We start from the raw sequence: 48309 nt of genomic DNA, 5'->3' as shown, positions 1-48309 counted from the left end.
CGTTGGCCGGCACCTCCAGGTCCACGGTCTCGCACTTGACCAGCGGCATGGGGCGCCCCAGGATGGCGCCGGCCACCCCCAGCTCGTCCACCCCGTAGGCGATCTTCTGCACCGCCACGTAGGAAAGGCACGGCACCGCGCCGATGACCCCGGCCGCGGGCAGCGGTTGTCCCAGGGCGCTGGCCTTGTTCCAGTGGACGGCCAAGTCCTGCTGCGCGCTGATCAGGTAGACGCCCGTCTTGGTGGGGGACTTGATCTGGCCGCGGTAGTTGCCGACGTTGCGGATGCCGGTCTCCGGGTCCTTGGTGATCCAGTGGCACGCCGTGAAGTAGGGCCCGTTGTCGAAGCCCGGCGTCGAGATGGGCACCGGGAACTCGTCCAGGCCGCCGTGCTCCAGGAGACCGTCGCCGACGTGGATCTCCTCCTTCACCGGGCCGGTCTCCACCAGTTCCGGCGCCAGCGGCGCGGCCACCGCCGCGGACCACTTCTCGAAGCTCCTGCCCGGCTCGGAGCCCATGCCCAGGGCATAGATGGCCTCGTTGGAAGCCAGCGCCCCCAGCACCACCGGGGTCTCGTAGCGCCGCCCCTTGGCGTCCACCACGTTGTCGAACAGGAAGGCCTTGCGCTGGTGGTCCGGCAATCCCAGGAACTGCCAGCGCACCAGCGGATGCAGCTCCGTGTCCTTGTCCACCGGGGCGGCTACCCGCATCAGCAGCCCCTGACGGTCGAGCAGGTGGAGGTATTCGCGGAGGTCCTGGTACATCTAGCGGCCCTTGAAACTCGGCTTGCGCTTTTCGCTGAAGGCGCGCGGGCCTTCACGGGCATCCTCGGTCCCGCCCACCATGGCGCGGAACCCAGCCTCGAAGCGGATGGCGTCGGCAAGCGGCAGGTCGAGGCTACGGAGCACCACCTCCTTGAGCGCCTGCAGCGCCAGTGGCGGGCCGTCGGCTATGGACCGGGCGAGCTTCTCGGTCGCCGGCAACAGTTCGTCCCGCGGCACCACCCGGTTCACCAAGCCGCAGCGGAACGCCTCGTCGGCGGAGATGGACGCGCCGGTGTAGAGCATCTCCAGGGCCATGCCCAACGGCACGATGCGGGGCAGCCGCACGGTGCCCGAACTGCCCGGGAAGAACCCCCGCTTGATCTCCGGCAGGCCGAAGGTGGCATCCTCGCTGCAGATGCGGATGTCACAGGACAGGGCGATCTCGAAGCCCCCGGCCAGGCAGTAGCCGTGCACCGCCGCGATCATGGGTTTCCACACCGGTTCCCGGCGGCCGGGGTCACGCGCCAGCGCGGAGGTCCAGAACTCCCGCGCCCGGGGGTCCCCGGCCACCGCCCGCTCCTTCAGGTCCATTCCGGTGGAGAACGCCCGCTCCCCGGCGCCGCTCACCACCGCCACCCGCAGCGCCGGGTCCGCCGCGAAGGCGTCCCACACCCGCCCCAGCTCCGCCCACATGGCCTCGTTCATGGCGTTGAGCCGCTCGGGCCGGTTCAGCGTGATGAAGGCGATGCCGTCCTTGTTCTCAAGGTCGATGTGGGATGCCACGCCAGCGTCCCTAATGGCGTCAGTCGATGAACTTCGCCAGGGTCTCGCCCCAGATCGCCTTGGTCACGTCGAGGCCGATGTTGCCGGCGGCGATGTCCTGGATGCGCGCTTCGTCGATGGGATAGCTGAACTGCTCGTTGCGCATGCGCAGGCGCTGGATGCCGCGCTCCACCATCAGTCCCCGGGCGCCGTCCACCGCCTCCTGCTGGGTGAAGGCGTCGGCGATCTGGTAGATGTTGGCCGGCCCGTGGCCGCGCTCGTCGTCCAGCACCACGGTGAAGGCCTCGGACAGGCGGTCGTTGAGCTCGCTGCCGCTCAACTGGGAGGCGGCGTAGAACAGGCCGCAACTGCCGCCTTCGAGCAGCCCCTGGGAGTTGATGAGCCGCGCCCAGGGCTCCTGGCGGGCCTCCTGCTCCTTGAACACCTCCGCCAGCCGGACCCATTCCTTCATGTCGGGCAGCGACGGATCGGGGGTCCAGCGGTTGTAGCGGCGCACCACTTCCTTGATGTCCACGGGCTCGCCGGTAAGCCATTCGATGATGTCCACGCATCGGTTGCCGTGGTTGAGCTCCTGCTTGGTGCGCCAGAGGTTCTCCTCCAGCCAGTTGCGGTCGACGTCGCCGCCCCACCGGTCGACCCAGTACCGGTCCGACGCCGTCAGGTCGCCGCCGACCTTCTCGACGATCTCCTTCAACCCGGTGAAGGTGCTCTCGATCTCCCGGCCCGCCTGCTTGGTGAGCCAGAGGACCTCCTTGTCGCGGTCCCGCTGGTCCCAGTTGAAATAGGTGTCGGCGATCTCCGCCTCCCCCGCGGCGAAGACCGCCGCCACCCGCGCCAACTCGCGGGTCGCCCGTTCCGTGAAACCGTTCCCTGCGTCGCTCATTTCCGTTCTCCTGTTGCGTTTTGTCTTTCGTGTATCGCCCGCCAGATGTTCTCCGGCTTGAGCGGCAGACTCATGATCTTGACCCCCAGCGGCGCCAGCGCATCCTCGATGGCGCTGGCCAGCACCACCGGCGGGCCGATGGCGCCGATCTCCCCCACGCCCTTGAACCCGCCCGGCGTGAAGGGCATGGGCGTCACCATGTGATGGATCTCCAGGTCCGGCATCTCCATGGCCGACGGAATCAGGTAGTCGGCGAAGGTGCCCGAAAGGAGCTGTCCCTGCTCGTCATACACCAGCTCTTCGAGAAACGCGCCCCCGACGCCGTGGGAGATGGCGCCGGTGATCTGGGTGTCGACGATCATGGGGTTCACCATGTTGCCGGAGTCGTCCACGGTCAGATACTTGAGGATCGTGGTTTCGCCGGTGCCCGCGTCCACCTCCACGTAGGCCACGTGCATCGCATAGGGGAACGTCGAGAAGTTGGACGTGCGACCCTTGGCGTCGGGCTCGAAGCTGGTGTTGGGGTTGATGAAGTAGTGGGTGTCGTGGAGCCCCGGGTCCATGTTCCCGGGGAGCTGGTTGATGGAGTAGTAGGCCATATTGGCCACTTCCTTGACCGTGAGCGCCACCCCCGGCCTCGTCCGGTCCAGGATCATGCCGCCGGCGCACTCGAGTGCCTCGGGATGGCAACGCAGCGTGTGGGCGGCGATGGCCAGCATCTTCCGCCGCACCGCCTCGCACGCCTTCATGGCGGCGGAAATCGTCACCGTCGAGAACCGGCTGGCGTAGGACCCGCTGGAAGACGACACCAGGGCGCTGTCGCCCTCGAACACCTGAACGTCCTCGAAGCGCACGCCCAGCCCGTCCGCCACCACCTGCGAGAGCGTGGTCTTGTGGCTCGCGCTCATGTTCATGTCGCCCGAGAACACCCAGGCCTTGCCCACGGGATCCAGTCGCACCGTCACGGTTTCGTAGCCGGCGTTGTAGGCATTGGGCCGGAGCGAACTGAGGGGTTCGAGCATGAAGGCCAGGCCGACGCCCCGGTAGCGCCCTTCCCGGCGCAGCCGGTCGCGCTCCGCCAGCAGGCCGGCGTAGTCCGCCTCCGCCAGCGCCTTGCGCAGGCACGCGGGGTAGTCGCCGCTGTCGTAGGTGGAGCCGGTGACGCAGGTGTAGGGAAATTCGTGGGGCTGGATGAGGTTGCGGCGGCGGATCTCGTCCTTGCCGAGACCCAGCTCCAGGGCGGCCCGGTCCATCACCCGCTCCATGATGAAGTTGGACTCGGCCTTGCCGTTGGCCCGGTGAGGGCCGGCGGCGGTCTTGTTGGTGACCACCCCGAAGGAAGTAGTGGCGTAGTTCTCGACGCGGTAGGGCCCGGGAATGAAGTTGGCGGTGACGAAGGCCAGGGAGGTGCCGCCGCTGGGATAAGCGGCGCCCAAGTCGACGATGACCTTGGTCTTGAGGGCGGTGATGCGCCCGGACTCGTCGAACCCCGCCTCCGCGTAGTCCACCTGGGCGCGGGAGTGGTGCGACGCCGCCATGTGCTCGCTCCGGCTCTCGCGCCAGCCCACCGGGCGGTCGAGCCGGAGGGACAGGAGCGGCATCAGCACTTCCTCGGGGTAGAAGGCCCACTTGATGCCGAAGCCCCCGCCCATGGCGGGCGAGATCACGCGGATCTTGAGGTCGCCGCGGCCCAGGGTGTCGAGCACGAGGTTCGGGAGCGCGTGCGGCACCTGGGTCGAGGACCACAGCGTCAGCAGGTTGTCCCGCTGGTCCACGCTGGCGATGACGCCGCGCGTCTCCAGCGGCGTCCCGGTATAGCGGTGCTGCACGATGCGCTCGCGGACCACCACCGCGGACGATTCGAGCAGATCGTCCACCGGCCCCTCGCTGAAGCGGAACTCGTACTGGATGTTGTCCCCCCACTCCTCGTAGAGCCGGACGGACCCCCGTTCCAGCGCGGCCTCCACGTCCACCACCGGCGGCAGCGGCTCGTATTCCACGCGCACCGCCTCGGCCGCGTCCGCGGCGGCGTAGCGGTCCACCGCCACCACCACCGCCACGGCCTCGCCCGCGTGCCGTACCCGGTCCACCGCCAGACAGTAGTGGTCCGCGAAGCGCACCCGCGGGTAGTCGCTGGTGTAGGGCCGCGTGCGGGTGAACGGAAAGGGCGCCATGGGGCGCGACAGCCGCCGGATGTCCGCGCCGCTCAAGGCCGCCACCACGCCCGGCTGCGCGAGCGCGTCCGAGAGGTCCACCCGGGTCACGCGCGCGTGCGCGTAGGGGCTCCGGTGGATGCAGGCGTGGAGCATCCCGGGGAGGTCGACGTCGGCGATGTACGTATTCTTCCCCTGGATCGAGTCGAAGGACTCCTTGCGCTTGATGCTCTTGCCGACGTAGTTCGCCATGATCGTCCGGCTCTAGTGTATCCTCTCCGTTCACCCTGAGCGTAGCGGCGCGCCAGCGGAGCGAAGTCGAAGGGCCGCCCGCTTCACCGCCTTGATAATGTTGAGGTACCCGGTGCAGCGGCACAGGTTGCCGGAGTAGGCCCGGCGGATGTCTTCGTCGGACGGGTGCGGATTCTCTTCCAGGAACGCCACCGTGGTCATCAGCATGCCCGGCGTGCAGAAGCCGCACTCCAGCGCGTCGCATTCCCAGAACGCTTCCTGGGCCGGATGAAGCGCCCCGTCCCGGGCCAGGCCTTCCACGGTGCGGATCTCCGCCCCGCGCGCGCGGGGCGCCAGCACCTGGCACGACTTCACGGTGAGCCCGTTCATGAGAACCGTGCAGGCGCCGCAGTTGCCGGTGTCACACCCCACGTGAGTGCCCTTGAGCCCGGCCTTGTCGCGGATCAGGTCCACCAGCAGCAGGCGCGGCTCCACCTCGAAGGAGTAGTCAGTGCCATTGATCGTGGTGGTGACGGTGATGCGTTGCATAGTCCGTTGTGAATGGCGCCATGCCCCGAATTCGTCATTCCCGCGGAAGCGGGAATCCAGGCGGGGTGAGGCGGGGGACACGCCCGTTTGCCCCGCCCAACCCCTGGATTCCCGCTTCCGCGGGAATGACGTTTAGGGGCGTTGGTGCGGCACCCGAGCTCTTTCCCGCCCTTGGGTCAGGGCGCGGGCGACGACCACCGGGGTCATCTCCTTGCGGTACTCCGCGGATGCGTGGACGTCGCTGACCGGGTCGGCGGCCTTGCCGGCTAGTGCGGCGGCTTCCGTGAGATCGGCGTCGGTGAGGCGCGTGCCTTGCAGCGATCTTCCCGCATTCTCGCAGATGAAAGCCGTGGGGCCGACGGCGCACAGGGCGATGCGGGCGTCCTGGCATGTACCGTCCGGTGCCAGGCTCACGAGCGCCGCCGCTCCCACCACCGCGTAGTCGCCGGCGCGGCGCGCCATCTTGACATAGGCGTGGCCGTAGACACCCTCGGGCCGCGGCACGTCCACGGACGTTACGATCTCGTCCTCGGCCAGACAGGTCTCGAACGGTCCGGTGAAGAAATCGCGGGCGGCGATGGCGCGGCTTCCGCGGGTCGATTGGGCCGTGAGGTTCGCCTCCAGCGCAAGCGCCGCCGGGGCCAGGTCACCCGAGGGGTCGGCTTGGCTCAGGGCGCCGCCCAGGGTGCCCAGGTTGCGGATGTGGATGTCCCCGATGCCGGCGGCGGCCTCGGCAATGAGCGGCAGGCTCTGCCGGAAGGTGCGTTCGAGGATACGCTCCGTGACCAGGGCGCCGATGTGCACGGCGTCCGCGTCTTCGGCCACGCCGGTCAATTCCCGGAGGCCGCCGATGTCGACGATGACCGCCGGACGCACCAGCCGCAGCTTGAGCATCGGCAGGAGCGACTGCCCCCCGGCCATGAGCCGCGCCTCGTCGCCGTGCTCGCGCAGCAGCGCGAGGGCTTCGGCAAGTGAATCGGGCGCCCGGTACTCGAAGGGCGGAGGGATCATCGGACGGCGGTGTTACCCGCGGGAGCGCGCCAGCTTCCACTCCTCGCCGCGGACGGACTCGTGGAACAGCTCGTCCACGTCGGCTTCGTTCCTGCACATGCCTTGCTCGCGGGAGTAGCGCGCCAGCGTGCCGAAGTTGTTGCGGTTAGTGTCGTTGAGCCCGTAGACCCACGGGTCCTCGCCCAACTGCTCAAGCTGCTCCTCCCAGGCGTCCCGGAAAAACGCCAGCGGCACGATCCGGGGGTTGTCCATGCGGTTGTAGGTCCACTGCTTGGCCTTCTCGAACGCCACCATCAGGTTCATGGGCACCCAGGGATGCTTCTCCACGATCTCCCGCTTGATGACGGTCGTGTGCATGATGGGAAAGATCCCGGTGCGCTTGAAGTAGTCCATCTCCACCTGCTTGGGATCGTCGAAGAGGCGCTTGACACGGGTGTCGCCTTCCAGGATGGGCGCGAGGATGTCGGGGTGGATGACCGCGTCCAGCTCGCCCTCGACGAGCATGTCCTCGACCCGTTTGCCCTTGGGCAGGCGCTCCATCCGGAGTCCCTCCGGCGGATCGAACGGCACGTCCTCCTCCCTCTCGGCGCGCCATTCCAGGTCGGTGAACGAGACGCCGTACTCGTCCTGCAGGGTGCCGCGGATCCACAGGAGCGCGGTGGCCTGCCAGTTCTTGAGCCCCACGGTCTTGCCGATGAGGTCCTTGGGCGACTGGATGCCCTTGTCCGCGTTGACGAAGATGAAGCCGTGGCGAAACCGGCGGTGCAGGAACACCGGGATGGCGGTCAGGTCGTCCGCCTCGCCGCGGTCCTTGGCCAGCAGGTAGGACGAGCCCGAGTGCTCGCCCACGTCGAACTCCCGGAACCGGGCGATGCGCCAGTGCCGGGTGGACGAGTCCATGTCCGTGAGCACGGTGAGCTCGATGCCGTCGGGCTGGATCACCCCTTCCTTGAGGGCGCGGATGCTCTCGTAGTCGCCGCACGCCAGCGTCAGATGAAGTTTCTCGGCCATTTCGTTACCTCCGGGGTCAGTCGATGGCGAGCCGTTTCGCCCGCCGCACGAAATAGTCCCACATGCTGCCGAGGCGGTGCGGCGTGTAGATCTGGTCGTACTTCTCGCGCGCCTCGTCGTCGCTGCTCCAGGTAGGGTCGCCGGCGGCCGCGGCCAGGAGCTGGATGCGGCACGCCTTTTCCAGGAAGATGGCGTAGAGGGTGGCGGTCTCCACCGATTCGGCCACCACGGTGGTGCCGTGGTTCTTCATCAGCACGGCGCGGGCCCCCTCCAGCTTCTCGGCGAGCTTCACGCCCAGCTCCGGCGTGCGGATCAGGATCGTGGTGTAGTCGAACAGCGGCAGCCCGTCGTGAAAGATGGAGCCCTCGTGGCTCACCGGGCGCAACGGCTGCCTCAGCGACCCGAAGGCCGTGGCGTAGGGCGGATGGCTGTGGATGACGCAGTTCACGTCGGGCCGCGCCTTGTAGATCTCGGTGTGGATGAACACCTCGGAGTGGCGCTCATAGTCGCCCTCGATCTTGGTGCCGTCGAAGTCCACCTTGATGATGTGGTAGGGGCGGATCTCCTCGAAGCCGTAGCTGTGGGGCTTCATCAGCATGGCGTTCTCCCCCGGCACCCGCGCCGACACGTGTCCCAGGATGTTGTCCCAGTGTCCCTCGATGGCCAGGATGTTGCACGAGATGGCCACCTTGTCCCGCAACGCTACCAAGTCGTCCATGGAACCCCCGTTTGGATCACGAATTGCCTTCCCTGAGCCTGAACCGCTGTATCTTGCCCGTGACGGTCTTGGGCAGATCGTCCACGAACTCCACCCAGCGCGGGTACTTGTACGGCTCGAGGCTGCCCTTGATGAAGTCCTGCAGCGCCTGGCGCAGCGCGTCGGTGCCGTCTTGCCCGTTCTGGAGGATGACGTAGGCCTTGGGCTTGATGAGCCCGTCGGCGTCGGCCTCGCCGGTCACCGCGGCCTCCAGCACCGACGGATGCTCCATCAGCGCGTTCTCCACCTCGATGGGCGAGACCCACAGGCCGCCCACCTTGAGCATGTCGTCGGAGCGGCCGCAGTACCAGAAATAGCCGTCGTCGTCGCGGTAGTAGGTGTCGCCGGTCCGGAGCCACTCGCCCTGCATCGTGCGCTGGGTCTGCTCGTGCTTGTTCCAGTAGTAGGGCGCCGTGGCGTCGCCGGCCACGTACAGGTTCCCCACCTCGCCGTTGGGCACCTCGCGCCCCTCGTCGTCCACCACCTTGGCAACGAACGCCGGCGTCACCTCGCCGCTGCTGCCGGCCTTGGCCCGGCCCGGCCGGTTGGCGAGGAAGTCGTGGGTGGCCTCGGTGGAGCCCACCACGTCCAGCAGCTCCACGCCGACCTTGTCGCGCCACTGGTGGAACAGCGCCGGGGGCAGCGGCTCGCCCGACGAAAGGCAGATCCGGAGAGAGCCGAGATCATACTCCTTCTCCACCCGCAGCATGCGCGCGTACAGCGTCGGCACCGAGAAGAAGAAGGTCGGACGGTAGCGCTCGATGGTCTGCAGGATCTTCTCCGGATCGGGCCGCTCGGGCCACAATACGCCCGCGGCACCGAAACGGAAGGGGAAGTAGAGGGAGTTGCCCAGCCCGTAGGAGAAGAACAGCTTGGACGCGGAAAAGCAGACGTCGTCCTCGGTCATGCCCAGCACCGGCTTCACGAACAGGTCCGTGATGGTGATCATGTCGTGCTGGAGGTGGACCGCGCCCTTGGGGTTGCCCGTGCTGCCCGAGGTGTAGTTCCACATGACCACGTCGTCGCGCCCGGTGGGTTCGGCCGCGAGCTCAACCGGCTGCCCCTCCATGAGCGCGTCCCACCCGGTGGCTTCGCCGCGCGGCGTCCCCACCACCACCACGTGCTTCAGGTGGCGCGGCCGCGCGCCGATGGCCTCGATCTCCGGCAGCGCGGACTCGTGCACCACGACGATGCGCGCGCGGCTGTCGTTGAGCAGGTACTCGTAGTCGGCCGCGTGCATCCAGGGATTGACGGGTATGGGGACGGCGCCGATCTTGATGGCGCCGAAGAAGGCGAAGGCGAACTGCGGGCTGTCGGGCAGCACCAGCAGGACGCGCTGCTCGGTGTCCAGGCCGAGGGCGCGGAATGCGTTGCCGGCGCGGTTCACCGCCTCCTGGACCTGCCGGTAGGTGTACCGCTCGTCCTCGTGCAGGATAGCAGTGCGCTCGCCGCGGCCGGCGGCGATGTTGTCGTCGACGAACGTGGTCGCGGCGTTGTAGGGATCCGGCAGTTCGAGTCGCGGGGCCGTCATGCTCGTTTCGATTCGGAGCCCGTACCGGCCCGAGAGCGCGATACGGGCGCGGGCGGATTTGAAATCCGCCCTACACTCTCGTCTTCCTGCTGGCGTTGCGGGTTCGGCCTATTCGCCTCCCACCATCTCGGAAGTTTGCTCCGTGGCCATGACCACGGACTTGACCTCGCTGTAGTGCTCCACGGCCTCGTTGCCGTGCTCCTTGCCGACGCCGCTCTGCTTGACGCCGCCGAAGGGGAGCTCGTCGTAGATGATCTGCGCGGAGTTGACCCAGGTGTAGCCGGCGTCGAGCTTCTCGGCCGCGTACATGGCCTTGTCGACGTCCTGGGTCCACACCGAGGAGCCCAGTCCGAAGATGGAGTCGTTGGCCAGCGCCAGACCTTCTTCGAGGTTCCTGATCCGCACCACCGGCAGGGCCGGTCCGAAAACCTCGTCCGACAGCAGCTTGGACTTGGGGTCGACATCCACCACGATGGACGGGTTCAGGAAGTTGCCCTTGTCGTATTCGTCGCCCTTGGGGCGGTCGCCGCCCACCAGCACCTTGGCACCCTTCTGCACCGCGTCCTCCACCTGCTCCTCCACCTCTTCGCGCTGTCCCTTGGTATGCAGCGGTCCGAGCATGGTGCCCTTGGTGAGGCCGTTGCCCACCCGCAGCTTGCGCACTTTCTCCACCAGTTTCCCGACGAACTCGTCGTAGATCTCGTCGTACAGGTAGAGGCGCTTCACCGCCAGACAGGCCTGGCCGCAGTTGAAGAAGCGGCCCACCGAGGCCGCGCTCACGGCCCGGTCGATGTTGGCGTCGCTGCAAACGATCATGGGGTCGCTGCCGCCCAGCTCCAGGGTCACCCGCTTGACCTCCTGGGAGGCCACTTCCATGATCCGCTTGCCGGTATCGGTGGCGCCGGTGAAGCCCACCTTGCGGATGACCGGGTTACGGAGGATCTCCTCGCCCACCGCGCCGCCCGGTCCGGTGACCATGTTGATGGTGCCCTTGGGAAGCCCCGCCCTCTGCACCAGCTCGACGCACCGGGTGGCGGTCAGCGGCGTAGTGCTGGCGGGCTTGATGACCATGGCGTTGCCCGCGAGGAGCGCCGGTCCCACCTTGTTGCCCATCAGCGATACCGGAAAGTTCCACGGCACGATGGAGCCCACCACGCCCATGGGCTTGTGCATGATGAGGCCGTAGCGCCCGTCGGCGAGCTTGACGTAGCCGCCGCGCAGGGTCTTGGCCATGCCGGCGTAGTGCTCCAGGGTGTGGGCGAAGCGGCGGATCTCCAGCACCGACTCCCGCAGCGCCTTGCCCTGCTCCTTGGTGAGGAGCTGCGTGAGTTCCTTCTCGTTCTCCAGCACGAGACGCGCGGCCTCGGACAGGCACTCGCCGCGCTTGGAGGGGGCGAACTTGCCCCATTCCACGGCCGCCTCCGCCGCGGCCGCCACGGCCCTTTGGACGTCTTCCGCCGTGCCCTTGGGAACGGTGTCCACCAACTCACCGGTGGCCGGGTTGTAGATGGATGTGGTCTCGCCGCTTGCCGTATCCGTGTACTCGCCTGCAATGAACATCTGCATGGGACGAACTCTCCTCGTGAATTGAATTGATTTGCAGCCCGCGGGACTTGGCCGGGATTTTGCGTCGTAACCGGTGAAGGGGCGGTTTCGGCGAATCTGCGTCAGTCGAAGGCTGACGCAGAATGAACCACGTCAGGACAGGGCTGTCAAGGAACCTCGTTGACGCGCTCGGCTTCAGGACACGTCAGAACCGCGTCCGCGTCTCCTTGCCGTTCATCTCCACGTAGACCTTCTCGGACGTGACCGGCTTGCCGTCGAGGCAGTCCTTGAGCCAGTCGATAATGATGATCCGAGCCGCCGGGTTGCGGATGGAATGGCGCTCGCCCTCGTAGACGTACAGCACCTTGGGGCAAGTGGCCTCGTCCATGACGTCGTAGACGAACTCGATGGGGCAGAGCTCGTCGTCTTCCCCGGCCACCACCATGTACGGGCAGCGGATCTTCGCGGCGACCCCCTCCAGGGTCAGGGTCTTGCAGAACTCGTCGAACGCGGCCTCGTCGTCGTAGCCGGACATGTACATGTAGTTGAGCTTGAAGCTCGGGGCGGCGGTGTTGAAGATGGTGTACTGGCTGGGTTCCATGCACACGCCGGCCACCGCGCACGCCTTGAAGCCGGGCTCGGCCGCGGCCATGCGCGTGCCCCAGTAGGAGCCCATGCTGGAGCCGAACACCGCTACGCGCTCGCTGTCGATCTCCGGGCGGGTCTTGAGGTACGCGTAGGCAGCCTTGGCGCCGTCCTCGCAGTTCGATGCCGTGCAGGTGATGCCGCGCTCGCGGGTTTCGCCCTGCCCAGGTCCGTCGATGGAGAGGATCGCCAGGCCGCGGTCCAGCAGCGGGTCGCCCATGAGCGGGTTGTCTTCCTTCACGCCGTCCATTCCCGGCTGGTAGAGGATGCACGGCAGTTGCTCGCCGGGCGCCGGCTTGCGCGGCAGGTGCAGCAGCGCCGCCATCTGCCCGCCGGGCACCGGCAGGTCCACCCGCTCGATGGGATGGTCGGCGAACTTGATGTAGCGGTCGTAGCAGTCGCGCTTGCTCTCCGCCCAGGCCACGCGCTTGGGGTTCCCGTCCTCGAAGATGCCCCATTGGGCCGCGGTGTAGTAGGTGGCCGCCACGTAGTAGTGCTCGCGCGCCTCCACTGTGTGCCCCAGCGCCTCCGCCGCCCGCGCCCGCTTCTCCCGGCTCTCCGCTGCGCGGGAGAACTCCCGCGGGAAGTCCGTGAACTTCTGTACCCGCTGACCTATGCCGCGCAGCTCTCCGGCGATGCCCGGACCGCAGTTCCGCAGCATCTTGTGCGACCGCCCCTGGTCGAAGTCGAGACCGCTCACCTTGATGACCTGGTCCAGTACCCAGCGTTGCTCCTGCCAGCGTTTCGTCTTCCTCTCGGTGCTTGCGCGCATGGTGAGATTCCTTCCTCCTTGGTGTCTGTTGCGGGTCTGCCTTGAGAAAATGGCGCTCAAATCGGTCCTTGACCGTTTCGCTCAGGTCTTTATACAATCGCGGCCGCCGTAATCAATCTCCGTGGCCAGGAAGGCGCTCATGAAGATTCGGCCGCACACCATCTTCGGTTTCCTAGTGCTCCTCTTCTTCGGCCTCGTGATCTGGGGGGCATGGGGGTGGCCCTTCAAAGCCAAGCTCTATCCTCTGGTGATCGGCGTGCCCATGCTCGCGATGGCCGCCTTCCATGTCCTCATTGACTTGAAGGAGGGTAGGGGAGATCGCGTTCCCTTGCCCGAACCCGACACGGGAGCTACCCCGGCGGACATTCAGTTCACGAAGGACGTCGATCCCGTCATTGCGCGGCGGCGGACGATCGATATTTTCGCGTGGATCTTCGGGTTCGTCCTGGCTTGCTGGCTCGTGGGTCTCTCCGTAACGATACCGCCGTTCGTATTTCTCTATCTCAAGGTCAAGTCGGGCGAAGGGTGGGTTCTCTCCATCGCGATGACCGGCGTGGTCTGGCTCTTGTACTGGGGCCTCTTCGACCAGGTGCTTCGGCTCCCCTTGCCCGAGGGGAAACTCTACTTCTGGCTGGGGCTTTGACGAAACGATGCTCCGTGACACATCGGCGAACTTCCGGGGTACGAGGTGATTGAGGCCGCCATCAGTGGCTTGTTCCAGGTGTTGTCCTGGCCCGCGTTCGGATTCCTGTTGATCGGGGGAGCGGTCGGCTTCGTCGTCGGGATTCTGCCCGGGCTGGGCGGTCTGACCACATTGGCGCTGATGCTCCCCTTCGCCTACGCGATCCAGGAGCCCATTGCGGCCTTCTGCTTCCTCCTCGGCATGCATGCCATCACCGGGACGACGGGCGACATCACCTCCATCCTTTTCGGCATCCCCGGCGAGGGGACCTCGGCGGCGACCATCATGGACGGCTATCCCATGACGAAGAACGGCCAGGCGGGAAGGGCCCTGGGGGCCGCCCTCATGAGCTCCCTCGTGGCCGGCCTGGAGGGGGCGCTCATCCTGGCCATCTCCATCCCGATCATGCGGCCTCTCGTGCTGTTCTTCGGCGCTCCCGAGCTATTCATGCTCACCATTCTCGGGATCACCTTCCTCGCCACTCTCAGCAGTGCTTCGCTTAGCAAGGGGATCCTGGCCGGCGGCATCGGCCTCGCCGTCTCGGCCGTGGGCATCGAAGACCATACCGGCACCCTGCGCTACACCATGGGGAGCATCTACCTCTGGGAGGGATTGAGTCTGGCGCCCGTGGTCGTGGGCCTCTTCGCGATTCCCGAGATCGTGGATCTGGCGGTGCGGGGTACGAGCATCGCCGAGGCGAAGGTGGAGAAGATCAGCGGGGTGATGGAGGGGGTCAAGGATACTTTCCGGCATTTCTGGCTCACCATGCGCTGCGGCATGATCGGAGTCATGGTCGGGGCCGTGCCCGGCGTTGGAGGCGGCGTCTCCCAGTGGATGGCTTACGCCCACGCGGTGCAGAGTTCGGAGGACAAGAACCGCTTCGGCAAGGGCGCTGTGGAGGGCGTACTGGGGCCGGGAGCCGCGAACAATTCGAAGGAGGGAGGGAACCTCATCCCGACGGTAGCCTTCGGAGTTCCGGGCACCACCGGGATGGCGATTCTCCTGGGAGCCTTTCTGATCGTCGGCCTGACACCGGGTCCGGATATGCTGACCAAGCACCTCGACGTGACCCTCGCGATGGTGTGGATACTGGTCATCTCCAACGTTCTCGCCGCCGGCGTGGCGTTCCTCTTCCTCAGTCAGTTGGTCAAGCTCACCTTTATCCGCGGGAATCTGCTCATCCCGGTGCTGGTGGTGTTCGTATTCCTCGGTGCCTTTGCGGCGAACAACGATTTCGCGGATATCGTGGTAGCCCTGGTATTCGGCGTGTTCGGCTATTTCATGGTCCTCTTCGCATGGCCCAGGGCGCCATTCGTCCTGGGGCTCGTCCTGGGGCGCCTGGCCGAGCGCTACCTCGGGATCTCGATCGGCGCCTACGGGGCGGGCTGGCTTCTCCAGCCCACCATCGTGGTCATGGCGTTGATATTGCTGGGAAGTGTTTCCTTCAGCGTGTACAAGAGGCTGAGAACCACGGACGAGGCGGTCGAGGGCAACGTGGAACCGGATTGAACAGGGGTTGCCGGTCCTGAAGCCTCACGAAGATCGTCTTCCGGTGCCAAATGAGGGTAGCATCTCCAACCGTTCTGAAAGGAGGCACACCATGAAGCGGGCGAGCAAGATATTGATGCTTGCGGCTGCGGTCTGGCTGCTCCAGGGGGCGATGCCGGGCGCGCCGGAAACGGCGGAGGCCCAGACCAAGCCGTACTATGAGGGCAAGACCATCCTCGTCATCGTGGGCTCCGGGCCCGGCGCGGGGAATGACATCAGGACGAGGCTGTGGGCGAGGCACGCGTCCCGGCACATACCGGGCAACCCGAAACTGATCGTACAGAACAGGAGCGGGGGCGGCGGTCTGCGCGCGCGCAACTACCTCTACAACATCGCCAAGCCGGATGGCCTCACCATCGCGGAGATCATCCGGGGCACCGGTCTCCAGCACGCCATCGGCGATCCGGCCGCGCGCTTCGAAGCCGACAAGTTCAACTGGATGGGAAACCTGACCACGGCCACCGCGATCTGCGTGGGCCGCATCGACCGCGTCGGAGCGAATCTGGAGGAGGCGGTCGCGCGTTCCAAGAAGACGCAGTTGCGCGACGCCGAGGCAGGCGCCACCAGCACGGGTGCGGCCATCGGCAAGATGGTGCGGAAGTTCACCGGTCTCAACACCCGGCAAGTGGTGGGCTACCAGGGGGGTGCGGCCATCGACCTCGCCATCGAGAAGGGCGAGGCGGACATGCGTTGCGGCTTCGTCTGGAGTTCGGCCAAGACGAGAAAGAGACAGTGGTTCGCGCGCTTGGGAAGCAAGACGCCGTTCGTCTCGGTGCTCGTTCAGGTGGCGACGAAGCGGCATCCCGAGCTTGCCGACATACCGACCCTGATCGAGCTCGCGCCGGATGCCGAATCGAAGGACATCGCGGAGATGCTGACGTTTACGTACCGCAACGCCTACCCGATGCTGGCTCCCCCGGGTACTCCCAAGCACGTGGTGAAGATCCTGCGGGATGCCTTTTGGGCCACCGTCCACGACCCGCAGTACCTCGCCGAGGCAAGGAAGATCGGCTACGTGGACGACGAGCCGCTGAAGGGGGAAGAAGTACAGGAGCTTATCAAGCAAATCGTGTCGGCGCCGGAGGAATCCCGAAAGGCGATGGCCAAGATCATCAAGGAGTGATCCGGCGCGAAAGGAGAGAACTCCGTGGACGAATGCTCAAGTACAAGGAAGGAGGGCCTGTCCCGTCAGATCGCCGAATTCACCATGTCCCTGAGCCTGGATAGGCTCCCCCCGAACGTGCTGTCCAACGCCAAGCTGGCCATGCTCGATTGCCTCGGGGTGTCGGTCCTGGCCGCGGGCGAGGAAATCGGGGACAGGTTGCTGCGCTACGCGCGCGGCAACCTCGGGCCGGGGACCTGTACGGTTTGGGGCTCCGATTTCACGTTGAACGCCAGAGACGCCGCGTTGGTGAACGGGACGCTGGCCCACGGGCTGGATTTCGACGACAGGGGCCATGCCTCGACCTACACGTTGGCGGCGGCCTTGGCGGCGAGCGAGGCCTGCCACGCGTCCGGCGGCCGGACGCTCGAGGGCTTCATCGCCGGTCGAGAGGCCATGATGACCCTGGAGCCCATCTTCGCCAGACGGAGCAGCGGCATCGGGCCCGGGGCGCGCGGGTGGCATAGCAACGGGATACTCGGTCCGACGGCGGCGGCCTGTGCCGCCGGCAAGGTTCTGGGCCTCGACCTGTCGCAAACCCTCGCCGCCATCGGACTCGCCACCGGTTCCTGCGGGGCGTTGACGCGCGACGGCGGAACCATGGCGAAGCCGTTTCGAGTCGGCCATGCTGCATCCGCCGGCGTCACGTGCGCTTATCTGGCCCGGGAGGGCTTCACGAGCGATGAGACCGCGGTCGAGGGCCCCTACGGTCTCCTGGATGCCGTCGGTCCGCTTCCGGATGACATCCTGGAGGTCTTGGGAAAGGGGCTGGGTGCGGACTATCGTCTCGGCAGGGAGGTACGGTTGAAGCGCTTCGGTTCCTGCACCGCCACGCATGACGGAGTCGAGGCGATCCTCAGGATGATTCAGGCAAAGGCGGTGCCCGCGCCTTCCGAGATCGACTTCATCGAATGCGACGTGCGCCCGTACCCGTTGGTGAGAATGCAGCCGGAACGGGGATTCGAAGGACGGTTCAGCATGGCCTACTGCCTCTCGCTGGCCCTCCTCTACGGAGGCCTGGAGCCCGAGAGCTTCACGGACGAACGCGCCCGCGCGCCGGAGTTGCGCGACCTGATCGGACGCGTGCGCCACGTTCCCGGATCGGACTCGCTGGTCGTGCACCTGAAGGACGGCACGACGGTCGCCGAGCCCATTCAGCCGCCGGCGGACCTGAAGGGGCGGAAGGCGGTGCTGACTAAATTCAACAACTGCGTGGACGGGATCCTGTCGGAGGAGCAAAGAGCGAGAATACCCGATCTCGTGGACCGTCTCGACCAGAGTCCGTCGATCGAGCCGTTGATGCGGGCGCTGCGCCTGGAAACGTCCGCGTGAGTCACGGCCGGGGGGCGGCCCGCGTCCTTCCGTAGGGCCGCCCCCCGGCAGCAGGTTCAGGCCAAGCCGTAGAACCGGGCGGCGTTGTCCCAGGTGAGCTGCCGCTCGACCGCGTCGGACATGCCGGCGAACTGCCGCTCCACCGCCTCCCTCGAATTCGGCCACGTCGCGCCGCCGTGAGGGTAGTCGCTCGCCCACATGACGTTGTCAAGGATGTCGAAGGCTTGCGCCCCGAGAACACCGGCACGATCTTCCTGGAAAGTCACATAAACCTGCCGTTTGATGATCTCACTGGGAAGCGCCGTGTTCCGGGCGCCCACCGTCGCTTCGGAACGCGCGCGGAGCAAGGCGGAATCCATGCAGTTCAGGTAGGGAACCAACCAGGAGAGGTCATACTCCGCGAAGACCATGCGCAGCCCGGGATGATTCTGTAGCGCCCCGCCAAAGGTCAGGTCCGTGAGCAGCCCGAGAGGTTCCAGGATGCCGCGCCGCAGCGAGTTCCGGCCCTGTTGTACCGGCGAAATGTTCTTGAGCCGCGCCCGCATCCTGTCCACGCCCTGGAGGATGTTGACGTGGATGTGGAGCGGAAAGTCCATGTCCTCGGCCTTGGTCCACAGCGGTTCGAAACCCGGATCGGCGTAGCTCATGCCTTCGGGCAGACCGGAAGGTATCATCGCGCCCTTGTGGCCGAGCTTGGCGCAGCGCTCCATCTCCTGCAGCGACCACTCGACGTCCAGCGCCGAGAGCAGGCAAACGGCGATCAAACGGTCCGGCGCGGTCTGGGCGTATTCGATGATCCAGTCGTTGTAGGCCTTGAGCCCCGCTTTCTGGAGCTCGGTCTCCTCTCCCTTGAGCGAGTAGAAATTGCGCGACAGGCTGGGGTAAAGGACCTCGGTCCTGACCCCGTCGAGGTCCATGTCACCGATACGCGCCGCGGGGTCCCAAGGGCCGGGCCAATCCTCCCACTTGAAATTCTCGATCACATCGATGATCTTCCCACCCTTGGCCTGTACCCCGGCGGTGAAGGTCATGCCTACCGGGTCCGGCTCGTGGCCGTCGAAGACCATGTAGAGCCCTTTTTTGCCGGGCGGGTCCTTGACGAAATGAGGTCCGTGCTCCCGTAGCCTCTTGGGTATCCGTTCCCAAGCCTCCGGCGGCTCGTTGACATGTGAGTCCGCGGAGAAGAACCTTACCTCTTCCTGTGCCATGGGGGTGCCTCCTCTGTTCTCGGAAGTTGTGCGACAGTATCGATAAGTGTATCCGACTGTCAATCATGCGCATGAAGCAACAAGTACGGTTCGTTTTGGTCAACCTGTTGGCGGCCGTGTTCTGTTTCGCGCCCGGCCCGCTGGCCGCCGCTTCCCTCGACGACCCGTTCGTCTCTTCGGAACGCCAGTGGGTCGTCACCGATGAGAAGTTCGAGTTGTCCCTCAAGCGGTTCCGGCTCTACAAGCGGGAGCCGCGCCCGCTGCCGGTGATCCTGATCCACGGGCTCCTGGTGAACAGCACTTTCCTCGACTTCGGGCGCGCCAGCCTTGCGGAGCATCTCGCGGAGGCGGGGTTCGACGTCTGGAACCTGTCGCTGCGCGGCACCGGCCGGAGCCTCAACCCCCTGGGCTGGGGCAAGAAGCCCTGGAACCTGGACGACATCTTGAAGACCGATCTTCCTGCGGTCATCGAGCACGTGCGCAAGCAGGCCGGCGGTGCGGAGGTCCTGGTGGTGGGTTACGAGCTTGGGGGAGCCCTTGCCCTGGCCCACGTCGGCCGCAGCCCCGGGCACGGCGTGGCCGGAGTCGTCAGCATCGCCGCGCCCATGTCTTTCGACAGTCCGGATCAGGACTGGCTCGATACCCTGCTCAAGCTCGATCGGGTGCCGCTGTTGCGCAGTTCGCTGCTGCACATGAACTCGTCCGGGCTGAACCGCTTGTTGTTCTTCATGCCCTGGTTCGAGGACGCGTTCTACAACCGCAAAAACATGGCGCAGTCGGTCCGGCAGGAGCTTCTGGACACGGCCCTCACCCCGGTCAACCCGGGTGTCCTGGATCAGATCGTCACCACCGTGGAGCGCGACGAGTTCGTCAGCGCCGACGGCAAGACGAGCTACCGGGACGCGTTGTCGGGCATAACCATACCCGTTCTCCTGGTGGGTGGAGGCGCCGACTCCATCGCACCGCCCGAGGCCCTCAGACAGGTCTACCGGGAGCTGGGCTCGGAGGACCGGGACCTCATGATCTTCTGGCCGGACCCGGGCGAGGACGTGAGCTACGGTCACTTCGACCTGATCCTGGGCCGGAAGGCGAGGGACGAGGTCTTTCCACTCATTCGCAAGTGGCTGGAGGCCAAGGCCGGGGGCCGGGATTTCCTGAGCCGTCCGCGCTAAAGGATGCTTGCCCGCTGCCGATGGTTCCCTTTGGGGAGGGATCAACGGCCATGGGCGTACCGGCACTACCGGAACCGTTTCGGGCGCTTCTGCTCTTCGCGTTCGGCTCCTGCATAGGGAGCTTCCTGAACGTCTGCATCACCCGTTTTCCGGCGGGCGAGTCCATTCTCTTCCCGGCGTCCCACTGCCGCTCCTGCAAGGAGCCGCTCCCATTCCGGGCAAACCTGCCGCTGATCAGCTACCTGCTGCTGCGCGCGCGTTGTGCTCTATGCGGTGCCCGCATCCCGGCGCGCTACTTCCTCGTGGAACTCGGCGCGGCGGTGGCGACCCTCGTGTGCCATCGCCGGGTCGGCGCCGGCCCCCGTCTGGGTGTCCACCTGTCCTTCGTCTGTGCGCTGGGGGTGGCGGCCGTGGCCGATCTCGAAACCGGCATCATACCCGACGCCATCAGCGTTTACGGCACGGCCGCCGGGTTCGCACTGTCGTGGTGCGCGCCGGCCCTCTCCATCGAGGACTTTCCGTCGCCCGGCGACTCGCTCCTGGGGGCGTTGTGCGGCGGCGGCGTGTTGTGGGCCACGGCTGCCGGCTACCGCGCGGTCACCGGCCGGGACGGCCTCGGCGGCGGCGACATCAAGCTGCTGGCGATGATCGGCTCGTTCGCGGGCTGGGAACGGGTCCCCGGCATTCTTGCCGTGAGCGCCCTGGCGGGTTCCGTGTGCGGCCTCGGCCTCGCGTGCGTCAGGAAGGACGTTTCGCTGAGGACTCCGTTGCCGTTCGCGCCTTTCCTGTGTCTGGGGGCATTGCTGTGCCTTTACTGAGCCGTCGAGGGACACCCGGTATGAGGGTCGCTTCCGGTCGAACCGCCGGATTTTCCTTGCTGGGTCAAATGATCACGCTGGCCCTCGCCGGCATCATGCTGGCCATCGCGGTGCCGGGTTACCTGAAGGTGATGCCCAGGCACCGCCTTCACGGCGCGGCGCGCCAGGTGACCGGGGACCTCATGTGGGCGCGCATGAAAGCGATCCAGCGCAACAACCGCTACCGGATCTTTTTTCTCAACGACCACGAGTACCGGATACTCGACGACGCGGACAACGACGGCGCCGTGGACCCCGGCGAGTGGACGTTCACGCGGGACCTGCAGGCGGACTACCGAGACGTGGTGGTCCGTTCCAACAACAACCCGGTGTTCAGCCCGCGCGGCACGGCCAGCCATCTGGCGACGATCACGCTCACCAACCCGGCGGGCACGAAGCGCGTGAGCATCAGCATCGCGGGCCGGGTGCGCATCCGGTGAAGGGAGAGGTCATGACACGGCTTGCTTCAAGACTTTCGCGGCAGCAAGGCTTTTCCATGATCGAGTTGCTGGTGGCGATGCTGATCCTGTCGACCGCGCTCCTGGGGCTCGGCCGGGTCGCCATCGGAGTGATCCAGGGAAATCTCCGGAGCCGCGACCACAGCGTCTCCACCTTCCTCGCCCAGGATCGCATCGAGAACTTCAGGGGGCTTGGAAGCGCCGCCGTCTCGACCACCGAGGACTACGGCACGCTGCCCGACTTCCCCGGTTTCAAGCGGGTCACCCAAGTCCTGCGCGACACCCCCGAAGCGGGCCTGAGCACCGTCACGGTGACCGTCTCGTGGGATCGGGACGGGCGGTCGGCGGTCCTGCGTACCCTTGTGAGCCAGTGATGCGTCTGTTTTTCGATTCAGGGCGGCGGCGGTGCCGCATCCGTTCCGGGAAGTTCGGCCGGACGCGCGGCCCTTGGGCCTCTGCGCGAGGATTCACACTCATCGAACTGCTGATGGTGCTGGCGATCCAGGGGATTCTGCTGGCCGCGGCGCTCACGAGCTTCACCGGCCAGCTCACCACCCACGACCTTCAGGAGCAGGTCAGCGCCATGCATCAGAACGCCCGCGCGGCCATGACCATGGTCGTCCGGGAGGCACGGAAGGCAGGCTACGACCCCTCCGGCCTGGACTTCGACGGTATATCCTACGATGCCGCGCGACTGCGCATCGCGGTCGACCACAACGGCGACGGCGACCTGTCGGATTCCAACGAACGCGTCGCGTACTACCACGACGCCGCGCAAATGCTCCTGCGCCGCAGCACGGGAGGCGGCGGGCAACCCGTGGTGGAGGACGTGCAAGGCTTCGCCGTGGAGTACCTGGACGCCGCCGGCAACCTCACCACCGTGAACTCGGACATACGGAGACTGAGGATCAGCATCACCACGCGGACCGCCAAGCGGGATCCACGCTATTCCGCCAACGGGGGCTACCGCACCCACACGCTCCGCTCCGTGGTGACACCCGTCAACCTGGGGTTGGCGCCGTGAGCGGATCCGACGGGTTCACGAGTCTTCGCGATTGTTCCGCGGCGGTTCAGGCTCGGCCTCGCCGGGCCGGGTCATGAGATACTCACAGTCCTGCTTCTCGGGCAACTCCCGAAGCAGGGCGATGACGCCCTCGGCTTCCTCCCGGGAGTAGTAGAGCCCCACCGTGCTGACCTCGCCGTCGGGCCGGCGCTCGTGAAGATAGTACTTGTCCAAGAAGTCCCCTCAGTACTTCGGGGTCTTGTAGCCGATGCGCTTGCGGTGCTTCATGAACGTCTTGAAGGTGGTGCGGTGGCTGCCGACGTTGAAGGGGCAGACGTCCACGCACAGGTGACAGTACTCGTCGCGCAGGCGCGAGTAGGGGTAGCACTTCTCCAGGTCGATGAGCCAGCGCTTGATGCCCTCGGTGACCACGTGCTCCTGCGGGATCGCGTCGCCCGGGCAGTTCAGCATGCACACGTTGCAGTTCATGCAGAAGTCCTGGACGCCGAACTCCCGCGGCTCATCCACGTCCAGGGGCAGGTCGGTGGTGACGAAGCCGGGGCGGAAGTCCGCGCCGTACTTCTCGTTGATGAGGCTGCCGTGCCGGCCCAGCTCGCCGAACCCCACCTGGTAGAACACCGGGATCGCCTGCACCTCGCGCGCCCCGTTGTGGTGCGCCCACGCGGGATACCCCAGGTCGCGAACGTAGGCGGCAAGCTCGGTGGCCAAGTCGGAGCACGCGGCGTAGACGCGCATGGCCTCTTCCTCCACCGCGTCCGCGCCCTCGAGCACCTTGTGGTAGTCTTCGACGATGCACGCCGCGATGACGAACTCGTGGGGAACCTCTTCGCCCAGGTCGATCATGGTCGGCGTGAGCCGGCAGATTCCCACCAAGTCCGCGCCCAGCTCGCGCGCCTTGGCCTTGACTTGCGCGGTCATGGCCGCGCGGTCCGTCACCTCTACCCGTTGCGGGTTCACCGGGCCGTCGCGGAACTTGGCGTTCTCCACCCAGCGATCGGTGTATCCGACCACCTTCCCCGATCGGCTGGCGTAATGGGGTACCTCTTCCAGACCGAGATCGTGCACCATGGTGGACAGCACGGGATCGGCCAGTCCCTGCATCCGTCTGGGTGTTGTTCCGCGCATGGAAAGCTCCTGTCTTCGCCGTAGCCAGGGTCCCAGGGGCTACGGTTTCCACATTCCCGTCCACCCGTAGCAGACCCGTTGTTCGCGTTGCAAGAAGATTCACGGTACGAACACCGCCGAGCCATGCCGCAACCCATCATCCAGATCGCCGGAATCCGGGACGAGGCCGAGGCGCGAATGCTCTTGGAGGGCGGCGTCTACCGGCTCGGCTTTCCCATTGGGCTGGATGTGCACGAGGAGGACCTGTCGGAAGACGAGGCGGCCGAGGTCATCGGCCACCTCGGCATCAGCCCCCGGGCGTGGCTCATCACCTACCGCCGCGACCCGCGCGCCGTGGCCGCCATGTGCCGCCGGCTCGGCTGCGCCGGCGTCCAACTGCACGGCGATGCCGGTCCGGACGCGGTGCGGCGGTTGAAGGCACTATGCCCGGGCCTCCAGGTGGTGAAGGGCCTGGTGGTCCGGGAGGGAAACCTGGCGGATTTGGAGGGGCGTATCCGGGCGTTGGCCGCGCACGTGGACGGTTTCATCACCGATACGTTCGATCCGAACAGTGGCGCGTCCGGGGCCACCGGCCAGACCCATGATTGGGGCGTGAGCCGCCGGCTGGTGGAACTGAGCCCCCGACCTGTCATACTGGCCGGAGGATTGACGGCCGAGAACGTAGCCCGGGCCATCGAAACCGTCAGGCCGGCGGGCGTCGACGTCCACACCGGTGTCGAGGACGGCACCGGCCGCAAGGATTCCGCGCGGGTGCGGGCCTTCGTGTCCAACGCGTCGGCGGCGTTCGCCGCGCTCACGGCGGTCTGACCAAGAGCGGGCGTGTTCTCTTGACGCAGGACGCAGGGACCGGGTCACAAATCATGGAACGGGAGTCACGATGAAACTGGGACTGAGCCCGTTGCAGGGCACCGACAGCTTCGAGGAAACCATCCGGGAATGCGAACGCGCGGAGGAGGCCGGGTTCGATTCGGTCTGGCTCGGCGAGCACCACAACAACCCCGTGCTCTATCCGGCGCCACTCCTGGGCCTGGCGGCCATCGCCGCGCGCACGCGGCGGGTGGCTCTGGGCACCGGCGTGCTGCTGCTGCCGCTCTATCACCCCATGTGCGTGGCCGAGGAGGGCGCCATGGTGGACATGATCTCCGGCGGCCGCCTCATCCTCGGTGTTGGGGCCGGGTATGCGCCCGAGGAGTTCGCCGCCTTCGGCCTGTCCGTGAAGCAGCGCGGCAGCCGCCTCGACGAGGGCGCCGCGCTGCTGCGGCGGCTCTGGACCGAGACCCACGTCACTCACGACGGACGCTACTTCCACGTCAAGGACGCCACGATAGGGCCGCGGCCGGTGCAGCGGCCGGCGCCGCCCATCTGGTTCGGCGCCTGGACCGCCCCGGCCATCGAGCGCGCCGCCCGTCTCGGCGACGCCTGGCTCGCTGGTCCCTCCGCCGCGCTGTCGGAGCTGTCGTCGTGCGCCGAGGCCTACCGCCAAGCGTGCGCCGACCTGGGCAAGACGCCGGGGGAGATTGCCGCCTTCCGCTACATCTTCGTCGCCGACACCACCGAGCAGGCGCTGGCGTCCGCCGGCGATTCCTTCATCCAGGCCTACGAGAACATGTATTTCCGCTGGCCCCACCCGGTGATCAAACGGCCCGCCGGGGACCTCACCATCGAGCGCCTCGCCGAGAACCGCATCATCCTGGGCGATCCGGAAACCTGCGCGCGAGAGATCACGCGCTTTCGGCGGGAGCTGGGGCTCACCCACCTCATCTGCCGCTTCTCCGTCCCCGGCATCTCCCGCGAGGCCTCCATGTCATCCCTCGACCTGTTCGCCCGGAAGGTCATGCCGGCGCTGCGGTGAGAACCACGGGGTCGCCCTGTCAGCTTGGTTTCTCCGCCTTGCCCCTCCTGGATTCCCGCTTCCGCGGGAATGACGTTAAAGGGCGTCGGTGTCATCTCGTCTCCCAACGGAGTCCTCCAGGCGTGACTCGATGTCGCGCCAGTCCTTGGCCAACGTGGGGTCCTCCGCCATGCGTTCACGGACGCGCCTCCGTTCGTGGCTCACGGCGGTGTAGTCGAGCCCGCCCAAGTACGCGCCGATGGTCTGCTGCGTCATTCCGGCATGGCGGTACATGAGTTCCATCAACAGGCCGCGCTGGTCGCGGCACCGGCCGCGCTTTCGCCGCAGCCGCGCCGGCGGCAGTTGGAAGTGGTCCGCCACCTCGGCCGTGATCCGCGCGGGCGCCAGGCGCGAAGCGCGTCGCGGCTGCGTGTCTCCTGGAGCCGCCCCGGCGGCCTCCGGCCGGTGTTCCGTGGCGGCGGCCCAGAAGCGGTGGTCACCCAGGACCACCTGGCCGCGTACGGCTTTCCACGGAGCCGGCACGCCCTGCTCCAGGCCGTCCTGTACGAACCGGCCGTAGCGCTGCCGCGAGTCCCGTACGTGCGCGAGCACCGCGTCGTAGTGAATCCACGACTCGCGGCGCCGAGCGGAGACGTACCCTCCCAGGCTGCTCCAGGGGTACAGCCACAGTTGCCGGACCTGTTCGGGAACCGAAGGCCGCCGGCGGAGGACGCGCACCGGATTCATGTGCACGTACCGGCTCAACGTCAGCAGGTGCCTGTCGGGCTGGAACAGGATCGCCTTGAACCGGCCTTGGTAAAGGTGACCCGTGCGCCGGTGGCGCCGGTTGAAGAAGGATGTGTACGCAACGTTGAAGTGCCGCATGAACTCGGAGAGGTTGGCTCCGGGGGTTTCCACCATCAGGTGGAAGTGGTTGTGCATCAGCACGTAGGCATGCAGCCGGACATCATAGATCTCCAGCGATTTCCGCAACCGTTCGAGAAAGGCCCGACGGTCGTCGTCGTCACTGAAGATCTTGCGGCGGTCGTTGCCCCGGCAGGTGACGTGGTAGTGCGCGTGCGCGTACTCGATCCGTAAAGGCCGTGCCATGACGCCCTCTGGAGTTCAAGGTTTGACCCCGAGACCGCATTATGGCCAGAAGATGCTGAATGTCAAACGGTTTTCGTGCTCGGCTTCAGTCCGCCAGCCGCTCGATCACCGCATTCGCAAAGGCTTCGGTGCCGAGGTCTCCGCCCAGGTCACGGGTCTTGCAATCCTCGTCGAGGGCCAGGTCGTAGGCCGCCTTGATGCGCTCGGCTGCCCGGCGGCAGCCTTTGTCCTCGCGCGTGTCCGCCAGGTGGTTGAGCATCATCACCGCGGACATCAGCATCGCCAGCGGGTTGGCCACGCCGGTCCCCGCGATGTCCGGCGCCGAGCCGTGCACCGCCTCGAACACCGCCCGGTCGTCGCCGAAGTTGGCCCCGGGCACCACTCCGAGTCCGCCCACGAGCCCGGCGCACAGGTCGCTGATGACGTCGCCGTAGAGGTTCTCCAGCAACAGCACGTCGAAGCGGCCGGGGTCCTGCACCAGCTTCATGCAGCCCGCGTCGATGATGTTCTCCTCGTACTCGATGTTCGGGTACTCGTGCTGGTGGATGCGGCGGGCGCACTGCAGGAACAAGCCGTCCGTGACCTTCATGATGTTGGCCTTGTGGAAGACGGTGATCTTGCGGCGCTGGCGCCGGGTGGCGAAGCGGAACGCCCAGTGGGCGATGCGCAGGCTGGCGCTCTTGGTCGCCACCTTCATGCTCATCACCACGTCGTCGGTGACCTGGTTCTCGACGCCGCTGTAGAGTCCCTCGGTGTTCTCGCGCACGATGATGAGGTCCACGTCGTCGAACCGGGTCTTGGCGCCCGCCAGCGAGCGCACCGGGCGCACGGCGGCGTAGAGGTTGAGGCGTTGCCGCAGTTGCACGTTGACCGAGGTGAAACCCTCGCCCACAGGCGTGGTGCACGGTCCCTTGAGCGCGACCCCATGATGCTCGATGGCTTCTGTGGTCGACTCGGGCAGCACGTCCGGCCCGTCTTCCAGCGCGGCGACGCCGGCCTTGCGCTCGACCCATTCGATGGGCGCGCCGGCCGCATCCATGATGCGGCGGACGGCGGCCGTGATTTCGGGACCGATGCCATCCCCGGGGATGAGTACAGCGGAATGTTTGTTCATGGGAGCTGATCTGCCTTTTGTGGTTGTCGCTTGTCGGGCGTGGTGCCCGGACGGAGAGCCTTCTATATAGCGGAAAAGAAACGGTTCGGGGACCCTTCCCGCTGAGTTCGCCGGCGGAGGGCCCCGCGTACCCGCGGACGGCGTTCAGCATGGAGGGTTTTGCATTCTCAGTCCCTTTCTGGCAACGGACAGTTGCGAGGACGACGATGTTCGAGGGATTCGCGACACACGATATCGGCTGCGAGAATGCCACGATCCATTGCCGCGCCGGCGGTCGGGGCCATCCCCTCCTGCTGTTGCATGGATTCCCCCAAAGTCACGTTCAATGGCACCGGCTGGCGCCGCTGCTGATGGATGAGTTCACGTTGGTTGTCCCCGATCTCCGCGGTTACGGAGCGAGCCGAGGACCCGGGCCCGATCCTGACCACGTCAACTACTCAAAACGCGAGATGGCCAAGGACATGGTTCACGTCATGTCGGAGCTTGGGCATGGCAGGTTCGGCGTCGTCTCGCATGACCGCGGTGCCAGGGTCGGTTACCGGCTTGCGCTCGATTCTCCGGAGCGGGTCAGCCATTTCGTGAGCCTGGACACCGTCCCGACGCTGGACTCCTGGGAGGCCACGGACATGGACGTCTCCATTCGGAGATACCATTGGTCCTTTCTGGCGCAACCGGCGCCCTTGCCGGAACGAATGATCGGCGCGGATCCGGACTTCTTCATCATGCACCTGCTGGATCGGTGGGCCGGGCGGCCGGGCGTGTTGGACCCGGCGGCGGTCGAAGCGTACAAGGCGGCGTTCCGGAAACCCAGCGTGCGGCAGGCCATGGTGGAGGACTACCGGGCGGGCGCGACGATCGACTTCGAGCACGACCGGCACGACCGGCAGGTGGGAAAAAAGCTCGGATGCCCGGTCCTGGTGGTGCGCGGCTCGCCCCGCCGGCCGAAACCGCTTCGCCCGGTTTGGAACGATGGGCCGATGATGTGTCCGAGGCTGCGTTGGACTGCGGCCACTTCATAGCCGAGGAAGCGCCGGAGGCTTGTGCGCAAGCCGTTCGCCGTTTTCTGGTGGCCGGATAGGCCGGTCTTTCCCGCCGGCTTCGAGGGTACGAGCGATGAGCACACAGGTGGAGATACGGCTCGACGTTCCGTACGGGGGCGGCCCGGACGGCGCGCTTTGCAACGACGTGTACCTGCCCGCCGGTCCGGGCCCGCATCCGGCGCTCTTGTGCTTTCACGGCGGCGCTTGGGCCCACGGCAGCCACCGTCAGTACCAGGACTGGGGGCCGTGGCTGGCGGCCCGCGGCTATGCCCTGGTAGCGGTGGACTACCGGCTGTCGAAGAACGTCTCGCCGTCGTGGCCGGGCGTCCATGAGGACATCCGGCTGGCGCTGCGGTGGCTCCTGGAAGAGGCGCCCGGGCTGCGCGTGGACCCCACGCGGCTGGGGTTCGTGGGCGACTCCGCGGGCGGACACATGGCGGCGCTGCTGGCCCTGGAGGATTGGGTCAGACCGCACCTGCGCGCCGTGGTGGGAGTCTACGGCATCTACGACCTCCTCGACTGGTGGGAGGTGACCCAGAAGCGCAAGGACGACCCGGTGGGCAAGCTCATGGGCCGCACGCCCGCCGAGGCTCCGGCAGACTACCGCCGGTTCTCGCCCCTTCAGGGAGTCGAGGCACAGGGAGTGCCGCCCGGCGTCCCCTACCTCATCATCCACGGCGAGCAGGACCCGATCGTCCACCACAACCAGTCCGACCGCTTCATCGCAGTGTTACGCGCCGCAGGGGCTGAGGTCGAGACCCTGTTCGTTCCGGGCGCCGGCCACTCATGGTTCACCTACCTGCCGGACGAGCCCGACCGCCGTCGCGTCGATCAGGAGCCCAACGTCACGGTGGCACCGGTGCTGCTCGGGTTTCTGGAGCGCAACCTGGCACCTTACTGATACTGCGCGGCGCGCCGCTGCCTGAGAAACTCCCCGGCCGCGATGGGCGGATACCGCGGGGGCCGGTCGGCGTCGCAGCAGGAGTCGAGGCACCGGACGGTCGCCGCGCTGTTGGGGTTGTAGAAGAAGACGTTGGAGTACCGGGAGCGTTCCGCGTTGGCGCTCGGCAAGGCCACCCGATGCTTCACCGAACGGTAGATGCCGTTGCTCCAGCGCGACAGCAGGTCCGCCACGTTGACCGTGACGGTGTCGGGCACCACCGGGACGGTCACCCACCGGCCGTCCACCAGCGCCTCCAGGCCTTCCACTTCGTCCTGGAAGACCAGCGTGACGGTGCCGTAGTCCGTGTGGCTCCCCGCGCGCAGTTGCCCGTCTCCAGGCGGGTGCGTCAGCGGCGGGTAGTGGAAGAAACGCGCGGTGCTGGCATGGGGCGCGTGCTTGTCCTCGAAGAAGTCCTCGGGTGCGCCCAGGGAGAGCGCCATGGCGCGAACCAGTGTCGCGCACGCGCGGGCGGCGGCCTCGTGGAGCTCCAGCACCGTCTCGCGGAAACCGGCCACCGGAATGTGCCAGCGGTCCAGGAGCGCCAGGCTGGCCTGGTTCAGGCTGAAGGATTCCTTGAGGTCCCCCGGTTGTTGCGTATCGAGGTGTTCCACCGCGACGCCGACGTAGCCCGAGATGACGTCCAGGTCGGACCGGCCGATGGCTTCCTTGATCTCTGCGGGCAAGGCGAAGAACTCCTTGGCCTTGGCGGAGACGCGCTGGATCAGCCCGGCGGGCAGCGGCAGGTTGGCGACGTTGAGAAAGCCGTACTCGCCGCAGGCCGCGCGGATCTCTTCCGCGACTTGGCGACGCGTTGCCGCGTCACCGCCGAGGAACGGTCCGAAATCGACTGCTGGAATGCCGGATGACATGGGTCGTCCGAGAAGGAGACTTATTTAACAAAACCATTGAGTTGCGGCCGTCTTTCCAAGGTCCGACCCCGATGTGCACATTGCCGGAGCGCCCGGTGATCAGTCGTTCACGGGCTCCGCCAAGCGGTTGGCGCCCGCTTCGGTGACCAGTTGCTCCAGCCTGTCGTACGGCTCCGCGCCGACGATGGCCAGGCCCTCCGCGAGGTAGGTGGGTACCGCGCGTACGCCCAGGGAATAACAGCGCTGCCAGTCGTCGTTGACTTCCTGCTCGAAGGGACGGCCGGACAAGATCCGGCGCGCTTCTTCCGCCGGCAGTCCCGCCTCTTCCGCCAGTCCGAGCAGGACATCCGGTTCCCCGATGTTCACCGCGTCGACGAAGTAGGCGCGGAACACCGCATCGTTGAAGGCGTCTTCCCGACCCTCGCGCTTGGCCCATTTCGCCATTTCCTGCGCCAGCCGGCTGTTGTAGCTGAACTTCCGTTCCGTGAACGGCAGGCCCTCGCGCGCGAGCATGGCATCCACCCGGCTGGGTCCGCTCATGTTGCGCGGCTTGCCCTCGGCTGGGGTTTCGGGATGCAACGGAAACTGGGTGTAGACGACGTCGAGATCGTAGTTGTTTCTGAGTTTCTCAATACGCCCGGTACTGAGATAGCACCACGGTCAGACGAAGTCCGAGAAGACCTCCAGGGTCACCTTGTCCGCCATCGGGATCTCCTTTCCCGCGCTCCGCGGGATTTTCGTTGCGCACCCAAAAAAGAGGCGCCATGGTATCAGATCGGGTCTCGCCGTGCGACCGGATCATGGGTGCAATACCCGCGCAAACTGGTTTTGTCGGACGGCCTTCGGTACTATGGAGCCGCGTTGGCGAAGAAGAGGCTGGGCGAGCGGCAATCACGAGCGGACCGACATGAACGAAATCCGATTCATCGACACCACCCTCAGGGACGGCCATTTGAGCCTGTGGGCGCTGCGCATGCGCATCGGCCACATGTTGGGCGCCGCCCGGCAGATGGACCGCTGCGGCTTCGAGTCCATGGAGTTCTTTGGCTTCGCCAGCATCATCAAGCAGGTGCGCGAGCTGAAGGAGAATCCTTGGGACTGGGTGCGGCTGGGAGTCAAGGAGTTTTCCAGGACCCGGCTGCGCTACCATGGCGGCCTCGGCTCCGGGTTCGAGGCCATTCCCCCGTGCGTGATCAGGCTCGTGCTGGAGCGGGTCATTGCCCACGGCATCACCCTCACGCGCTCGTCCAACCCGTGGAACGACTACACCGTGCTCGCCAAGGAGATAGAGACCCTGGGAAAGATGGGCATGGAGGTGGTGGCCAACGTCATCTACTCGGTCTCTCCCAAGCACACCAACGAGTACTACGAGCGCAAGGTCCGGGAGCTGGCGGCGCTGCGGCCCTACCGCATCTGCTTCAAGGACGTCGGCGGGCTGCTCACGCCGGACCGCACCCGCGAGATGCTCCAGTTGGTCATGGCCAACGTCGGCGACATCCCGCTCGAGTTCCACGCCCACTGCAACAACGGCCTTGCGCCGCTGAACTACGTCGAAGCCCTGAAGCTGGGGGTCAGGACGCTGCACACGTCCGTACCGCCCTTGGCCAACGGCTCCGCCCAACCCTCCATCTTCAACGTCGCGGCCAACGCCCAGGCCATGGGGTTGACTCCGATGGTGAACCTGGAAGCCGTCAAGCCCGTGGAGGAGCACTTCACCCGGGTGGCCCGCCAGGAGAATTTTCCCTTCGGCGCGCCGCGGGAGTACGACCACGCGCAGTACCTGCACCAGGTGCCCGGCGGCATGATCTCCAACCTGCGTTACCAGCTAGCGACGGTGGGCATGGGCGACCGGATCGAAGAGACCCTGGAGGAAGCCGGGCGCGTGCGCGAGGAGTACGGTTACCCCATCATGGTGACGCCCCTGGCGCAGTTCGTGGGCACCCAGGCGGCGGTCAACGTCATGGTGGGAGAGCGCTACAAGGAGGTCACCGACCAGAGCATTCAGTACGCGCTGGGGTATTGGGGAGAAGAGGGCGCGCGCCTCATGAACCCGGACGTCAAGGACAGGATACTGAGCCGCCCGCGGGCGGAGGAGTGGAGGTCCTGGGTCCGGCCCGAGCCCACGCTGAACGAGGTGCGACAAAAATTCGGCGGCCCCGGCGTTTCCGACGAGGAAATGGTGCTCCGGGTCATCGTCGGCACGGACTCCGTCAAGGCCATGCTGGACGCCGGCGCTCCCAGGGAATTCCTCGACGCCGGCCGCCCGGTCTCCGTGCTGCTCAAGCAGCTCGCCGGCGCCCGGGAGTTGCGGCAAGTCCACGTCCGGCAGGGGGGCCTGTCCATGCACCTTGGGCAGCGGGAAGCCTGAGCGCCTCCGCGTCGCCGGCGTCCGCATGACCTGAAGAGGAGCACCCGTGAAATTCAACGACCGCACCCTGTTCACCCTCGGCGTCTTCGTCGTCGTGCTCGGCTTCCTCATCCTCGCCCTGGAGTACCAGCCGCGCGCCCGCCTGGTGCCGCTCATCATCGCCGTCCCCACGCTGCTGCTGACCCTGTTCCAGTTCCTGATCGACGCCATCCCCGCCGTCGGCCGCCGCTTCAGCTTCTTCCGGGAATACGACCTCTTCGGCATCGAGACCGGGCGCGCCGCCGAACCCGCCGAGGAATCCCGCCCCTCCGGCAACGTCTTTCGCCGCGAGCTCGGCTTCGCCTCGTGGCTTCTGCTCCTGGTGGCGCTCATCTACTTCATCGGCTATCTCGCCGCCATCCCCCTCTTCATGATCCTGTTCATGCGCCTGCGCTCCTCCGAAAGCTGGCTCACGACCCTCTCTATCACTGCCGTCACGTGGGCGTTCGTCTACTTCGTCTTCATCGTGATAATGGGCGCCCCCCTGCACGAGGGGGTGGCATGGAAGGCGATGGGGATGTGAGCGGGTTTTGGAGCAGTGAGGCCGAATGCCCTCATATCGTTGAAGGAGCCTACTACGGCCCGGCTGCCCGTACGTAAGCCCGGACGACGTTTCGGTCCTACAGCGCTTGCGCAGCGGCCGGTACTACTAGTTTATACCGACGAGCATCCTCTGAGAAGGTGGTCTGCCCGGAACTGGTCAGGGTCGAGACTGCTGTTGTCAGCTTCAATCACCGAGCTTCCTCCGACTTCTCATGAAGCCCAAATACTGGACAAGTTCCGCTTCTTCTTCCTCGGTTAGGTTCTGACCGGCAAATGTTGCGATTCGTCCGTGTCTTTGATGGACGTTGCGGGCTCTAGTAGGCGTGACGAAACCTGCCCGCTCCATTAGAGCATCGTAGCTGACTCCATATAGCTCCGCGAGCGCGTGCAGGATGTTGGGCGAGGGCCTCTTGATCTGATTGTTCTCGATTTGGCTCAGGTACCCATTCGACACAACTCGATTCGTGGCCTTCTCGACCTCACGTAGGCTGAGTCCGCGATCCTGTCTAACGGAAGCGAGATATTGTCCGAGGGTAAGCTTTGCGGGATATCCGCCGTCTGTATGGGCCATTGAATGGACCTCCAGATCCTCAAATTTTGCGAAAAGTAACTCATCGTCGCTAATTTCGTCAAGCGCGCTCGGTAGTTGCTTGACAATCAAAGCGCGCGTGGTTATCTTAGCACAATAAGCCCCGGCATGGAGTTGGGGCACAGCAAGACAGCAAGGAGGAAAGAGTATGCACATGACGAAGGTGGGTGATCCCTGCCACAACGCCGACGAGATTCAGGGCTTCCGGCCAGCGGCACCCGACGGAGAGTTTTTGACCACGGTGAACGAGGTCGAAGTCCGCTTCGAGGATCCCGTGCCGAATGGTGGGCAGATCTTGGGCGAAGCCGGGTTCTTGCCGCCCGGGGACTACGTCCTCATCCAACTTCTCCGCCACGGTACGCGCTCCGTCGGCCTGGACGAGCCAGTCGATCTTCGCCGGAAGGGCACCGAGGCTTTCCGGGCCTTCAAGAACGACTGCGTGTACCGGTTCACGGTAAATGACCGAGGCTACGAGTGGGGCATCGCCAAGATCACGGAACCCGAGTTACGCTTCATAGCCAGCGTAGATGACGATGAGGTGCTGGTGCTGGAGCGTGATGGCCAGGACACCGACCTAGACGCTGACAGCATTCTCGAACTCGGAGACGCCGGCACCGAGCACCTGCGGACCGGTAAGCGTCTCGTGACGGTGTACTTGGACAATGACGTCGAGAAACAAATCCCAAGCGGCCCCTACACGACGGAAGAATTGAGCTGCGTTCTGGACGTTGAAGCCGGGTACCTGCTCAATGTCCTCGACGGGCAGGGCAAGCTCGTCCCGCTTCAGCCAGGGCAGACCACCCCGATCAAGGAGGGCATGAAGTTTTTCACACAGGTCCCGTGCGGAGGCTCCTCGTGAGCGATTCGGCAGATGAATTCGTGAGCCTCAAGGCGATGCATGAGATCGCTGTCCTCCTCAAGGAGGGTGGCAAGCCGGTCGCGTTGCTGCCGGCCTTCACTTTCACCGCCGGAGGCCGTGCGGAAACGATGGACCTGTTGCTCGTGCCCTTCGAGCACTCTGGTTATACGACACGCCTGTTCTTCGAGCGCAAGGTTGATAGCCACGGCAACAACTGGCGTCAGCATCGTGTGGTCGACCGAAATTGGTGGGCACCGTCATGGAACAACGTGCCTGCGACCTTGCCGTGGTCGGCTATGCTGTGTGCACACCTGAGAGCTGTTGCATGAAGGTTCGTTTCAAGATCACGACCGCTTTGCTGGCGAGTATACGTAACGACCTCCAGCGGCGGCATCCGTTAGCTCATGAGCGGGTGGGTTTCATTTCAGCGGGCTTGTCCGCCTGCGGTTCCGACTTGCTGGTGCTGGCACGCGGGTATCGTCCAGTGCGAGATGATGAATATCTCCGCGATCCGAGTGTCGGCGCAATGATGGGGGCCGACGCGATTCGCGGCGCCCTGCAATGGGCCATGCAGGACGGCGTTGCGCTGTTCCACGTCCATACCCATGGTGGGCGCGGGATTCCTAGTTTTAGTCCCATCGACCTGCGCGAGAACTCGAAGTTCGTTCCCGATCTCCTCAAGGTCGCGCCGCAGCGTGCACACGGCGCCATCGTGCTCAGCGACACTGCGGGGCAAGGTTTAGTTTGGTTCGACCGCTCGCAATCGCCTCACGTCATCGCCTCCTTCGTCGAAGTTGGTGCCCCTCTTCGAAAATGGAGTGTCGTATGACCCGGCTTGATCGCCAGAGTTTCCTCGGTCCTGACAGCGACATGGTACTGGATGCCGCAACCATCGGCATAGTCGGCCTCGGTGGCGGCGGCTCGCACGCGGTCCAGCAGGCCGCTCATATGGGAATCGGCGGATATGTCAATGTGGACCCTCAGACAATCGAGGACACAAACACCAACCGCCTCGTCGGCGGCACGTTGGCCGATGTCGATTCTGAGCGTCCCAAGACGGACATCGCGCAACGGCTCATCCTTGGTCTTCAGCCTCACGCACGGGTTGTCTCCGTTCGCGATAGTTGGCATACGGCGACCGATCAGTTGAAGACCGCCGACTTAATTGTCGGCGCCGTGGACTCGTTCAGAGAGCGCGAGCAGATTGAGCGCTTCGCACGCCGGTACCTCATACCGTACATCGACATCGGCATGGACGTGCATGATCTCGGGAAGAAGGGGTTTCTGGTGAGCGGCCAAGTCATCCTTTCCAGTCCGGGTTCACCGTGCCTGCGATGTTGCGGCCTCATTACTGATGACCGCGTCAAGCGCGAGGCTAACCGCTACGGTGCGGCCGGCGGGCGACCGCAGGTGGTGTGGTCGAATGGCGTTCTTGCTTCTACGGCGATAGGGCTGCTGACCCAGATGCTCACGCCTTGGTATGGGAATCCCCCTGCCTTCGTATATCTAGAGTACGACGGGAACAAAGGTACGGTATCGCGTAGCCCGTATATGGATACCCTCAGAGAGTGCATTTGCCCACACCATCCGCCCGGTGAAACGGGTGATCCGATGTTCGACGTCCGAACGCATCTGTGTCGTGAGCGTGGAGATCCACGTGCGCCCAGCAGTCGGACGTCGTGGTGGCACGCCCTCTGGCGTCGTATGCGGCCATTGAACTGAACCACGAACAGAGACTCCTGCTGCGAGAGGATCATCTGATTCTCCGCAGCCCGGTCGGAACTTTACGTGTGTTTTCGTCCACTTTAACTATTTGGATTTAAGGATTTTTTATGGTAAGTGGACGAAATTGGATCAGGTATGGTTGCTTTCCGTCCACCCGCAAACTGCTGATTTCGGAAATCTCAAATGCCGATAGGACCATGAAACAAGAGCGCAAAAAGACCACCGACATCGAAGCTGAGTTCCTCCAACTTGCACGGATTGCGCTTTCCGGGCGGACGCAGGACGTGCAAGTTGTCCTCCGTCGCATTGCCAAACGCCATCACCGTGCCGTGCCGCAATTGGCTGAAGCGCTGACGACTCTACTTCATGAATCCGCCACCCCCGCATCACCGTTGCGGCAGGCCGAGCTTCCGCTGCCGGTTGATCTCGACACCCGCCTGCATCTAATGCAGGTCGAGACCCATCCGATGCTTAATCACGAACCGGTCTTTGCGCCGAGTCTGGCGGCATCTCTCAGTCAATTGGTCAAGGAGCGTCAGAATCTGGAAGCGTTGGTGCGCGCCGGTTTGGACCCCACGCGTGCCGCGTTGTTCGTTGGACCACCGGGCGTTGGCAAGACGATGGCTGCACGCTGGCTCGCGCGCGAGTTGAAGAAGCCACTGCTGATTCTGGATCTTGCTGCGGTCATGAGCAGTTACCTTGGCCGCACTGGCAGCAACCTGCGGCACGTTCTCGAATACGCGAAGAACATAGATTGCGTACTGCTGCTTGACGAGTTGGATGCTATCGCCAAGCGTCGCGACGACCGCGGTGAGATTGGCGAACTCAAGCGACTGGTTACAGTCCTGATTCAACAGATTGACGACTGGCCCTCTTCCGGAATGCTCTTGGGCGCAACCAACCATCCGGATCTCCTTGACCCTGCCATCTGGAGACGCTTCGAGATGCACGTTGCGTTTCCGCTGCCGGATGAGGTTGCCATAGCGCGGTTTGTCGAAGCCATGCTTGCACCATACTCCCCCGTGGCCAAGCAATGGGGTAGCATTCTCGGGATTGCCTTCCGTGGCCGCTCGCTCAGCGATATCGAGCGTGATCTTGCTGTGGTCCGCCGGACCGCGGCTCTAGGAGATAAATCTCTCGACGAGCAGTTCGTTGTCTTCGTGTCCAGTCGCGCACTTTCCAAGTCTACGCGCATTGATTTGGCGGTGATGGTTGTAGAGCAGGGTCTACTTTCGCAACGAAAGGCCAGCGATCTTACCAGCGTCGCGAGGGACACGATCCGCAGCCACACGGCCCGCGCAAAGCGGCCGAGGCAACGTAACGGGGGAGGAACTGCATGACCAATCGCAATTTCCTCCTCGGCAAGGGCGAACGCCTTGTTGAGGATGTCGCTGGCGTCCGCGGGGGCGGCCCGAAACACCACCCCTACACCTTGACGGAAGCTAAGGCTCGGCTGATACCGATGCTGTCTCGGGTTGTTCGAGGCATCGACCGGTTGCCGGACGTGGCTTGCCCGGGCGACCAGGCCGTGGCTACGGTTACACTCAATCCTGAATATATCGCGAAGTCCTACTTTCCCGATGGTCTGTTCAGGACACTCGGCCTCGAAGCCGTCGGGAGCAGACCGCGTCGCATCACACCGGAAAAGCGTTCTAGGGACCGCCGGCCGGAGGAGGCCATCACAACTGAGTTGTTCGTGATGGGAACGCGCTCGGCCTTTCGCGCATGGCGTTCTGACCTACCCAATTGGAATGCCCAAGTTCAAGGCGGCTTGGAGTTGACCACGATCGAACGGGTCGCCGCCCCGACGGTGCGCGACAAGATTAAGGGCAAGCTTCCGAAGCTCGGCGATACGGTGTTTGAAGTCGTCCTTCATACGGACGGCCAACGCGATCAGAACCAGGTCATTCACGGGTTTCGCGATTATCTCGCGAGCCTCGGTGTTGATCAGAAAGTTGGTCACCGCTTCTATGCAGGCGGTCTTTGCTTCGTCGAACTCGATGCGCCAGCACCCCTTGCGGAAGAGATCGCGATGTTCACGCCGGTGCGCGCACTGAGACAGATGCCGCGGCTGCGAATGATGCGACCGACGTTCCGCGCATCGCGCGTACCTATGCGAGACATCCAACTTCCATTCAGAGAGCCGTTAGACCCCAATATTCGCGCGGCGATCTTCGACGGTGGCATTCCGAAAGGTCATCCGCTGAGGGTCTGGACCAATCCGATTGATTCAGCAGGGGTAGGCACCGCAAGCACCGACCTTCAAGAGCACGGTGTCGCGGTGACGTCCGCGTTTCTGTTCGGGCACATCGATCCCACCAAGCCGATTAACAGGCCATATGCACCGGTTGATCACTACCGCGTCCTCGACATCGCTCCGGGTCAAAACCCACATGAACTGTTTGAAGTGCTACATCGCATCGATAAAGTTCTGGTCGAGAAGGAGTACGACTTCATCAATCTCAGCATCGGCCCGCGACTTCCGATCGAAGACGACGACGTGCATGCGTGGACCGCTGTCCTTGATGATCGCCTTTCACGCGGCACGACGCTCGCCACCATTGCCGTCGGCAACGACGGCGAGGGGGATGCCGCCACGGGCCTTAATCGCATTCAGGTGCCTGCTGATTGCGTGAACGGACTCTCCGTGGGAGCCTGCGACAGTCCGGAAACGCCCTGGCAACGTTGCACCTATAGTTCGGTAGGTCCAGGCCGAAGCCCCGGGTTGGTCAAACCGGACTTAGTCGAATTCGGTGGATGCCTGCAGCGGCCGTTCATTGTGGTGAGCGAAGAAGCCAAGCCCAGACTGGAGGCGACTGAAGGTACTTCGTTCTCTGCACCTTCGGTCTTGCGCCTTGCGACCGGCGTGAGGGCCCATTTTGGAGCAAGCCTGAGCACCCTCGCGATCCGCGCATTGCTCATCCATACGACAGAGCCCTCCAACTATCCGTGTGAAGATGTCGGGCGCGGCCGCGTCGCACGATCAGTTCAGGACATAGTGCTGTGTGATGAGGACACAATTCGAGTCGTTTATCAGGGAGGGATCGCCCCGGCGCAGTACATTAGAGCTCGAATCCCCGTGCCTTCCGGCACGATGCCTGGCAGGGTCTTAATAACGGCCACATTGTGTTATGCTACAGACGTAGACCCGCATCATCCTGGCAACTATACGCGGGCCGGGCTCGAAGCAACGTTTCGGCCCCATGATCAGAAGCGCAAGGACCGGAAGCAGACCCATGCCAACACCAGAAGCTTCTTCGGAAAAACGCAAGGTGGCCTGCTGGGAGCCGCATTGCGCCACGACGCTTGGAAATGGGAAAATTGCCTCCATGGCGCGGTAGCGTTCCAGGGCCGCAGTTTGCGTAATCCGGTATTTGACATCCACTACAATGCGCGCCTCGAAGGTCGGAACTTCGCGCCGGACAAGGAACTCGCCTACGCGCTTGTGATCAGCGTGCAGGCGAAGATGGTTTCAGACCTTTACGATACAATAGTTCGCAAATACGCGACGTTGATCGAACCGTTGCGGCCGGTTGTCGAAATACCCATCACGTTATGATCATACTCCAATGAGTGTGAGCATAACGTTCCCAGCGAACACAGGCGCCTTGTAGGCTGACTGGTCCTGGCATCGCGTGACCCCCACAACAATTACGGCGCGGTTCGCTATGTCGGCGTCGGGGAGTTGAAAAACGCGGCGCTGGGTCGTGATAGTCTACGCAGACCGCGTTTGTCGGCCCGTCCGGCGTCCCCTAAGGCGGGTTTATCATGAAAAGATATCGCAAACCTCTCACGCCGACACAAATCGCGGCTGCGAAGGACGAGGACATGGACTTCAGCGATGTTCCGGAACTGGAGGAGACGTTTTGGTGGGATGCGGAAATCGTCGAGCCGCGGCCCAAGGAGCACGGTGAAGCACGCCCGGTCGAAGGCACGAGATCGTTGCCTGTAGGGGCGACCGACCGGTCGCCCCTACAAGCGGGGAAGGGGTCTTGACGCCGCCTGTAGGCGCGGCGCTCTACGCCGAAGTCAGCTTCCAGGTGCCGTCGGGCTGGCGGCAGGCGGTGCCGTAGGCTTCTTCGGTACGGCCGCCGATGGTGATGGTCTGGGTGAACTCGCGGCAGTAGGTGCCGTCGTTGCGCTGGAAGGTCTTGCGCGGTGTGATGGTGCCTTGGTTGCCGGAATCGGGGTTCTTCCACGCGGTGGTTTGTCCGACGGGCGCCGTCTCCAGTGAACTTTGGGTCGCCCGCTCCATGGCGAGCCGGTCCGCGCGGTCGAGCGACTTGCCGATCTCGTTGCCGATGGCCGCGCCGAGGAGCGTGCCTATTCCGGTCGTGACCAGCTTCCCCCGTCCTTTGCCCATCTGCGCTCCGGCGATGCCGCCGGCCACCGCGCCCAGCAGCGTGCCCGCGCTTTCCTTCTCGCCGGCTCCGCTCAAACAACCGGAAAGGGATACGGCCAACAAACCGACCAGGGCCAGTCTCAGAATGTTGTACATGGAGTCTCCTTCCACTTTACTTTGGCCGCATCCCCGCTCCTTGTGGAATGCGCCGAGACCATAGGCTTGGGAAGCTCTGAACAATTTCCGAAGGGCGCTCTCACAATTGATCAGAGTTTCCCTTAATTGTTGCTGAACTGCCAGCAGAGTCAAGCAGTTCTCCCGTTCAATATACCGAGTCGAACCTGGGAACCACGCATAGCGGGCGAGGCATCACGGATCGGGTTTCGCCAAACCGAGCGGGTGCGGGCCACACGATCCTACGAGAACAACTCCAACTGATCGTCCTGCTTCCGCGCACGGGCAATGGAAGGCCGGGAGCGCTTTTTTTCCAGGAGCCTCTCCTCGATGTCCGCCAAGTAGGGTGAGGGGGACATCTCGCGGACCTTGCCGCGCCAGCGCCGCTTGCGGGCACGGCACAGGTAGAGCCGGGTCTGGGCGCGGGTAACGCCGACGTAGAACAGGCGGCGCTCCTCGGCGGGGTCTTCGGGCTCGGGCTTGCCCCAAGTCAGGGGGAGCAGGCCGTGCTCGCAGCCGACGATGAAGACCACGGGGAACTCCAGGCCCTTGGCGGCGTGGAGGGTGAGCAGCGATACGCGGTCGGCGCGGGGGTCCCAGGTGTCGACCTGGGTGCCGAGGGCCAGCTCGGAAAGGAACCGGTCCAGGTCTCCGCCGCAGGCGTCGGCCAGGGGGCGCAGCAGTTCCACGGCCTCCAGCGTGTCGGGGGCCGGTGATTGGGCGGGGCCGCGGGCGCGCTCGAGTCGCTCCCGCACGCTTCTCGCGCCGGGGGCGGGGGTGTTCTCCAGGGCTTCCACCAGGGCGGCGACGCCGGGATGGTCCGACAGCGGGTTGTGGGAGCGTTGCTGGAAGGGCATGCCGGAGCGTGCGAGGGCTTCGGCCAGCGCCTCGGCCTGGGCCTCGGTGCGGTAGAGCACGGCGAAGTCCGAGAACGAAAAATCGTGCCCCTGGGACTCGGTCGAGCGGCCGCTGTCGAGGGAGAAGAAGCTGTGTCCGCCCAGGATCTCTTCCAGCGACTGGACGACGAACTCCGCCTCTGCCTTCTCGCTCGGGGCCTCATGCAGGGTGACGAGGTTGGGTGCGTCGTCGAGCACGGGGATGGACGGCCCGGCCGAGGAAGCGGAGCCCATCACTTGGGACGACAGCGTCACGATGTTGCGGTCGGAGCGGTAGTTGCGGTCGAGGCGCACCACCCGGGCGCCAGGGAAATCCTCGGAAAACCGGTTGAAGAAGCGGACATCCGCCCCACGGAAGCCGTAGATGGCCTGATCGGGGTCGCCGATGGCGCAGATGTTGCCGTCGGGCGGCACCAGTTGCCCGATGAGGCGTACCTGCTGCTCGTCCACGTCCTGGTACTCGTCGATGCACACCCAGGGATACTGCTGCCGGACTCGTGCGCGGGCTTCGGCATCGTTTCCCAGGGCGTCGGCGGCGCGGATGACGAGGTCGTCGAAGTCGCACCAGTTGCGTGTTTCCAGGGCCTGCCGGTAGGCGTCCCAAGCCTTCGCGAGCTTGTCGCCGGCCGCGAAAGCGCCGGTCCGCTTGGCGTGGGAGATGGCCGACAGGTGGGCGCGGGCCTGGCGCTCGGAGATTGCCAGTGCCTCCTGCATCAACCGAAGGCGCTCGCCTTCCGGCGCCACCCGGAAACCGCGTTGCAGCCCGGCGGCGTTCCAGTGCTCGCGGAGCAGGGCGAGGCCGAGGGAGTGAAAGGTGTGGAGCGGGATGTCGGCCCAGGTGTCCGGCAGGAGCGCCCGCAGCCTGTTGCGCATCTCATCAGCGGCCCGGCGCGTGAACGTCACGGCCAGACAGCCGCCCGGAGCGGCCTTACGGCTCTCGATCAGGTGGGCGAGCCGATGGGTCAGCGTGCGGGTCTTTCCCGATCCCGGGCCGGCGACGATGAGCAGGGGCCCGTCGATGATCTCGGCGGCCCGGCGCTGCTCGGCGTCCAGCCCGGCCAGGAGGTCCCGGCTCCCGGGGGAGAAGTTCACCGGGAGCGCAAGTTGCCCCGACGAGACGTCGTCCCACGGCGGGTTCGCCGTGCAGGGCGCGTGTCCAGCGTCGGCAGGGTGTCGTTCCCGGTCTCCCGCCGGGCCTGGCACGGCCGGCGGCGCCGGCTCGCGGACCACTCCGGCGCTCATGTCCTCCGCTTCGAAGAGCGCCGCTCCGCGGCTGCGCCGCGCCAGCTCGCCGTCCCGGAACAGGCGGATGGTCCCGTAAACGCCGTCATATCCGGCTTCGCAGATCACCTCCCGGCGGCGCAGGCGTGCCACGGCCTCGGCCACCAGCGCCGGCGCTACCGGGTTGATGTCTTCCAGCGGCACGCTGTTCAGCAGTTGAAGCTCCGGTCCCAGCCGCGCCAGCAGGCCCTCGTAGTCCATGGCCACGCGCTTGCTCTTGGGGCCGACCCGGTTGATCTCGCCGAGGATTTCCGGGAGCGGGATCAGCCCTTGAGTGTCCCCGGCGGTGTCGGGGGGTTGTGCGCCGGGAGCCCGGTCGGCCAGGTCCTCGACCCGGTGCATGACCCCCACGGTCAGGGGCTTTCCGCACGACGGGCAGCGGCCCTGGTGCCGGCGGGTCTCGTCCGGCTCCAGCCGGACGTTACAGTTCCTGTGTCCGTCCAGGTGGTACTTGCCCTCCTCCGGGAAGAACTCCAGGGTGCCGCCGTATCCCTCGCCGGTCTCCAGCGCCCGGCGCAGGGAGAAGTAGTCCATCTCCGTGTCGAACACGCACACCTCGCGCCCGAGTTTCTCCGGGGAGTGGGCGTCGGAATTGGACACCAGCCGGAAGCGGTCCAGGGAGGATACCCGCCAGTTCATGGGCGGGTCCGACGACAGCCCCGTCTCCACCGCGAAGATGTGCGGCGCCAGGTCCCCGTAGCAGTCGTCGACGGCGTCGAAGCCGGACTTGGAACCCAGCGCGGCGAACCACGGCGTCCACACGTGGGCGGGCACGAGGTAGGAGCCGGGCCCGGACTCCAGGGTCATCTCCAGCAGGTGGCGCGAGTCCAGCCCCAGGATCGGGCGGCCGTCCGAGTGGAGGTTGCCGATGCGGGTGAGGGCGGCCACCAGCCGGTCCACGGCGTCGAAGTCCGGGGCGTAGACCAGGTGGTGGATCTTCCGGGTCTTGTCTCCCTTCTTGTAGATGGTGGAGATCTCCACCGACAGCATGAAGCGCACCGGGTTGAGGCTGCCGGCACAGGCCGGCGGAAGCTCCGCTTCCACGGCCTTCTCGAGGTCGGGACGCAGCCGGAAGAGGCCGGGCTCCGCCGGCACGAGCTGCTCCTTCAGCTCGGCGCGCCACGCCGGATGGGTGAAGTCGCCGGTGCCGACGACGCCGATGCCCTTCTTGCGCGCCCAGATGGCCAGGTGCTTGAGGTCGCAGTTGCGGCTGGTGGCGCGGGAGAAGCGGGAGTGGACGTGCAGGTCGGCGTAGTAGAGCATGAGTCCAGGTGTTCTCGACCGGCCGGACGCTACGGCGCGTCCGCGCCTTGCCGCGCTTGCCACGCCCGTTTGAGCGGTCCGAGCAGCGGCAGGCCCAGGGCCGCCAGGATGAGCAGGGTCAGCACCAGCGAGATCGGACGGGTGACGAAGATCAGGAAGCCCGTGTCCGAGATGAGCAGCGTCTGGAACAGCGAGACTTCGGCGATCTCCCCGAGCACGTAGGCGAGGATGAAGGTGATGAAGGAGTAGTTGTACTTCTTCATGCCGTAGCCGACGAAGCCGAACACGAGCACGGCGAACGCGTCCAGGAGATTGTTGCGCAGCACGAAGGCGCCGACGAAGCTGATCACCAGGACGATGGGGATGATGAGCGTGACCCGGATGCGCGTGATCTTGACGAGCTGGTTGGCGAAGAGGAGCCCCAGGATGGAGGTCCACACGTTGGCGGCGATCAGCGCCAGCACCAGGGTGAAGACCGTAGCTTGGTGCGTGGTCAGCAGCTCCTTGCCGGGGTTCAGGCCGAGCAGCAGCAGTCCCACCAGCAGGATGGCGTGGGGCGCGCTCCCGGGAATCCCGAAGGCCACCGTGGGCAGCAGCGCGCCGCCGTCCTTGGCGTCGTTGGAAGCCTCCGGCGCGAGCACGCCCTCCGGTGCGCCGCGGCCGAAGTTGGCGCGGTTCCGGGAGGTGGCCTGCGCCTGAGCATAGGCCAGAAAGGCCGCGACATTGGCGCCGACGCCCGGGATGATGCCCACCACGCAGCCGATCACCGCGCTCCGGACCAGCAGAAAGAAGTTGGCGAGCACGAACCGGACGCCGTCCAGCACGTCCCTGACCGTGGGCCGCACCACCCCGGTGTCCTGGACCAACTCTTCGCCCTTCACCGCCAGGAAGAACATCTCGGAAACGGCGAAGATGCCGATGGCGATAACCCCCGTGTGGACCCCGTCCCAGAGATAGTCCAGGTCGAAGGCGTACCTCACGTCCCCGGTAATCGGAGAGTACCCGATGAAGGCCACCAGGAATCCCAGACCCGCGGAGATGAGCCCCTTGACCGGCTCGCTCTGGGTCAGCGACGCGATCAGGCTGATGCCCAGCAGCGCCATGAGGAAGAACTCCGGCGGGCCGAAGGAGAACACCACCGAGCGCACCACCGGCAGCAGCAGCAGGAAGATCACGTAGCCGAACACCGACCCGAGGGCGGACGCCGTCGCGGAGATGGCGAGGGCGTAGCCGGCGCGGCCCTGCCGGGCCAGCGGATGCCCGTCGAAAACCGTCGCGATGTTGGCGACGGTGCCGGGGACGTTGAGCAGGATGGCGGAGATGGAGCCGCCGAAGGTGATCCCGCCGATGGAAGCGGCGAAGACCATCATGGCCAGTTTCGTCTCCATCGCCATGATGATGGGCAGCGACAGCGTCAGGATGACGATGCCGCCCAGGCCGGGCAGGGCGCCGAAGAGCATGCTCACCGTGACGCCGAGAAGCACCACCAGGACGTTGGGAAACCCGAAAACGTTGAGCAGCGCTTCGCCGATGGCCTCAATCACGGAGCATCTCTTTCAGCGTGTTGGCCGCGACGCCCATGGAACGCGCGGCTTGGCGTGGTGCGCCAACCTGGCGGCCGGGCCACCAGGGCCGGCCCGGATGCGCGGACAGGACAATCCGCCGATCATCCGGGCCGGACGGTGCGGTAGGAGGCTTCAAGCCTGTTTCGAGCCTACTTCTTCTGCTGCGCCTTGTAGAGGGCGATCAGGTTCGCATAGTCCTTGATCAGGTTGTTCACGAGCATGGCCGTCTCTTTCCCGGTGGCGGGAGAGTGGATGACCTGGGCCTTGCTCTCGAGCTCCGCCTTGGACTCCATGATGACCTGGTGCACGGCGTTCCTCAGCACGTCCGCCACGGCCTGCGGCACCTTGGGCGGCGCCGCCACGATGATGTACAGGATGCCGCCGGCCATGAGGTCCTTGCGTCCCAGGGCCTCGGCGGACGGTATGTCCGGGAAGAACGGATCCTTGTCCTTCTCCGAGGAGAGCTGCACCAGGCCCCGGACCTCGCCGGACTTGATGAAGGTGATGACGCCGCCGGTGGTCTTGATGGTCGTGTCGACGTCGCCGCGCGCCACCGCCACCACCAGTGAACGGCCGCTCTTGTACCCGGTGACCTCCTTCACCTGCATGCCGGTCTTGTCGATGAGGTTGGCCAGCACGAACGACCCGGCCGACGCCGCACCCGCGGAGGCGACCTTCAGCGCCCGCTTCTTTCCTTCCGCGATGAGGTCGTCGAGCGACTTGATGGGGGAGTCCCCTTTCACGAACAGGAAACGGGGAGCGGTGGTGATCTTGGCCAGGTAGGTGAACTTGGCGAGGTCGAAGCCCACGTCCCGTGTCGCGGACTGCGCCAGTCCGCCCGCCGGCAGCATGCTGCCGATGACGCTCCCGTCCGCCGGTGAGCCGTAGAGCCTCTTCGTCCCCACGGTGCCGCCGGCTCCCGGCAGGCTCACCACCTTGACTTCCTTGACGCCGTTGCCCGCGAGCTTCGCCTGCAGCTTCGGCGCCAGCAACAGCGCCGAGGTCCCGGTGCCGCCCCCCAGTCCGAAGGGCACGATCCACGTGATCTTGCTGGGCAGCTTCTGGGCGCCGGCGGTGGTGCCGATCAACAGGCACAGAAGCATCGCCGCCATGCTCGCTCCGGCCAATGCAAAAGACTTGCGCAAACTCGTTCTTCTCCGCATGGTTCACCTCCGTGGCAAATATGCCAAACGCCAAGAATGACGGGTGGGGTCAGGCCGGCTCGGCCGGCCTGAACTTCGAGTGGGATTTTCTCATTGCCTGTGCGGCGTCGAAACGTTCTCTGAGGTATGCGGTTTGCTCCCGGACCGTTTCCGCCGCCGCCGCTTCGTCCTTGACCCGCAAGGCGGCCAGAATTTCCTCGTGCTGCCGGGCGATTACCTTACGCTCGCGCACCCGATAGACCACCATGTTCTCGATCGGCTGCAACGCCTCGATCACGGTGAACATGACGAACTTCAACACGGAGTTGTGGGTGGCGTCGGCGAGCGCTCGATGAAAGCGCACGTCCGAGGCGCAGAAGTCCTCGTCCGAGATCGACTCCCGCTGCTGGTAGTCGACCTCGCGGGCCATGGTGTCGAGTTCCGCCTGTCCGCATCGGGACACCGCCTGGCGGACGCACAACAACTCCAACTCCTGGCGCGCTTCCAGGATCTCCGGGATCTTGAATTCACCCAGGCTCACCAGGAGCGCGGTGGCGGTGGTCAGGTTGGAGCTGACCTCCTCACGGCTCGGCCGGTTGATGAAAGACCCGCCGGTCGCGCCGCGCCGCGATCGGATCAAGCTCTGCGCAGCCAACCGTTTCAATGCCTCGCGTATGGTAGGCCGCGATACCTGGAACTGGCGAGCGAGCTCTTCTTCGGTGGGAAGCCGGTCGTCGGCCTTGAGTCTCCCATCGGTGATGGATTCCCTGATGCGCTCGGCAATCTGCTTCGCGAGGCCGCCCGTCATCAATGGTTTGTAGATCACTTTCGCCTTGACCAACGCCCATCTCCCTTCCGTTGCCAATGTAAATTTGTTTGACAAATAAAGACCGCTACCCTAGTTTGTTACATTAGATTGATCGTCAAATTCAACGGAAGAGCATCCACGACCGTATAATTTCGAGTCCGAGTCGCTCAAGGGTTCGTCCGAATTTAACGGGAGGTGTCAAGATGTCCAAATCCAAACTCGCGACCATTGTAACCGCTCTAACCGCTCTGGCCGCAGCTGCCTCGATCCTTGCGCTGGGGCAACCGGCGGCCGCGGCCGATCGAACCGTCAAGATCGCGGGCTGGGGCGCGAAGTCCGGTCCGTTGCGCTCGTTCGGCGTCAACTCCGAAGCCGTGCTCAAGGCCGCCGTCAAGAGCATCAACGACGCCGGCGGCGTCAAGCTGGGCGACGGCACCATGGCGAAGATGGAGTTCACCTACTACGACTCCGCGTGCAACGCGGACCAGGCGATCTCCGTCGTGCGCAAGGTGGAATCGCAGACCGAGGCGCTGGTGGGCATCGGCCCGACGTGCTCCGGCGCCGCCGCGGCCATGTACGGCATCTTCCAGAAGAAGGTGGACGATG

47 protein-coding genes are annotated in these 48309 nt (G+C 65.3%); 23 read left to right on the top strand and 24 right to left on the bottom strand.

Annotated elements, in window-relative coordinates:
• The 11 genes from OXU42_09125 to OXU42_09075 all read right to left on the bottom strand — a co-directional run.
• A partial coding sequence (locus tag OXU42_09125; GenBank protein MDE0029544.1) for a UbiD family decarboxylase occupies nt 1-763 on the bottom strand: 763 nt, incomplete at its 3' end.
• Nucleotides 764-1546 (bottom strand): enoyl-CoA hydratase-related protein, encoded by a 783-nt coding sequence (locus OXU42_09120; GenBank protein MDE0029543.1) that lies wholly within the window; start codon nt 1544-1546, stop codon nt 764-766.
• A gap of 19 nt (nt 1547-1565) precedes the next feature.
• Nucleotides 1566-2429 (bottom strand): hypothetical protein, encoded by an 864-nt coding sequence (locus OXU42_09115; GenBank protein ID MDE0029542.1) that lies wholly within the window; start codon nt 2427-2429, stop codon nt 1566-1568.
• Entirely contained in the window at nt 2426-4834 is a 2409-nt protein-coding gene (locus OXU42_09110) for a xanthine dehydrogenase family protein molybdopterin-binding subunit (protein ID MDE0029541.1), read from the bottom strand. Before OXU42_09110 ends, OXU42_09115 begins: the two co-directional genes overlap by 4 nt.
• A gap of 30 nt (nt 4835-4864) precedes the next feature.
• A complete protein-coding gene (locus tag OXU42_09105) occupies nt 4865-5362 on the bottom strand; it encodes a (2Fe-2S)-binding protein (GenBank protein MDE0029540.1) in 498 nt (165 codons plus the stop codon).
• 132 nt (nt 5363-5494) lie between these two features.
• Nucleotides 5495-6373: a xanthine dehydrogenase family protein subunit M gene (locus OXU42_09100; GenBank protein ID MDE0029539.1), complete on the bottom strand. Its 879-nt coding sequence runs from the start codon at nt 6371-6373 to the stop codon at nt 5495-5497.
• A 12-nt stretch (nt 6374-6385) separates the two neighbouring features.
• Complete coding sequence (locus OXU42_09095) at nt 6386-7384, bottom strand: ABC transporter substrate-binding protein (GenBank protein ID MDE0029538.1); 999 nt, start codon at nt 7382-7384, stop codon at nt 6386-6388.
• A gap of 16 nt (nt 7385-7400) precedes the next feature.
• Nucleotides 7401-8102 (bottom strand): class II aldolase/adducin family protein, encoded by a 702-nt coding sequence (locus tag OXU42_09090; protein MDE0029537.1) that lies wholly within the window; start codon nt 8100-8102, stop codon nt 7401-7403.
• A gap of 16 nt (nt 8103-8118) precedes the next feature.
• Nucleotides 8119-9672, bottom strand: coding sequence for a benzoate-CoA ligase family protein (locus OXU42_09085; GenBank protein ID MDE0029536.1), 1554 nt, complete (start codon nt 9670-9672; stop codon nt 8119-8121).
• Nucleotides 9673-9780: 108 nt separating this feature from the next.
• Nucleotides 9781-11238 (bottom strand): aldehyde dehydrogenase family protein, encoded by a 1458-nt coding sequence (locus tag OXU42_09080; protein ID MDE0029535.1) that lies wholly within the window; start codon nt 11236-11238, stop codon nt 9781-9783.
• A 184-nt stretch (nt 11239-11422) separates the two neighbouring features.
• The gene (locus OXU42_09075; GenBank protein MDE0029534.1) at nt 11423-12634 is read right to left on the bottom strand and encodes an alpha/beta hydrolase; all 1212 of its coding nucleotides are present in this window, start codon (nt 12632-12634) and stop codon (nt 11423-11425) included.
• Between the two features lie 139 nt (nt 12635-12773).
• Here OXU42_09075 and OXU42_09070 point away from each other — a divergent pair, with 139 nt between their 5' ends.
• The 4 genes from OXU42_09070 (at nt 12774) to OXU42_09055 (ending at nt 17358) form a co-directional block, all read left to right on the top strand.
• On the top strand, nt 12774-13277 hold the full coding sequence (locus tag OXU42_09070; protein MDE0029533.1) for a tripartite tricarboxylate transporter TctB family protein: 504 nt from the start codon (nt 12774-12776) through the stop codon (nt 13275-13277).
• A 45-nt stretch (nt 13278-13322) separates the two neighbouring features.
• Nucleotides 13323-14825, top strand: coding sequence for a tripartite tricarboxylate transporter permease (locus tag OXU42_09065; protein MDE0029532.1), 1503 nt, complete (start codon nt 13323-13325; stop codon nt 14823-14825).
• A gap of 91 nt (nt 14826-14916) precedes the next feature.
• Nucleotides 14917-15987: a tripartite tricarboxylate transporter substrate-binding protein gene (locus OXU42_09060; GenBank protein MDE0029531.1), complete on the top strand. Its 1071-nt coding sequence runs from the start codon at nt 14917-14919 to the stop codon at nt 15985-15987.
• A 24-nt stretch (nt 15988-16011) separates the two neighbouring features.
• Nucleotides 16012-17358: an MmgE/PrpD family protein gene (locus tag OXU42_09055; GenBank protein MDE0029530.1), complete on the top strand. Its 1347-nt coding sequence runs from the start codon at nt 16012-16014 to the stop codon at nt 17356-17358.
• A gap of 56 nt (nt 17359-17414) precedes the next feature.
• Here OXU42_09055 and OXU42_09050 read toward each other — a convergent pair whose 3' ends face one another.
• A complete protein-coding gene (locus tag OXU42_09050; protein MDE0029529.1) occupies nt 17415-18566 on the bottom strand; it encodes an amidohydrolase family protein in 1152 nt (383 codons plus the stop codon).
• 71 nt (nt 18567-18637) lie between these two features.
• Between OXU42_09050 and OXU42_09045 the strand changes: the two genes are divergently transcribed.
• The 5 genes from OXU42_09045 to OXU42_09025 all read left to right on the top strand — a co-directional run bounded on the left by OXU42_09045 (nt 18638) and on the right by OXU42_09025 (nt 22077).
• A complete protein-coding gene (locus tag OXU42_09045) occupies nt 18638-19738 on the top strand; it encodes an alpha/beta fold hydrolase (GenBank protein MDE0029528.1) in 1101 nt (366 codons plus the stop codon).
• A gap of 50 nt (nt 19739-19788) precedes the next feature.
• The gene (locus tag OXU42_09040; GenBank protein MDE0029527.1) at nt 19789-20556 is read left to right on the top strand and encodes an A24 family peptidase; all 768 of its coding nucleotides are present in this window, start codon (nt 19789-19791) and stop codon (nt 20554-20556) included.
• A 56-nt stretch (nt 20557-20612) separates the two neighbouring features.
• Nucleotides 20613-21035 carry a GspH/FimT family protein gene (locus OXU42_09035; protein MDE0029526.1) on the top strand — a complete coding sequence of 141 codons (423 nt, stop codon included), beginning with the start codon at nt 20613-20615 and terminating at the stop codon, nt 21033-21035.
• A gap of 11 nt (nt 21036-21046) precedes the next feature.
• Nucleotides 21047-21427 (top strand): prepilin-type N-terminal cleavage/methylation domain-containing protein, encoded by a 381-nt coding sequence (locus tag OXU42_09030; GenBank protein ID MDE0029525.1) that lies wholly within the window; start codon nt 21047-21049, stop codon nt 21425-21427.
• A 113-nt stretch (nt 21428-21540) separates the two neighbouring features.
• Entirely contained in the window at nt 21541-22077 is a 537-nt protein-coding gene (locus OXU42_09025; GenBank protein MDE0029524.1) for a hypothetical protein, read from the top strand.
• Nucleotides 22078-22092: 15 nt separating this feature from the next.
• On the opposite strand, the gene OXU42_09020 is transcribed toward OXU42_09025, so the two are convergent.
• Together OXU42_09020 and OXU42_09015 are read right to left on the bottom strand one after the other, a co-directional pair.
• Nucleotides 22093-22290 (bottom strand): hypothetical protein, encoded by a 198-nt coding sequence (locus OXU42_09020; protein ID MDE0029523.1) that lies wholly within the window; start codon nt 22288-22290, stop codon nt 22093-22095.
• 9 nt (nt 22291-22299) lie between these two features.
• A complete protein-coding gene (locus OXU42_09015) occupies nt 22300-23202 on the bottom strand; it encodes a 4Fe-4S dicluster domain-containing protein (protein ID MDE0029522.1) in 903 nt (300 codons plus the stop codon).
• Between the two features lie 123 nt (nt 23203-23325).
• Here OXU42_09015 and OXU42_09010 point away from each other — a divergent pair, with 123 nt between their 5' ends.
• Nucleotides 23326-24009: a phosphoribosylanthranilate isomerase gene (locus OXU42_09010; protein ID MDE0029521.1), complete on the top strand. Its 684-nt coding sequence runs from the start codon at nt 23326-23328 to the stop codon at nt 24007-24009.
• A gap of 70 nt (nt 24010-24079) precedes the next feature.
• A complete protein-coding gene (locus OXU42_09005) occupies nt 24080-25054 on the top strand; it encodes an LLM class flavin-dependent oxidoreductase (protein MDE0029520.1) in 975 nt (324 codons plus the stop codon).
• 75 nt (nt 25055-25129) lie between these two features.
• On the opposite strand, the gene OXU42_09000 is transcribed toward OXU42_09005, so the two are convergent.
• Both OXU42_09000 and OXU42_08995 read right to left on the bottom strand, forming a co-directional pair.
• Complete coding sequence (locus OXU42_09000) at nt 25130-26143, bottom strand: transposase (GenBank protein ID MDE0029519.1); 1014 nt, start codon at nt 26141-26143, stop codon at nt 25130-25132.
• Between the two features lie 85 nt (nt 26144-26228).
• The gene (locus tag OXU42_08995; GenBank protein MDE0029518.1) at nt 26229-27257 is read right to left on the bottom strand and encodes an isocitrate/isopropylmalate family dehydrogenase; all 1029 of its coding nucleotides are present in this window, start codon (nt 27255-27257) and stop codon (nt 26229-26231) included.
• 206 nt (nt 27258-27463) lie between these two features.
• Here OXU42_08995 and OXU42_08990 point away from each other — a divergent pair, with 206 nt between their 5' ends.
• A complete protein-coding gene (locus OXU42_08990) occupies nt 27464-28276 on the top strand; it encodes an alpha/beta hydrolase (protein ID MDE0029517.1) in 813 nt (270 codons plus the stop codon).
• 94 nt (nt 28277-28370) lie between these two features.
• On the top strand, nt 28371-29198 hold the full coding sequence (locus tag OXU42_08985; GenBank protein MDE0029516.1) for an alpha/beta hydrolase: 828 nt from the start codon (nt 28371-28373) through the stop codon (nt 29196-29198).
• Here the strand turns inward: OXU42_08985 and OXU42_08980 are convergent.
• Nucleotides 29192-30109: an isopenicillin N synthase family oxygenase gene (locus OXU42_08980; GenBank protein ID MDE0029515.1), complete on the bottom strand. Its 918-nt coding sequence runs from the start codon at nt 30107-30109 to the stop codon at nt 29192-29194. The genes OXU42_08985 and OXU42_08980 overlap by 7 nt on opposite strands.
• Nucleotides 30110-30208: 99 nt before the next feature.
• Nucleotides 30209-30814, bottom strand: a complete 606-nt coding sequence (locus OXU42_08975) for a DsbA family oxidoreductase (protein MDE0029514.1) — start codon at nt 30812-30814, stop codon at nt 30209-30211.
• 202 nt (nt 30815-31016) lie between these two features.
• Between OXU42_08975 and OXU42_08970 the strand changes: the two genes are divergently transcribed.
• On the top strand, nt 31017-32477 hold the full coding sequence (locus OXU42_08970) for a hypothetical protein (GenBank protein ID MDE0029513.1): 1461 nt from the start codon (nt 31017-31019) through the stop codon (nt 32475-32477).
• A gap of 46 nt (nt 32478-32523) precedes the next feature.
• Nucleotides 32524-33039 carry a tripartite tricarboxylate transporter TctB family protein gene (locus tag OXU42_08965; protein ID MDE0029512.1) on the top strand — a complete coding sequence of 172 codons (516 nt, stop codon included), beginning with the start codon at nt 32524-32526 and terminating at the stop codon, nt 33037-33039.
• Between the two features lie 204 nt (nt 33040-33243).
• On the opposite strand, the gene OXU42_08960 is transcribed toward OXU42_08965, so the two are convergent.
• Nucleotides 33244-33630 (bottom strand): helix-turn-helix transcriptional regulator, encoded by a 387-nt coding sequence (locus OXU42_08960; GenBank protein ID MDE0029511.1) that lies wholly within the window; start codon nt 33628-33630, stop codon nt 33244-33246.
• Between the two features lie 172 nt (nt 33631-33802).
• Here OXU42_08960 and OXU42_08955 point away from each other — a divergent pair, with 172 nt between their 5' ends.
• The 7 genes from OXU42_08955 to OXU42_08925 all read left to right on the top strand — a co-directional run bounded on the left by OXU42_08955 (nt 33803) and on the right by OXU42_08925 (nt 40228).
• The gene (locus tag OXU42_08955) at nt 33803-34507 is read left to right on the top strand and encodes a multiubiquitin domain-containing protein (protein ID MDE0029510.1); all 705 of its coding nucleotides are present in this window, start codon (nt 33803-33805) and stop codon (nt 34505-34507) included.
• On the top strand, nt 34504-34836 hold the full coding sequence (locus OXU42_08950) for a hypothetical protein (GenBank protein MDE0029509.1): 333 nt from the start codon (nt 34504-34506) through the stop codon (nt 34834-34836). Before OXU42_08955 ends, OXU42_08950 begins: the two co-directional genes overlap by 4 nt.
• The gene (locus OXU42_08945; protein ID MDE0029508.1) at nt 34833-35336 is read left to right on the top strand and encodes a hypothetical protein; all 504 of its coding nucleotides are present in this window, start codon (nt 34833-34835) and stop codon (nt 35334-35336) included. Before OXU42_08950 ends, OXU42_08945 begins: the two co-directional genes overlap by 4 nt.
• Nucleotides 35333-36229 (top strand): ThiF family adenylyltransferase, encoded by an 897-nt coding sequence (locus OXU42_08940; protein ID MDE0029507.1) that lies wholly within the window; start codon nt 35333-35335, stop codon nt 36227-36229. Before OXU42_08945 ends, OXU42_08940 begins: the two co-directional genes overlap by 4 nt.
• A 200-nt stretch (nt 36230-36429) precedes the next feature.
• The gene (locus tag OXU42_08935) at nt 36430-37572 is read left to right on the top strand and encodes an ATP-binding protein (protein MDE0029506.1); all 1143 of its coding nucleotides are present in this window, start codon (nt 36430-36432) and stop codon (nt 37570-37572) included.
• On the top strand, nt 37569-39791 hold the full coding sequence (locus tag OXU42_08930) for a S8 family peptidase (protein ID MDE0029505.1): 2223 nt from the start codon (nt 37569-37571) through the stop codon (nt 39789-39791). The genes OXU42_08935 and OXU42_08930 overlap by 4 nt, the downstream gene beginning before the upstream one ends.
• A 209-nt stretch (nt 39792-40000) precedes the next feature.
• Complete coding sequence (locus OXU42_08925; protein MDE0029504.1) at nt 40001-40228, top strand: hypothetical protein; 228 nt, start codon at nt 40001-40003, stop codon at nt 40226-40228.
• 22 nt (nt 40229-40250) lie between these two features.
• Here the strand turns inward: OXU42_08925 and OXU42_08920 are convergent, their stop codons facing one another.
• The 5 genes from OXU42_08920 to OXU42_08900 all read right to left on the bottom strand — a co-directional run bounded on the left by OXU42_08920 (nt 40251) and on the right by OXU42_08900 (nt 47736).
• The gene (locus OXU42_08920) at nt 40251-40730 is read right to left on the bottom strand and encodes an RT0821/Lpp0805 family surface protein (GenBank protein ID MDE0029503.1); all 480 of its coding nucleotides are present in this window, start codon (nt 40728-40730) and stop codon (nt 40251-40253) included.
• A 260-nt stretch (nt 40731-40990) separates the two neighbouring features.
• Nucleotides 40991-44188: a UvrD-helicase domain-containing protein gene (locus OXU42_08915; protein MDE0029502.1), complete on the bottom strand. Its 3198-nt coding sequence runs from the start codon at nt 44186-44188 to the stop codon at nt 40991-40993.
• Nucleotides 44189-44217: 29 nt separating this feature from the next.
• On the bottom strand, nt 44218-45732 hold the full coding sequence (locus OXU42_08910; protein ID MDE0029501.1) for a tripartite tricarboxylate transporter permease: 1515 nt from the start codon (nt 45730-45732) through the stop codon (nt 44218-44220).
• A gap of 170 nt (nt 45733-45902) precedes the next feature.
• Nucleotides 45903-46865 (bottom strand): tripartite tricarboxylate transporter substrate-binding protein, encoded by a 963-nt coding sequence (locus OXU42_08905; GenBank protein MDE0029500.1) that lies wholly within the window; start codon nt 46863-46865, stop codon nt 45903-45905.
• Nucleotides 46866-46965: 100 nt separating this feature from the next.
• Nucleotides 46966-47736: a FadR/GntR family transcriptional regulator gene (locus OXU42_08900; GenBank protein MDE0029499.1), complete on the bottom strand. Its 771-nt coding sequence runs from the start codon at nt 47734-47736 to the stop codon at nt 46966-46968.
• Between the two features lie 170 nt (nt 47737-47906).
• On the opposite strand from OXU42_08900, the gene OXU42_08895 reads away from it, so the two are divergent.
• A partial coding sequence (locus tag OXU42_08895) for an ABC transporter substrate-binding protein (protein MDE0029498.1) occupies nt 47907-48309 on the top strand: 403 nt, incomplete at its 3' end.

It is taken from the genome of Deltaproteobacteria bacterium, assembly GCA_028818775.1.
In the GTDB taxonomy this organism is placed as follows: Bacteria; Desulfobacterota; Binatia; order UBA9968; family JAJDTQ01; genus JAJDTQ01.
This window is presented reverse-complemented; position numbering and strand designations above follow the sequence as displayed.

Coding starts and splice junctions, on each gene's coding strand:
- OXU42_09115 (MDE0029542.1), bottom strand. CDS start 2,429: ATGAGCGACGCAGGGAACGGTTTCACGGAACGGGCGACCCGCGAGTTG.
- OXU42_09110 (MDE0029541.1), bottom strand. CDS start 4,834: ATGGCGAACTACGTCGGCAAGAGCATCAAGCGCAAGGAGTCCTTCGAC.
- OXU42_09105 (MDE0029540.1), bottom strand. CDS start 5,362: ATGCAACGCATCACCGTCACCACCACGATCAATGGCACTGACTACTCC.
- OXU42_09100 (MDE0029539.1), bottom strand. CDS start 6,373: ATGATCCCTCCGCCCTTCGAGTACCGGGCGCCCGATTCACTTGCCGAA.
- OXU42_09095 (MDE0029538.1), bottom strand. CDS start 7,384: ATGGCCGAGAAACTTCATCTGACGCTGGCGTGCGGCGACTACGAGAGC.
- OXU42_09090 (MDE0029537.1), bottom strand. CDS start 8,102: ATGGACGACTTGGTAGCGTTGCGGGACAAGGTGGCCATCTCGTGCAAC.
- OXU42_09085 (MDE0029536.1), bottom strand. CDS start 9,672: ATGACGGCCCCGCGACTCGAACTGCCGGATCCCTACAACGCCGCGACC.
- OXU42_09080 (MDE0029535.1), bottom strand. CDS start 11,238: ATGCAGATGTTCATTGCAGGCGAGTACACGGATACGGCAAGCGGCGAG.
- OXU42_09075 (MDE0029534.1), bottom strand. CDS start 12,634: ATGCGCGCAAGCACCGAGAGGAAGACGAAACGCTGGCAGGAGCAACGC.
- OXU42_09070 (MDE0029533.1), top strand. CDS start 12,774: ATGAAGATTCGGCCGCACACCATCTTCGGTTTCCTAGTGCTCCTCTTC.
- OXU42_09060 (MDE0029531.1), top strand. CDS start 14,917: ATGAAGCGGGCGAGCAAGATATTGATGCTTGCGGCTGCGGTCTGGCTG.
- OXU42_09050 (MDE0029529.1), bottom strand. CDS start 18,566: ATGGCACAGGAAGAGGTAAGGTTCTTCTCCGCGGACTCACATGTCAAC.
- OXU42_09045 (MDE0029528.1), top strand. CDS start 18,638: ATGAAGCAACAAGTACGGTTCGTTTTGGTCAACCTGTTGGCGGCCGTG.
- OXU42_09040 (MDE0029527.1), top strand. CDS start 19,789: ATGGGCGTACCGGCACTACCGGAACCGTTTCGGGCGCTTCTGCTCTTC.
- OXU42_09030 (MDE0029525.1), top strand. CDS start 21,047: ATGACACGGCTTGCTTCAAGACTTTCGCGGCAGCAAGGCTTTTCCATG.
- OXU42_09025 (MDE0029524.1), top strand. CDS start 21,541: ATGGTGCTGGCGATCCAGGGGATTCTGCTGGCCGCGGCGCTCACGAGC.
- OXU42_09015 (MDE0029522.1), bottom strand. CDS start 23,202: ATGCGCGGAACAACACCCAGACGGATGCAGGGACTGGCCGATCCCGTG.
- OXU42_09010 (MDE0029521.1), top strand. CDS start 23,326: ATGCCGCAACCCATCATCCAGATCGCCGGAATCCGGGACGAGGCCGAG.
- OXU42_09005 (MDE0029520.1), top strand. CDS start 24,080: ATGAAACTGGGACTGAGCCCGTTGCAGGGCACCGACAGCTTCGAGGAA.
- OXU42_09000 (MDE0029519.1), bottom strand. CDS start 26,143: ATGGCACGGCCTTTACGGATCGAGTACGCGCACGCGCACTACCACGTC.
- OXU42_08995 (MDE0029518.1), bottom strand. CDS start 27,257: ATGAACAAACATTCCGCTGTACTCATCCCCGGGGATGGCATCGGTCCC.
- OXU42_08990 (MDE0029517.1), top strand. CDS start 27,464: ATGTTCGAGGGATTCGCGACACACGATATCGGCTGCGAGAATGCCACG.
- OXU42_08985 (MDE0029516.1), top strand. CDS start 28,371: ATGAGCACACAGGTGGAGATACGGCTCGACGTTCCGTACGGGGGCGGC.
- OXU42_08980 (MDE0029515.1), bottom strand. CDS start 30,109: ATGTCATCCGGCATTCCAGCAGTCGATTTCGGACCGTTCCTCGGCGGT.
- OXU42_08970 (MDE0029513.1), top strand. CDS start 31,017: ATGAACGAAATCCGATTCATCGACACCACCCTCAGGGACGGCCATTTG.
- OXU42_08960 (MDE0029511.1), bottom strand. CDS start 33,630: ATGGCCCATACAGACGGCGGATATCCCGCAAAGCTTACCCTCGGACAA.
- OXU42_08955 (MDE0029510.1), top strand. CDS start 33,803: ATGACGAAGGTGGGTGATCCCTGCCACAACGCCGACGAGATTCAGGGC.
- OXU42_08945 (MDE0029508.1), top strand. CDS start 34,833: ATGAAGGTTCGTTTCAAGATCACGACCGCTTTGCTGGCGAGTATACGT.
- OXU42_08940 (MDE0029507.1), top strand. CDS start 35,333: ATGACCCGGCTTGATCGCCAGAGTTTCCTCGGTCCTGACAGCGACATG.
- OXU42_08935 (MDE0029506.1), top strand. CDS start 36,430: ATGAAACAAGAGCGCAAAAAGACCACCGACATCGAAGCTGAGTTCCTC.
- OXU42_08930 (MDE0029505.1), top strand. CDS start 37,569: ATGACCAATCGCAATTTCCTCCTCGGCAAGGGCGAACGCCTTGTTGAG.
- OXU42_08925 (MDE0029504.1), top strand. CDS start 40,001: ATGAAAAGATATCGCAAACCTCTCACGCCGACACAAATCGCGGCTGCG.
- OXU42_08920 (MDE0029503.1), bottom strand. CDS start 40,730: ATGTACAACATTCTGAGACTGGCCCTGGTCGGTTTGTTGGCCGTATCC.
- OXU42_08915 (MDE0029502.1), bottom strand. CDS start 44,188: ATGCTCTACTACGCCGACCTGCACGTCCACTCCCGCTTCTCCCGCGCC.
- OXU42_08905 (MDE0029500.1), bottom strand. CDS start 46,865: ATGGCGGCGATGCTTCTGTGCCTGTTGATCGGCACCACCGCCGGCGCC.